48 protein-coding genes, 1 pseudogene and 2 riboswitches (2 of these 51 running past the window's edge) are annotated in these 57671 nt (G+C 71.9%); of the genes and pseudogenes, 22 read left to right on the top strand and 27 right to left on the bottom strand.

Annotated features, from left to right (window positions below):
• Positions 1–421, top strand: partial view of a DUF222 domain-containing protein gene (locus VTA80_RS12970; RefSeq protein ID WP_407341511.1) — the end only. It extends 1121 nt beyond the left edge of the window; the window shows 421 of its 1542 coding nt (coding positions 1122–1542); the start codon falls outside the window, past its left edge; its stop codon occupies positions 419–421.
• 138 nt (positions 422–559) lie between these two features.
• Here VTA80_RS12970 and VTA80_RS12965 read toward each other — a convergent pair whose 3' ends face one another.
• From VTA80_RS12965 to VTA80_RS12955, 3 genes and pseudogenes are all read right to left on the bottom strand, one after another.
• Positions 560–1468, bottom strand: a complete 909-nt coding sequence (locus tag VTA80_RS12965; protein WP_407341510.1) for a bifunctional methylenetetrahydrofolate dehydrogenase/methenyltetrahydrofolate cyclohydrolase — start codon at positions 1466–1468, stop codon at positions 560–562.
• Positions 1465–2750 (bottom strand): annotated as a pseudogene (glyA, locus tag VTA80_RS12960) (serine hydroxymethyltransferase). Before glyA ends, VTA80_RS12965 begins: the two are co-directional and overlap by 4 nt.
• A gap of 73 nt (positions 2751–2823) precedes the next feature.
• Positions 2824–2909, bottom strand: a riboswitch (ZMP/ZTP riboswitch).
• Positions 2910–2956: 47 nt separating this feature from the next.
• Complete coding sequence (locus tag VTA80_RS12955; RefSeq protein ID WP_407341509.1) at positions 2957–3529, bottom strand: GNAT family N-acetyltransferase; 573 nt, start codon at positions 3527–3529, stop codon at positions 2957–2959.
• 48 nt (positions 3530–3577) lie between these two features.
• Here VTA80_RS12955 and purU point away from each other — a divergent pair, with 48 nt between their 5' ends.
• The 4 genes from purU (at position 3578) to VTA80_RS12935 (ending at position 7850) form a co-directional block, all read left to right on the top strand.
• A complete protein-coding gene (purU, locus tag VTA80_RS12950) occupies positions 3578–4474 on the top strand; it encodes a formyltetrahydrofolate deformylase (protein ID WP_407341508.1) in 897 nt (298 codons plus the stop codon).
• Positions 4475–4679: 205 nt separating this feature from the next.
• Positions 4680–5966 (top strand): ABC transporter substrate-binding protein, encoded by a 1287-nt coding sequence (locus tag VTA80_RS12945; RefSeq protein ID WP_407341507.1) that lies wholly within the window; start codon positions 4680–4682, stop codon positions 5964–5966.
• Positions 5967–6054: 88 nt separating this feature from the next.
• Positions 6055–6957 (top strand): carbohydrate ABC transporter permease, encoded by a 903-nt coding sequence (locus VTA80_RS12940; RefSeq protein WP_407341506.1) that lies wholly within the window; start codon positions 6055–6057, stop codon positions 6955–6957.
• A gap of 110 nt (positions 6958–7067) precedes the next feature.
• Positions 7068–7850, top strand: coding sequence for a carbohydrate ABC transporter permease (locus VTA80_RS12935; protein ID WP_407345769.1), 783 nt, complete (start codon positions 7068–7070; stop codon positions 7848–7850).
• A 15-nt stretch (positions 7851–7865) separates the two neighbouring features.
• On the opposite strand, the gene pulA is transcribed toward VTA80_RS12935, so the two are convergent.
• The 4 genes from pulA to VTA80_RS12915 form a co-directional block, all read right to left on the bottom strand.
• Positions 7866–13661, bottom strand: a complete 5796-nt coding sequence (gene pulA / locus VTA80_RS12930) for a pullulanase-type alpha-1,6-glucosidase (RefSeq protein ID WP_407341505.1) — start codon at positions 13659–13661, stop codon at positions 7866–7868.
• Between the two features lie 164 nt (positions 13662–13825).
• Entirely contained in the window at positions 13826–14092 is a 267-nt protein-coding gene (locus VTA80_RS12925; protein WP_407341504.1) for a DUF167 domain-containing protein, read from the bottom strand.
• Between the two features lie 148 nt (positions 14093–14240).
• Positions 14241–15233 (bottom strand): malate dehydrogenase, encoded by a 993-nt coding sequence (locus VTA80_RS12920; RefSeq protein ID WP_407341503.1) that lies wholly within the window; start codon positions 15231–15233, stop codon positions 14241–14243.
• A gap of 56 nt (positions 15234–15289) precedes the next feature.
• Positions 15290–16507, bottom strand: coding sequence for an NADP-dependent isocitrate dehydrogenase (locus VTA80_RS12915; protein WP_407341502.1), 1218 nt, complete (start codon positions 16505–16507; stop codon positions 15290–15292).
• Positions 16508–16787: 280 nt separating this feature from the next.
• Here VTA80_RS12915 and VTA80_RS12910 point away from each other — a divergent pair, with 280 nt between their 5' ends.
• Positions 16788–17684 (top strand): aquaporin, encoded by an 897-nt coding sequence (locus VTA80_RS12910; protein ID WP_407341501.1) that lies wholly within the window; start codon positions 16788–16790, stop codon positions 17682–17684.
• A 50-nt stretch (positions 17685–17734) separates the two neighbouring features.
• Here the strand turns inward: VTA80_RS12910 and VTA80_RS12905 are convergent, their stop codons facing one another.
• Positions 17735–18073, bottom strand: a complete 339-nt coding sequence (locus tag VTA80_RS12905; RefSeq protein ID WP_407341500.1) for a DUF3017 domain-containing protein — start codon at positions 18071–18073, stop codon at positions 17735–17737.
• Positions 18074–18108: 35 nt separating this feature from the next.
• On the opposite strand from VTA80_RS12905, the gene VTA80_RS12900 reads away from it, so the two are divergent.
• Positions 18109–19443 (top strand): NAD(P)/FAD-dependent oxidoreductase, encoded by a 1335-nt coding sequence (locus VTA80_RS12900; RefSeq protein WP_407341499.1) that lies wholly within the window; start codon positions 18109–18111, stop codon positions 19441–19443.
• A 15-nt stretch (positions 19444–19458) separates the two neighbouring features.
• Here the strand turns inward: VTA80_RS12900 and purH are convergent, their stop codons facing one another.
• Complete coding sequence (purH, locus tag VTA80_RS12895; RefSeq protein ID WP_407341498.1) at positions 19459–21078, bottom strand: bifunctional phosphoribosylaminoimidazolecarboxamide formyltransferase/IMP cyclohydrolase; 1620 nt, start codon at positions 21076–21078, stop codon at positions 19459–19461.
• A gap of 49 nt (positions 21079–21127) precedes the next feature.
• A riboswitch (ZMP/ZTP riboswitch) is annotated at positions 21128–21223 on the bottom strand.
• 11 nt (positions 21224–21234) lie between these two features.
• On the bottom strand, positions 21235–21879 hold the full coding sequence (purN, locus tag VTA80_RS12890) for a phosphoribosylglycinamide formyltransferase (protein ID WP_407341497.1): 645 nt from the start codon (positions 21877–21879) through the stop codon (positions 21235–21237).
• 124 nt (positions 21880–22003) lie between these two features.
• Between purN and VTA80_RS12885 the strand changes: the two genes are divergently transcribed.
• A complete protein-coding gene (locus tag VTA80_RS12885; RefSeq protein WP_407341496.1) occupies positions 22004–22558 on the top strand; it encodes a hypothetical protein in 555 nt (184 codons plus the stop codon).
• Here VTA80_RS12885 and VTA80_RS12880 read toward each other — a convergent pair.
• The 6 genes from VTA80_RS12880 to pcrA form a co-directional block, all read right to left on the bottom strand.
• Positions 22547–23821, bottom strand: coding sequence for a DUF6350 family protein (locus tag VTA80_RS12880; protein ID WP_407341495.1), 1275 nt, complete (start codon positions 23819–23821; stop codon positions 22547–22549). The two genes, VTA80_RS12885 and VTA80_RS12880, sit on opposite strands and share 12 nt — an antisense overlap.
• Positions 23822–23873: 52 nt before the next feature.
• Positions 23874–24770 carry a succinate--CoA ligase subunit alpha gene (gene sucD / locus VTA80_RS12875; protein WP_407341494.1) on the bottom strand — a complete coding sequence of 299 codons (897 nt, stop codon included), beginning with the start codon at positions 24768–24770 and terminating at the stop codon, positions 23874–23876.
• Positions 24771–24804: 34 nt separating this feature from the next.
• A complete protein-coding gene (gene sucC / locus VTA80_RS12870; RefSeq protein WP_407341493.1) occupies positions 24805–25971 on the bottom strand; it encodes an ADP-forming succinate--CoA ligase subunit beta in 1167 nt (388 codons plus the stop codon).
• 116 nt (positions 25972–26087) lie between these two features.
• Complete coding sequence (locus tag VTA80_RS12865) at positions 26088–26675, bottom strand: OmpA family protein (protein ID WP_407341492.1); 588 nt, start codon at positions 26673–26675, stop codon at positions 26088–26090.
• A gap of 2 nt (positions 26676–26677) precedes the next feature.
• Positions 26678–27340 carry a hypothetical protein gene (locus VTA80_RS12860; RefSeq protein ID WP_407341491.1) on the bottom strand — a complete coding sequence of 221 codons (663 nt, stop codon included), beginning with the start codon at positions 27338–27340 and terminating at the stop codon, positions 26678–26680.
• A gap of 79 nt (positions 27341–27419) precedes the next feature.
• Entirely contained in the window at positions 27420–30050 is a 2631-nt protein-coding gene (gene pcrA, locus VTA80_RS12855) for a DNA helicase PcrA (protein WP_407341490.1), read from the bottom strand.
• A 209-nt stretch (positions 30051–30259) separates the two neighbouring features.
• On the opposite strand from pcrA, the gene VTA80_RS12850 reads away from it, so the two are divergent.
• A complete protein-coding gene (locus tag VTA80_RS12850; RefSeq protein WP_407341489.1) occupies positions 30260–31792 on the top strand; it encodes a DUF222 domain-containing protein in 1533 nt (510 codons plus the stop codon).
• Positions 31793–31849: 57 nt separating this feature from the next.
• Here VTA80_RS12850 and VTA80_RS12845 read toward each other — a convergent pair whose 3' ends face one another.
• Both VTA80_RS12845 and VTA80_RS12840 read right to left on the bottom strand, forming a co-directional pair.
• Complete coding sequence (locus VTA80_RS12845) at positions 31850–32332, bottom strand: DUF456 domain-containing protein (protein ID WP_407341488.1); 483 nt, start codon at positions 32330–32332, stop codon at positions 31850–31852.
• Positions 32333–32356: 24 nt separating this feature from the next.
• Positions 32357–32710: a hypothetical protein gene (locus VTA80_RS12840; protein WP_407341487.1), complete on the bottom strand. Its 354-nt coding sequence runs from the start codon at positions 32708–32710 to the stop codon at positions 32357–32359.
• A gap of 312 nt (positions 32711–33022) precedes the next feature.
• On the opposite strand from VTA80_RS12840, the gene VTA80_RS12835 reads away from it, so the two are divergent.
• The 9 genes from VTA80_RS12835 (at position 33023) to VTA80_RS12795 (ending at position 42128) form a co-directional block, all read left to right on the top strand.
• Positions 33023–34717 (top strand): nitrite/sulfite reductase, encoded by a 1695-nt coding sequence (locus tag VTA80_RS12835; protein WP_407341486.1) that lies wholly within the window; start codon positions 33023–33025, stop codon positions 34715–34717.
• On the top strand, positions 34714–35409 hold the full coding sequence (locus tag VTA80_RS12830; RefSeq protein ID WP_407341485.1) for a phosphoadenylyl-sulfate reductase: 696 nt from the start codon (positions 34714–34716) through the stop codon (positions 35407–35409). The genes VTA80_RS12835 and VTA80_RS12830 overlap by 4 nt, the downstream gene beginning before the upstream one ends.
• Positions 35406–36311: a sulfate adenylyltransferase subunit CysD gene (gene cysD / locus VTA80_RS12825; RefSeq protein WP_407341484.1), complete on the top strand. Its 906-nt coding sequence runs from the start codon at positions 35406–35408 to the stop codon at positions 36309–36311. The genes VTA80_RS12830 and cysD overlap by 4 nt, the downstream gene beginning before the upstream one ends.
• Entirely contained in the window at positions 36311–37633 is a 1323-nt protein-coding gene (locus tag VTA80_RS12820) for a sulfate adenylyltransferase subunit 1 (RefSeq protein WP_407341483.1), read from the top strand. The genes cysD and VTA80_RS12820 overlap by 1 nt, the downstream gene beginning before the upstream one ends.
• Before the next feature lie 28 nt (positions 37634–37661).
• The gene (locus tag VTA80_RS12815; RefSeq protein ID WP_407341482.1) at positions 37662–38726 is read left to right on the top strand and encodes an ABC transporter substrate-binding protein; all 1065 of its coding nucleotides are present in this window, start codon (positions 37662–37664) and stop codon (positions 38724–38726) included.
• A gap of 2 nt (positions 38727–38728) precedes the next feature.
• Positions 38729–39484, top strand: coding sequence for an ABC transporter ATP-binding protein (locus VTA80_RS12810; RefSeq protein WP_407341481.1), 756 nt, complete (start codon positions 38729–38731; stop codon positions 39482–39484).
• Positions 39474–40352, top strand: coding sequence for an ABC transporter permease (locus tag VTA80_RS12805; protein ID WP_407341480.1), 879 nt, complete (start codon positions 39474–39476; stop codon positions 40350–40352). Before VTA80_RS12810 ends, VTA80_RS12805 begins: the two co-directional genes overlap by 11 nt.
• On the top strand, positions 40349–41626 hold the full coding sequence (cobA, locus tag VTA80_RS12800) for a uroporphyrinogen-III C-methyltransferase (RefSeq protein WP_407341479.1): 1278 nt from the start codon (positions 40349–40351) through the stop codon (positions 41624–41626). The genes VTA80_RS12805 and cobA overlap by 4 nt, the downstream gene beginning before the upstream one ends.
• A 112-nt stretch (positions 41627–41738) precedes the next feature.
• The gene (locus tag VTA80_RS12795; protein WP_407341478.1) at positions 41739–42128 is read left to right on the top strand and encodes a hypothetical protein; all 390 of its coding nucleotides are present in this window, start codon (positions 41739–41741) and stop codon (positions 42126–42128) included.
• On the opposite strand, the gene VTA80_RS12790 is transcribed toward VTA80_RS12795, so the two are convergent.
• The 3 genes from VTA80_RS12790 to VTA80_RS12780 are packed head-to-tail and all read right to left on the bottom strand — an operon-like array spanning position 42129 to position 45627.
• A complete protein-coding gene (locus tag VTA80_RS12790) occupies positions 42129–43628 on the bottom strand; it encodes a PQQ-binding-like beta-propeller repeat protein (RefSeq protein WP_407341477.1) in 1500 nt (499 codons plus the stop codon).
• Complete coding sequence (locus VTA80_RS12785) at positions 43625–44302, bottom strand: LuxR C-terminal-related transcriptional regulator (RefSeq protein ID WP_407341476.1); 678 nt, start codon at positions 44300–44302, stop codon at positions 43625–43627. The genes VTA80_RS12790 and VTA80_RS12785 overlap by 4 nt, the downstream gene beginning before the upstream one ends.
• On the bottom strand, positions 44299–45627 hold the full coding sequence (locus tag VTA80_RS12780) for a PspC domain-containing protein (protein WP_407341475.1): 1329 nt from the start codon (positions 45625–45627) through the stop codon (positions 44299–44301). Before VTA80_RS12780 ends, VTA80_RS12785 begins: the two co-directional genes overlap by 4 nt.
• A gap of 252 nt (positions 45628–45879) precedes the next feature.
• On the opposite strand from VTA80_RS12780, the gene VTA80_RS12775 reads away from it, so the two are divergent.
• The gene (locus VTA80_RS12775; RefSeq protein WP_407341474.1) at positions 45880–47229 is read left to right on the top strand and encodes a PspC domain-containing protein; all 1350 of its coding nucleotides are present in this window, start codon (positions 45880–45882) and stop codon (positions 47227–47229) included.
• Positions 47226–47753: a hypothetical protein gene (locus VTA80_RS12770; protein WP_407341473.1), complete on the top strand. Its 528-nt coding sequence runs from the start codon at positions 47226–47228 to the stop codon at positions 47751–47753. The genes VTA80_RS12775 and VTA80_RS12770 overlap by 4 nt, the downstream gene beginning before the upstream one ends.
• 109 nt (positions 47754–47862) lie before the next feature.
• Here VTA80_RS12770 and VTA80_RS12765 read toward each other — a convergent pair whose 3' ends face one another.
• From VTA80_RS12765 to VTA80_RS12745, 5 genes are all read right to left on the bottom strand, one after another.
• On the bottom strand, positions 47863–48429 hold the full coding sequence (locus VTA80_RS12765; RefSeq protein ID WP_407341472.1) for an aromatic ring-opening dioxygenase LigA: 567 nt from the start codon (positions 48427–48429) through the stop codon (positions 47863–47865).
• Between the two features lie 157 nt (positions 48430–48586).
• The gene (locus VTA80_RS12760; protein WP_407341471.1) at positions 48587–49729 is read right to left on the bottom strand and encodes a glycosyltransferase family 4 protein; all 1143 of its coding nucleotides are present in this window, start codon (positions 49727–49729) and stop codon (positions 48587–48589) included.
• Between the two features lie 21 nt (positions 49730–49750).
• Positions 49751–50677 (bottom strand): Ppx/GppA family phosphatase, encoded by a 927-nt coding sequence (locus VTA80_RS12755; RefSeq protein WP_407341470.1) that lies wholly within the window; start codon positions 50675–50677, stop codon positions 49751–49753.
• A gap of 2 nt (positions 50678–50679) precedes the next feature.
• Positions 50680–52263 (bottom strand): glutamine-hydrolyzing GMP synthase, encoded by a 1584-nt coding sequence (gene guaA / locus VTA80_RS12750; RefSeq protein WP_407341469.1) that lies wholly within the window; start codon positions 52261–52263, stop codon positions 50680–50682.
• Positions 52260–52658 (bottom strand): DUF3817 domain-containing protein, encoded by a 399-nt coding sequence (locus VTA80_RS12745; protein WP_407341468.1) that lies wholly within the window; start codon positions 52656–52658, stop codon positions 52260–52262. The genes guaA and VTA80_RS12745 overlap by 4 nt, the downstream gene beginning before the upstream one ends.
• 97 nt (positions 52659–52755) lie before the next feature.
• On the opposite strand from VTA80_RS12745, the gene VTA80_RS12740 reads away from it, so the two are divergent.
• Positions 52756–54522, top strand: coding sequence for an ABC transporter transmembrane domain-containing protein (locus tag VTA80_RS12740; protein WP_407341467.1), 1767 nt, complete (start codon positions 52756–52758; stop codon positions 54520–54522).
• Positions 54503–56236 carry an ABC transporter ATP-binding protein gene (locus VTA80_RS12735; RefSeq protein ID WP_407341466.1) on the top strand — a complete coding sequence of 578 codons (1734 nt, stop codon included), beginning with the start codon at positions 54503–54505 and terminating at the stop codon, positions 56234–56236. The genes VTA80_RS12740 and VTA80_RS12735 overlap by 20 nt, the downstream gene beginning before the upstream one ends.
• A gap of 18 nt (positions 56237–56254) precedes the next feature.
• On the opposite strand, the gene VTA80_RS12730 is transcribed toward VTA80_RS12735, so the two are convergent.
• Positions 56255–57671, bottom strand: the 3' portion of a protein-coding gene (locus VTA80_RS12730) for a DUF222 domain-containing protein (protein ID WP_407341465.1). It continues 41 nt past the right edge of the window; only the last 1417 of its 1458 coding nucleotides appear in the window; its start codon lies beyond the right edge, outside the window; its stop codon occupies positions 56255–56257.

Below are 57671 nucleotides of genomic sequence, written 5' to 3'. Positions count from 1 at the left end.
CGCGGTGCCGCTGGTCCCACAGGTGCTTCGCCCGGCGGTGTTCGAGGACGGGCAGCCGGTGCCGCGCGTCGTGCTGGACAGGCTGTTGTGCGATGCGGAGATCAGCCGGTTCATGTTCAGCCCGGACTCGCAGCTCATCAATATCGGCCGATCCAAACGCACCTTCACCGGCCAATTACGTCGGGCGATCATCGCTCGCGACAAACACTGCCAATACCCCGGTTGCACCGCGCCGCCGCGCATGTGTGAATGCCACCACTCCATTCAATGGTTCCGTGACCACGGTGACACCGATGCGACCACGGGGGTGTTGTTGTGCTGGCACCACCACGACCACACCCACGACCACGGCATCGAGATCACCTGGACACCTCACGGCTGGCAATTCACCGACCGCCGAGGCGTCGTCATCCGCCGCTGAACCCGCAGCGCAGACCTGACGCACCACCGAACCCGGGCACCGCTGGGTGCGACGCCCCCACCGAACCCGTGCCACACCCCACCGCACCCCGCGCTCCGCCTTCCGGCCGGGGATCGTCGAGCGCGGTGGGATCTGTGGTCAGACGGGCGGTGTGAGGGCTCGTTCCGCGGCCTCGACGACGTTGGCGAGCAGCATCGCGCGGGTCATCGGCCCGACGCCGCCCGGGTTGGGCGAGAGCCAGCCGGCCACCTCCGCGACGCCGTCGTCGACGTCGCCCGCGAGGTGCACCTTGCCCGTGTCGGCGTCCACGAGGCGGGTGACGCCGACGTCGAGCACGATCGCTCCCGGCTTCACGAGGTCCGCCGTGATGATCCCGGGCACCCCGGCGGCCGCGACGATCACGTCCGCGTTCCGCGTGTGCTCGGCGAGGTCCAGCGTGCCGGTGTGGGTCAGCGTCACGGTGGCGTTGAACTCGCGCCGGGTGAGCAGCAGGCCGATCGTGCGCCCCACGGTCGTCCCCCGACCGACGACGACGACGTCCAGCCCCGCGAGGGCGATGCCGTGCCGCACGAGGAGCTCGAGGATGCCCCGCGGCGTGCACGGCAGCGGCGAGTCGATCGGCCCGTTGACCCGCAGCACGAGCCGGCCGAGGTTGGTCGGGTGCAGGCCGTCGGCGTCCTTGGCCGGGTCGACGAGCTCGAGCACCCGGTTGGTGTCGATGCCCTTCGGCAGCGGCAGCTGGACGATGAAGCCCGTGCAGGCCGGATCGGCGTTCAGCCGCGCAACCGCGGCCTCGATCTCGTCCTGGCTCGCGGTCGCGGGCAGGTCGACCCGGATCGAGGCGATCCCGACCTCCGCGCAGTCCCGGTGCTTGCCGCGCACGTAGGCCTGGCTGCCGGGGTCCTCGCCGACGAGCACGGTCCCCAGACCGGGCACGACGCCGCGCGCGGCGAGCGCGCCGACCCGCTCGGCGAGCTCGGCCTTGATGGTCTTCGCGGTCGCGGTGCCGTCGAGCACCTGTGCCCGGTTGGAGCCTGAGCCGGTCACTGCTCCAGGCCCGGGTACAGCGGGAAGGCACCGGTGAGCTTGGCGACCCGCGCGTGCAGCGCGTCGATGTCGGCACCCTGGCCCGCCACGAGCGCTGCGGCGATGATGTCGCCGACCTCGGCGAACTCGGCGTCGGCAAACCCGCGGGTGGCGAGCGCGGGCGTGCCGATCCGCAGCCCGGACGTGACTCTCGGGGGCGCGGGTCGAACGGGACCGCGTTGCGGTTGACCGTGATGCCGGCCGAGTGCAGGAGGTCCTCGGCCTGCTGGCCGTCGAGGTCCGAGTGCCGCAGGTCGACGAGCACGAGGTGGACGTCGGTGCCGCCGGTCAGCACCGAGACGCCCGCCGCGGCGACGTCGGGCGCGGACAGCCGGTCGGCGATGATCCGAGCGCCGTCGATCGTGCGCTGCTGGCGGGCCTTGAACTCGGCGCCTGCCGCGATCTTGAACGCCACGGCCTTGGCCGCGATGACGTGCATGAGCGGGCCACCCTGCTGGCCGGGGAACACCGCGGAGTCGATCTTCTTGGCGTACTCGGCCTTGGACAGGATGAAGCCCGAGCGGGGTCCGCCGATGGTCTTGTGCACGGTCGAGGACACGACGTCGGAGTACGGGACGGGGCTCGGGTGCAGGTCCGCCGCGACGAGCCCGGCGAAGTGCGCCATGTCGACCCAGAGCTTGGCGCCGACCTCGTCCGCGATCGAGCGGAAGGCCGCGAAGTCGAGGTGCCGGGGGTAGGCCGACCAGCCGGCGATGATCACGTCGGGACGCGCCTCGAGCGCCTTCGCGCGGACCACGTCCATGTCCACCAGGAACGTGTCGGGGTCGACGCCGTAGGCCGAGACGTTGTACAGCTTGCCGGAGAAGTTGATCTTCATGCCGTGCGTCAGGTGCCCGCCGTGCGCGAGCTCCAGGCCGAGGATCTTGTCGCCCGCGTTGATCAGGGCGTGCAGGACGGCGGCGTTCGCCGTGGCTCCCGAGTGCGGCTGGACGTTGGCGTGCTCGGCACCGAACAGCGACTTGGCGCGGTCGATCGCGAGGGTCTCCGCGACGTCGACGTACTCGCAGCCGCCGTAGTAGCGCTTGCCGGGGTAGCCCTCGGCGTACTTGTTCGTGAGCACCGAGCCCTGGGCCTGCAGCACGGCGCGCGGCACGAAGTTCTCGCTCGCGATCATCTCGAGCGTGTCGCGCTGGCGGGTGAGCTCGTTGTCGAGCACCGCGGCGATCTCGGGGTCCAGCTCGGCCAACGACTGGTTCAGGGCGTTCTCGGTCTCGGAGCTCATGGATGTCCTCGCGCCTGGAGCAGTGTCGTGGGGATCCCGGGTTCGGTCCGGGCACGCACACGGCTGTGTGGTGACCCGAGGCCCAGGCGTACGACCCGAAGTCTGCTGCTTACGTCGCTCCCCGGTGGTGACCCACCCTCGCCAGTTGCGACACCGCACAGACTAGCAATCGTCCGCGCCGGCGCGTCGACACCTTCCGCGGGTTGTCAGATCGTGCCCGACGGCGTCGTCGCGCCGGGCTGCGCGGCGTCGTCGGCCTCGTCGTCGGCCTCGTCGTCGGCCTCGTCGTCGGCCTCGTCGTCGTCACCCAGGATGCGGCGCAGGTAGGCGTACGTGAGGTCGCCCGCGGTGCGGTCGTACTGGTGCTCGTAGCCCTGCTTGGCGTACATCGCGAGGTTCTGCACCGAGTCCTGGCCGGTGAAGACCCAGACCTCCTCGGTGTTCTCGGGCAGGTGCGGCAGGATCGCGAGCAGCAGCTGCGTGCCGATCCCCTTGCCCTGGAGGTCGGGGGCGACCGCGAGGCGACCGAGCGTCGCCTTCTTCTCCTCGATCACGACCCGGATCGAACCGACCAGGCGGTGCCCGGCCCGGGCGCCCAGCGTGATCACGCCGTCGGCCGCGAGGTCCTCGCGGAGCTCGTGCAGGGTCTGCGTGAGCGGCGGGATGTTGGGGTCGCCGTAGATCTGCGCCTCACTCACGAAGGCGGCGCGGCGCAGCGTCAACAGCTCTCCGGCCTCCTCATCGGTGACGACCTGGATGGTGACGTCGGGTGCGCTCATGTGCCCATCGTCCCTCAGCCCAGGCGGGCCCGACTACCCTGAACTCTTGTGTCCCACGCCTCGGAACCTGTTGTCCACGCCGACAGCACCAGATCGTCCGATTTGACCCACTGGGTCCTCATTCTCTCGTGCCCCGATCGGCCGGGAATCGTGCACGCTGTCGCTGGCCTGCTGGCCGAGCGCGACGGCAACATCACCGAGTCGCAGCAGTTCGGCGATCCGCTGTCCGGGCAGTTCTTCATGCGCGTCCAGGTCGAGGCGGCCGCGACCCGGGCCGAGCTCACGCAGGCGCTGCTGGCGCTCGCCAAGCGGTTCGAGATGACCTGGAAGCTGGACATCGTCGGCCGCCCGATCCGCACCCTGGTGATGGGCTCGACCGCCGCGCACTGCCTCAACGACCTGGCGTTCCGCCAGCGGTCCGAGGGCCTGCCGATCGAGATCGTCGCCGTCGTGTCCAACCACACCGTGCTCGCCGAGCTGGCCGAGTTCTACGGCATCCCGTTCCACCACGTGCCCGTCACCCCCGCGACCCGGGCCGAGGCCGAGGCGCAGCTGCTCGACCTCGTGGCCGAGCTCGACGTCGAGCTCGTCGTGCTCGGTCGGTACATGCAGATCCTGTCCGACCACCTGTGCCGCGAGCTATCGGGGCGCGCGATCAACATCCACCACTCGTTCCTGCCCAGCTTCAAGGGCGCGCGGCCCTACGCCCAGGCCCACCAGCGCGGGGTCAAGCTCATCGGCGCGACCGCGCACTACGTCACGGCCGAGCTCGACGAGGGTCCGATCATCGAGCAGGACGTCGAGCGGGTCGACCACACGCGGCACGTCGAGGACCTGATGCGGCTGGGCCAGGACGTCGAACGTCGGGCCCTGGCCCGGGCCGTGCGCTGGCACGCCGAGCACCGGGTGCTCCTCGACGGTCGCCGCACGATCGTCTTCCGCTGACCTGACCCGCAGGACCCGACCAGCAGCACCTGACCAGCAAGGTCACGTTTTGGACTCGCCGACGCCCTCCCGATGGCCGATTCGGGCGTTGTGTGCTGAGGATGGAGCAGCGGAGCCCTGAGCACGCATCAGGGCGCAGGGTTCCGGCACCGACGGGTGTCGGCGCCGTCGACACCTTCAGACAGTGACGTCTTGAGGAGTATCGATGCGACGCATGGCAGCAGTTGCCGCGCTTGCCGCGGTCACCCTAGGCCTGGCCGCGTGCAGCAGCAGCGGCGATGAATCGACCAGCACGAGCTCCGGCTCGGGCTCCGCCGGGAGCGGCGGCGATGTCGAGGTCTTCACCTGGTGGGCGGCCGGCTCAGAGAAGCTCGGCCTCGACGCCCTCGTGGGCGTCTTCGAGACCCAGCACCCGGAGTACACCTTCGTCAACGGCGCGGTCGCCGGTGGTGCCGGGTCGGCGGCGAAGGACCTCCTGCAGTCCCGGCTCCAGGCCAACGACCCGCCGGACACCTTCCAGGCCCACGCGGGCAAGGAGCTCACGGACTACATCGACGCCGGCCAGCTCGAGGACGTCAGCCAGCTGTACACCGACTACAACCTCACCGACGTCTTCCCGCCGACGCTGATGGACCTGCTCACGGTCGACGGCAAGATCTACTCGATCCCGTCCAACATCCACCGCTCCAACATGGTGTGGGCGAACCCGGCCGTGCTCACGGCCGCGGGCATCGACCCGGCCGCGACCTACGACAGCATCGACGCGTGGTTCCCGGCACTCGACGCCATCAAGGCCACGGGCAAGACGGCGCTCTCGGTCGCGACGACCTGGACCCAGGTCAACCTGCTCGAGACCGTCCTCATGTCCGACCTCGGGCCGGACGCCTACATCGGGCTGTGGGACGGCACCACCGACTGGAAGAGCGCCGAGGTCACCAAGGCTCTGACGGACTTCCAGAAGCTCATGAGCTACACCAACACCGACCGTGACGGGCTCGACTGGCCCGAGGCGACCCAGCTCGTGATCGACGGCGGCGCCGCCTACAACGTGATGGGTGACTGGGCCGTGGCTGCGTTCGAGGAGCAGAGCAAGGTCGCGGGCACGGACTACATCTACTTCCCGGTTCCCGGATCGGCCGACCTGTTCGGCTTCCTGGCCGACTCGTTCACCCTTCCCGTCGGCGCCCCGAACCCGGACGGCGCCAAGGCGTGGCTCGACACGGTCGGCTCGCTCGAGGGCCAGACGGCGTTCAACAAGGCCAAGGGCTCCATCCCGGCCCGCACCGACGCGAACCCCGCCGACTTCAGCGAGTACCAGCAGTCGGCCATCAAGGCGTACGCGCAGGACACGATCGTGCCCTCGCTCGCCCACGGCGCCGCGGCGTCGATCACGGTCCTCACCGCGATCTCCGACGCGACGAGCAAGTTCACCACCGGTGCGTCCGACCTCGCGACGTACCAGTCCGAGCTGGCCGCGGCGGCAGCCTCCTAGCGCGCGCACGGTTCGATCTGATCGCTGGGCGGGCCGGGCAACCCCGGTCCGCCCAGCGCCACGAGTTCGTACCGATCGGAGGACCACCGTGCCGCGCCAGATCCGCAGGTGGGGGCCACCGCTGCTCCTCATCTCGCCGTCCCTCATCATCATCGGCGTGTTCGTCTACGGGTTGATCGCGATCAACATCAACACGTCGATGACCGACATCCACAAGGCCGCCCAGGCGACGGGGCGGCTGCCGCACGAGTTCGTGGGGCTCGAGAACTACCGTTCCCTGCTCGCCTCACCCGCCTTCCAGCACTCGCTGCGCAACCTGCTGATCTACACCGTGGTCTTCCTCGTCGGCACGATGGTGATGGGGTTCCTGTGGGCGTGGCTCCTCGACCGGCCCAGCCGCGGCGAGGGCATCTTCCGGTCGGTCTACCTCTTCCCGATGGCCGTGTCGTTCATCGCGTCGGGGGTCGTGTGGCGCTGGTTGCTCAACTCCAACCAGGGTGCGAACGCCAGTGGGCTCAACCGCCTGTTCCAGATCCTCGGCGTGCCGTTCCTGCAGAACAACTGGTGGAACAACGTCAACTACGGGATCGCCGCGATCGCGATCCCGGCGATCTGGCAGCTGTCCGGGTACGTGATGGCGCTGTTCCTGGCCGGGTTCCGGGGCATCCCCGAGGAGCTGCGTGAGGCGGGCCGGATCGACGGCGCGAGCGAGTGGAAGCTCTACCGGTACGTGCTCTTCCCGCAGCTGTCGCCCGTCGCGCTCTCGGCGATCGTGATCATCGGACACATGTCGCTCAAGGCGTTCGACCTGATCATGTCGATCTCGAAGCCCGCGAACTACCAGACCAAGGTGCCGGCGGTCGACATGTACGTCTTCAAGTCCGCGTTCAACTACGCCGACGCCGCCGCCGTCGGCGTGATCCTGCTGGTCATCGTGGCGATCCTCATCGTGCCCTACCTGGTGCACACGGCCCGGGCGGAGAAATCATGACCGCGCTCACGACCGACGGCCTCGCCGCCCCGCTCGGGCACGCCGCCGCGGACCACCGTCCCCGGTCCCGCAACCGCTTCAGCGTGGCCCGCACGCTCAAGTTCCTCGCGATGCTGTTCTTCCTGCTCATCGTGCTGATCCCGGTGTACGTCCTGGTGGTCACGAGCTTCAAGGGGGTCGGGGACGCCTCGCCCGCCCGCGCCTGGTCGCTGCCGCAGAGCTGGACCACCGAGAACTGGCAGGCTGCCTGGACGGCCCTGTCCCCCGCGATCTTCCGCACGCTGCAGATGGTGGTCCCGGCGGCGCTCATCTCGTCGTTCCTCGGCTCGATGAACGGCTTCGTGCTCTCCCGGTGGCGGTTCCCGGGGGCGGACCTCGTGTTCACGCTCATCCTGTTCGGGATGTTCATCCCGTACCAGGCCGTGATGATCCCGCTCCTGCAGCTCGTGCTCGGGTCGGGGCTGCCGAGCGGCATCCCGTCGCTGATCGTGCTGCACGTGATCTACGGCATCCCGATCACCACGCTGATCTTCCGCAACTACTACATGTCGGTCCCGAACGAGCTCATCGAGGCGGCCCGGGTCGACGGCGCGGGCATGCTCCGCACCTACTTCTCCGTGGTCCTGCCCATCTCGGTACCGAGCTTCGTCGTCGTGCTGATCTGGCAGTTCACCTCGGCGTGGAACGACTTCCTGTTCGCCGTGTTCTTCTCCTCGAGCCAGAACGGCCCCGTGACCCTCGCGCTGAACAACCTGGCCAACGGGGCGCTGCTGCAGAACTACGGGGTGTCGATGGCCGGGGCCCTCCTGGCGTCGGCCCCGACCCTCCTCGTCTACATCCTGCTGGGCCGCTACTTCATCGGCGGCCTGATGAGCGGCTCGGTCAAGGGCTGACCGAGCCGCCCGTGCTCAGCGCCAGTCCCACCAGTGACCGTGGTGGTGCATCGGCTGCGCCTCGGTCAGGACGGCGACCGTTCTCGGCGGCACCGTGACCTCGCCGGTCGCCTTGGTCCAGGCCGTGGCGTGCACGACGGCGTCTGCGCCGCGCGCCTGCACCGGCGAGAGCCTCAGGTCGTGCCCTGCGAGGGCGTCGACCTGCTGGGTGACCGGCTCGTCGCTCGCGTTGAACACGACGAGCATCCCGGCCAGCGACTTGTCGACGTCCTTGCCGACCGTGTCGTCGACGCGCATGACGATCACGCCGGGGGCGGCGTCCGGACCGCTGTCCGGGAACGTCACCTTCTGCTCGATCAGCGCGGCGCTGCCGAGACGGAACAGCGGGGTCGAGAACCGCAGGCGCAGCAGGTCCTCGGCCTGCGCCGCGGCCGTCGCGATGTCGGCCGGGGCCGGCTTGAGGGCCGGGTCGGCCAGCAGCGGACCCTGGATCGGCCACTTGGCCTTGTTGTCCGCCGTCGGCGGCAGGCCACGGCCGAAGCCGTTGTCCTGACCCGTGAAGTCCAGCGAGTTGAACCAGTCGCCGGAGTCGTAGCTGTTGCGGTCGAGCGACTTGCTCCGCAGCAGGTCCGAGCCCGCGTGCCAGAACGACGGCGTCTGGGCCAGCGCGGTGGTCGCCAGCGACAGGGTGTTCATGCGCACCCGGTCGTCCATCGACGTGTTCACCGGCAGCTTGTACATCAGCGAGTCGAACAGCGTCTCGTTGTCGTGCGCGTCGACGTAGGAGATGACCTCCTCCGGGGAGTCGGCATACCCCGCCGCCACCCCGTTGTAGTCGACCTGCGCGCCCGTGCGGACCGTGCCGTCGCTGGCCAGGAACTCGAAGCCGCGCAGGTTGCCGGCCAGCCCGAGGCGCACGAGGTCGCCGTCGTGCTGGACCCGCGCGAGCTGCTCCGCCTCGGTGCCGTTGGCCACCACGCCGTTCGGATCGGTGTAACCACCGCTGCCGAAGCCCTGGATGCGGGGGTCCTCGTCGAAGGGCCCGCCGCCCCGGACGCCGTCGCGCAGCCGGTCGCTGAAGGTCCCGATGCCGGTGCCGCCGAGCTGACCCTGCTTGGCCTGCTGGAAGAGCCGGTTCGCGGCGACCTCACCGAAGTCCCAACCCTCGCCGTACAGGTAGACGGCCTTGCCGTCGACGCCGTCGTGACGCACGGTCAGCGCGTCGAGCGCCGAGCGCACGGCCATCATCGTGTCGGTCGAGTGGTGCCCCATGAGGTCGAACCGGAACCCGTCGACCTTGTAGTCGCGGGCCCACAGCACGACGGAGTCGACCATGAGCTTCTCGGCCATCTGGTGCTCGGTCGCCACGTTCTGGCAGCACGTCGAGGTCTCGACCGCGCCCGCCGCGTTGAGGCGCTGGTAGTACCCGGGCACCACGCGGTCGAGCACCGACTTCGGGTCCTGACCGCTGGCTGTGGTGTGGTTGAACACCTGGTCGAGCACGACCTGCAGGCCGTCGGAGTGCAGCGCGCCGACCATCGTGCGGAACTCCGCCACGCGGGCGCCGCCGTTCGGGTTGACCGCGTAGGACCCCTCCGGGGTGGAGAAGTGCAGCGGGTCGTAGCCCCAGTTGAAGCCGTCGGTGCCGGCGACCGCGCCGACCGCCGCCTGCTGCTGGTCGGAATCCGGTGCGAACGACGCCAGGTCGCCCGCGGGCACGGCCTGGGCCGCGCGGTCCTCCTCGATGGTGGCGATGTCGAACGTCGGGAGCAGGTGCACCGTGGTCAGACCCGCCTTGGCGAGCTCACGCAGGTGCAGGCGCCCGGAACCGTTCGTCGCGAACGCGCCGTACGTGCCACGCAGCGGCGCGGGGACGGTCGCGTCGTTGATGGAGAAGTCACGCACGTGCAGCTCGTAGATGGTCTGGTCGACCGGCTTGACGACGGGCTGCTTGGCCTTCTCCCACGTCTTGGGCCGGTAGGCCTTGTCCGCGAGGTCCACGAGCACGGAGTGCGTCGAGTTGGTCGTCAGCGCGACCGAGTACGGGTCGGTGACCTGGTTGACCTCGACCTTGTCGGTGGTCGGCGCGTACACCGTCACCTCGTAGCGGTAGGCGGCGCCGACCCAGGACTTCGCGCCCTTGGCCGTCCAGGAACCGTCCGCCTGGCGGGTCATGGCGACCCGCTGCGGCTCTGCTGTCGTGGCCACATCGCCCGCCCAGAGCAGGAGGTCGACCTTCTGCGCCGTCGGTGCCCACAGGGCGAGCGACGGCTTGCCCTTCTTCCAGGTCGCTCCGAGCTTCGTGTCGGCCGCGTCCGCGGCGAACAGGTCGTCGACGACGCCCGGGATCTGAACCCCGGTGATCGCCTGCGCAGAGGCGTCGGCGCCGTACTGCGCGACGAGCAGCTCGCCGGTCAGGAGCGCCTCGACGGCGCTCCGATCGGTCCCGGCGGGGAGCTTCAGGGCGATGGAGCCCGTCAGCGCCGGGAAGCGCGCCACCTGGGCGGCCGTGAGTCCGGTCGCGTCGAACGCCAGGTCGAGCGCGCTCGCACCGACGACGACGCCGTCGGTCACCGTGAGCGCGGCGTCCGGCGTCGCGTGGAGCTTCCACGCGAGCGTCGCCGGGTCGGTGCCGGTCGGCACCCACGCGGAGGGCCACGCGATGGTGCTCGCGTCGATCCACTGAGCCCGCTGCTCGCCGGTGCCAGGCAGCGGCGGGTCGGTGGCCTCGATGGTCAGCAGGTGCGTGGCGAGCGTGTAGCTGAAGGTGGTCGGCTTGCCGGTCGAGGCGCTGAACGCGATGTTGCCGCCGTTCAGCACGCCGTCGGCGCCGTAGTTCTCGGTCCAGCCGAGGTTGTGCGCGACCTTCGTCTCGTAGGTGCCGCTGGGGATCTTGTCGGTCGTGTAGGTGAACACGCCGTCGCCGTCGAGGTCCTGCAGCCAGGCCGCGAGGCAGTCGGGCATCCAGTCGGCGGCGCAGCCGACCTCGCTCTGCTCGGAGCCCGGCAGGGTGAGGATCGGACCCTGTGCGCTGGAGGTGAAGTAGTGCGTGATCGGGTCGTAGTAGAACGTGATCTCGCCGCCGGCGTGGGTGTAGGTGGCGTTGTCGCCACCGGCCACCCCGCCGACGCCGTAGTTGATGTCCCACGCGCCGTCGATCGCGACCTTGTACTGGTAGGTCCCGGCCGGGAGCGTGTACGTGCCGGCGAACATGCCGTCGGCGCGCTTCGTGAGCTGGGCCTGCGTGCACAGCGGCATCCAGTCGCTCGCGCACCCCATCTCCGAGTTGTGGTCCCCGGCGACCGTGACGGTCTTCGGGCCGGTCTCGACCGGCGGTGCCGGCGGGAGCGCGCCGTCGACGGCGACGCCGACGCTCGCGAACGTGGACGCGGCCGCCTTGGCGCCCGCAGCGTCGACGGACACGGCGCGGTACTCGACGAGCGTGCCCTTGGCGAGAGAGCTGACGTCGTGGAAGACGCGCGGGACATCGGACTCGGCGGTGCCGAGCGCTGTCCACGCGGTGTCACCAGCGACGCGGTAGGAGAAGCTCGTCTGCTGCCAGACGTTCTTGTCCACTGCGGCCGTGACCGGGACGAGCCCGCCGACGGCGGCCCCCGCGGTCGGGGCGGCGACGGTCATGGTCGAGGCCACGGCGGGCGCCGCGACCATCTTGTCAGCGACGAGCACGACGGCTGCCAGGGCCGGGACCGTCACGGTGAGCTGTCCGGCGGCGTCGGACGTCGTCGGCGTGGTGTCCCCGTAGAGCACGCTGAAGTTCGCGCCGGGGGTCAGGGTCGTCAGGGTGATCGTGCGCGCGGCGTCGGAGTTGTTCAGCGCGACGAGGTGCTCGATCTTCTCGGTGGCCTCGACGCGCGAGAACGCGTACGCCGTGGCGTCCGAGAACCGCTCGATCTGGGCGCCGCGGGAGAGCGCGGGCGTGGTCTCGCGGAGCGCGGACAGCGCCGAGATGTGCTGGTAGAGCGGCGCCGCGGTGTCGAAACGGTCGACCGAGCCGGCCACCTCACCGGTGAGCAGCTTCTGGCCCGAGTACTCGGGGATCTGGCTCGCGAACATCGACTGCCGCGAGTCCTTGTCCTTGCCGCCGAGGGTGCCGTCGCCGACGAAGCCCTGCTCGTCGCCGTAGTAGACGACCGGCTGGCCGCGTGTGAAGTACATGAGGGAGTGCGCGAGCTCCGACCGGGCGAGCGGGTTGCTCCCACCCTTGACGAAGTAGCCGACGCGGCCCATGTCGTGGTTGCCGAGGAAGGTCGGCAGAGCCGTGGCGCTCGAGTCGGGGGTCGTGTAGTAGTCGTCGCTCGCGAACAGCTTCGACAGCCCGTCGCCGGAGAAGCCCTGGGCGAACCCGGTCGCCCCCGCCTGGAACGCGAAGTCGAGCACCGAGCTCATGTCGGTCTTGCGGACGTACGGGCTCGTCTTGGCGGCGTCGGCGTCGTAGACCTCGCCGAACATGAAGAAGTCCGGCTTGCCGGCGGCGTGCGCGTAGTCGAGGACCTTCGTGGTCCAGGTCTGCCAGAACTCCAGGTTGACGTGCTTGACGGTGTCGATCCGGAAGCCGTCGATGCCGAGGTCGACCCACTGGTCGTAGACGTCGACGAAGCCATTGACGACCGTCGGGTTCTCGGTCATGAGGTCGTCCAGGCCGTCGAAGTCGCCGTAGGTGACCGACTCCCCCGCCCAGGTCGAGTTGCCGCGGTTGTGGTAGAGCGTCGGGTCGTTGAGCCAGGCCGGCACCTTGAGGTCCGTGTCGGCGGAGCGAATAGTCGGCGTGTACGGGAACGACGTCGCGGCGTCCATGGCCGGGAACGCGGGCGTGCCCGCGACGGCGGACGGGTCGAAGGTGTTGCCGGTGGCGTCCTTGTAGGGCGCGGTCGCCTGGTCGAGGTAGTCGTACTTGCCCTGTGTGTAGTCGATGACGTCGGCGGTGTGGTTCGTGATGATGTCGAAGTAGACCTTGATGCCACGCGTGTGCGCGTCGGCGATCAGGGCCTCGAGCTCGGCGTTCGTGCCCAGGTGCGGGTCGATCTGGGTGAAGTCGGTGATCCAGTACCCGTGGTACCCGGCCGAGGCGTTCGCCCCCGTGCCCTGGACCGCCTTGTTCTTGAACGACGGCGTGAGCCAGATCGCGGTGGTGCCCAGTCCCTCGATGTAGTCGAGGTTGTTCTTCAGGCCGGTGAGGTCGCCACCGTTGTAGAAGCCCTTGTTCGTCGGGTCGAAGCCCGTCGTGAGCGCGTCACCGGTGAGCCCGCCCGTGTCGTTCGTGGTGTCGCCGTTGGCGAACCGGTCGGTCATGACGAAGTAGAACTGCTCCGCCGAGCCGGGCTGGCGCACGGGCGGCGCGACGAGTGCGTCGTCGGCCGCGGTGTAGGTCGTCGGGAGGTCGACGGGCGTGATGGCGATCCGGTGCGCGGTGTCGTCGAACGCGAACCGCAGCGTGGTGGTGCCCGCGAGCACGAGGGGGGCGTTGTCGGCGCCGCCGTCGATGCCGTACGCCTCGTCCCAGGTGTCGTTCACGGCGACCTTGTACTCGTACGTGCCCGCCGGGACGGAGAACTCGGCGGCGTAGACGCCGTCGACCCCCGAGGGCAGCAGCTCGGAGGCGGCGCACTCGGGCTGCCAGTCGGCCGTGCAGCCGAGCTCGGACTGCAGCGAACCGACGAGGGCGAATGTTCGGGCGGCGGCTGCGGCGGTCCCGGTGACGCCGGGAGGTGCGAAGGCGGCGCCGGTGAGAGCGACCGCCGTGGCTGCGGCGAGCGCAACCAGGGGTCGCAGGCGAGCGGTGACGGTGGTCATCCTTGACTCCTTGGGCGCCGGCACACCTGTGTGCGGGCTATGGGCTTGTAACGGAGAGTAACGCTGCGCTGCAACTTACAGCAAGCGTTTCTCACCCCGTACTTCACCCGGCACTTTTCCTCATGTGCCCAAAGCATCCCCAAGGGGGATGAAACGCCGCGGGACTAGGCGCCGCGAAGCTCCGCCAGGCGCGCCGAGATCTCGTCCGGCTCGAGGTCGACCTCGACGAGCTTGTCGCGGCTCGTAGCGCCGGACACGAGCCACACGTGGCGTCGTCGGGCCCCCAGGGCGTCCGCGAGCGCGGCGAGCGCCTCCTCGGTCGCGCCGCCGTCGACGGCCCGGGCATTCACCGCGACCACGAGCCGGTCTCCGTACATCCCGCCGACCTTGGCCCGCGAGGACCCGGGCTTGACCCTGATCGCAATCCGCACGCGACTCCCCTCCCTATTACCACCCCGAACCCACCGACCCCCCATCCTCCGCCCCACCCAGCACAACGTCCGAGCCGCAACGTCCTTTCGGACGTCACGGCTCGGACGGTGGGGGTGATGCTGGGGTGATGCTGGGGTGATGCTGAGGTCAGATCAGGCCGAGGGCTCGGACCGCGTCGCGCTCGTCGATGAGCTCGGCGACCGAGAGGTGGATCCGGCCGCGCGAGAAGTCGTCGATCTCGAGCCCCTGGACGATCTCCCACTCGCCGTTCTTCGAGATCACCGGGAACGACGAGATCAGGCCGGCCGGAACGCCGTAGGACCCGTCCGAGACGACGGCGGCCGAGGTCCAGCCGCCCGCCGGGGTCCCGTTGACCCAGTCGTACACGTGGCTGATCGCCGCGTTGGCCGCGGAGGCCGCCGACGACGCACCGCGCGCCTCGATGATCGCCGCGCCGCGCTTGGCGACCGTGGGGATGAAGGTGTCCTCGAGCCAGGCCTGGTCGTTGATGACCTCCGCCGCCGGCCGACCCGAGATCTCCGCGTGGAAGATGTCCGGGTACTGGGTGGCCGAGTGGTTGCCCCAGATCGTGAGCTTCTCGATCTCGGTGAGCGCGACCCCGGCCTTGGTGGCGAGCTGGCCCAGCGCGCGGTTGTGGTCGAGCCGGGTCATCGCGGTGAACCGTCCCGCCGGGACGTCCGGAGCGTGCGAGGCCGCGATCAGGGCGTTGGTGTTGGCCGGGTTGCCGACGACGAGCACGCGGATGTCGTCCGCGGCGCCGCCGTTGATCGCGGCACCCTGCGGCCCGAAGATCCCGCCGTTGGCCTGGAGCAGGTCGCCGCGCTCCATGCCTGCCGAGCGCGGGCGAGCGCCGACGAGCAGCGCCACGTTGGCACCCTCGAAGCCGCCCTTCGGCTCGTCGAAGATGTCGATGCCCGCCAGGAGCGGGAACGCGCAGTCGTCGAGCTCCATCGCGATGCCCTCGGCGGCGCGGACCCCCTGCGGGATCTCGAGCAGCCGGAGCCGGACGGGAGTGTTCGGGCCGAGCAGCTGGCCCGACGCGATGCGGAAGAGCAGGGCGTAACCGATCTGGCCGGCGGCACCGGTGATGGTGACGTTGACCGGGGTGTTGCTTGCCATCGCAGAACTCCTTTGAACTGTTCGAGGGACTGCCCGAGGCTGGCTAGGACGGGATGCTAGGAGAGGCGCTTGCTGAGGTTCTCGTCGAGCGAGGCGAGGAAGGCTTCGGTGGTCTGGAACGGCTGGTCCGGACCGACGAGGAGCGCGAGGTCCTTGGTCATCGACCCGGCCTCGACGGTCTTGATGATGACGTCCTCGAGGGTCTCGGCGAACGCGATCACCTCGGGCGTGCCGTCGAGCTTGCCGCGGTGCTTGAGGCCGCCGGTCCAGGCGAAGATCGAGGCGATCGGGTTGGTCGACGTCGGACGCCCCGCCTGGTGCTGGCGGTAGTGCCGGGTGACCGTGCCGTGCGCGGCCTCGGCCAGAGCGGTCTTCCCGTCGGGGGTCAGCAGGACGGACGTCATCAGGCCGAGCGAACCGAAGCCCTGCGCGACCGTGTCGGACTGGACGTCGCCGTCGTAGTTCTTGCAGGCCCAGACGTAGCCGCCCTCCCACTTCATCGCGGCCGCGACCATGTCGTCGATCAGGCGGTGCTCGTAGGTGAGGCCGGCGGCGTCGAACTGCTCCTTGTACTCGGTGTCGAACACCTCCTGGAAGATGTCCTTGAAGGCGCCGTCGTAGGCCTTGAGGATCGTGTTCTTGGTCGACAGGTAGACCGGGTAGCCGCGCTGCAGCCCGTAGGCGAGCGAGGCGCGTGCGAAGTCGCGGATCGAGTCGTTGAAGTTGTACATCCCCATCGCGACGCCGCCGCCCTCGGGGTAGGTGACGACCTGCTGATGGATCGGCTCCGAGCCGTCCGCGGGGGTGAACGTCATGGTGAGCGTCCCGGCGCCGGGAACCTTGAAGTTCGTCGCGCGGTACTGGTCGCCGAACGCGTGCCGGCCGATGACGATCGGCTTGTTCCAGCCGGGCACGAGCCGAGGGATGTTCGAGATGATGATCGGCTCGCGGAAGACGACGCCGCCGAGGATGTTGCGGACCGTCCCGTTGGGCGAGAGCCACATCTTCTTCAGGCCGAACTCCTCGACGCGTGCCTCGTCGGGGGTGATCGTGGCGCACTTCACGCCGACGCCGTGCTCCTTGATCGCCAGGGCGGCGTCGATCGTGACCTGGTCGTCGGTCGCGTCGCGGTTCTCGATCGACAGGTCGAAGTAGCGCAGGTCGATGTCGAGGTAGGGGTGGATGAGGCGGTCCCTGATGAAGTGCCAGATGATCCGTGTCATCTCGTCGCCATCGAGCTCGACGACGGGTCCGACTACCTTGATCTTGGCCATGCGGGGCTCTCCTGTGCTCGGTTCCTACGTCCGGCCAGATTACTCGACATCGAGAGATCTCGGCCTGTGGTTTCGCCCCCAGACCTGGTCGGGTCTGCGCCGCAAGTGCCATGCTGGGTGGCGCACAGCCGACGCCCAGGCGCGTTTGACATGCTCACAGGGGTCGGCATGCCCGGCCCACGCTCCGCGCGCCACGCTCACCGAAGACAGGAAGCACATGTCGAAGGACACGCCCGAACCCAGCACGCCCGTCAACGCAACTCCTCCCACGCCCGAATCGGTGCTGCCTGAATCGGTGCTGGGGCAGGACGCCGGTGATGACCTCCTCGTGGACGACCTCATCGTCGAGCCCGTCCGGCCGATCCTGCTTGCACGCCTGGGCGCCGAGGCCGTCGGCTCGTTCATGATCGTGCTCATCGGTCTCGGGATCGCGCTCTACACGCCGCTCACGGGGGCCGCCGCGCTCGGCACCTCGCTCGGCTTCGGCCTGGCGCTGATCGGCGGGACGATCGCCTTCGGGCACATCTCCGGCGGTCACTTCAACCCCGCCGTCACGATCGGCGCGGCCATCGCCGGCCGGTCGCCGTGGAGCGAGGTGCTTCCGTACTGGCTCGCGCAGGTCATCGGCGCCGCCCTTGCCGCGGGCGCCCTGTTCCTGACGATCCCGTCGACGCTCCCGACCCTGGTCAGCCAGGGTGCGGACGCCACCACGCGCTCGTTCTTCGGTGCGACCGCGAACGGCTTCGGCGCGCACTCCCCGCTCGCGACGCTGTCGTCGGGCTCCGCGTCGTTCGACCTCGTGCCGGCGCTGCTGATCGAGATCCTCGGGACCGCCCTGCTCGTCGGCGTCGTGCTCGGCGCGACGAACCGGCGCGCGAAGTTCAGCCTCGCGCCGTTCGCGTTCGGGCTCACGTACGCGGTCCTGATCCTGGTCGCCTCGCCGATCACCAACGGCGGGCTCAACCCGGCCCGCTCCACGGCCGCCGCGCTGTTCTCGGACACCTCGGCGCTCTCGCAGCTGTGGCTCTTCTGGGTCGCACCGCTGGTCGGTGCCGCCCTGGCCGCTCTCGCCTACCGGGCGTTCGCTGCCTCGCCGGTCGCGGACAACCTCCTGGAGGACGACGACCTGCTGGTGACCGGCGGCGACGAGCTCATCGTCGAGAACACCGGCAACTGATTTCACCAAGCAGCTGACGTCACCGGCCGCCCCCACCTCGGTGGGGGCGGTCAGCGGGTCGGGATGATCTGCGACAGGACCCCGATGCCGATCGCGAGGCCGAACAGGATCGTGACGTCGAGCGTGCGCGAGCGCACCGTGAGGGCCGCCGCGCCGGGCGGCGGCAGGATCGCCCGCACGACGCCGGCCGCCGCGAGCATGAGGGCCAGCGCGAGCGCGCCGACGGGCACCCCCCGCACGAGCACGAGCGCGACCGATACGGCGATGCCCCCGGTGGTCCACCAGAGCGTCGGGCTGCGGCCCGCCGCGAGCGAGGCGCGGGCGGCCGCGCGCGCGTCCAGCGGCCCCTCGGGGTCGTGAGCGCGGTCCGTTCCCTGGTGCTGCGGCATGTCTGGGCCTCCCGGCCGGAGACTACCGTTGCCGCGTGCCCACCCCCTCACAGCGAGAGCTCGCCGTCCGGTCGGTCGTCGTCGTCGGCGCCGGCCTCGCGGGCGCCCAGACCGTCGCCGCGCTTCGAGACCAGGGCTTCGACGGTCGGATCACCCTGATCGGCGGCGAAAGCCGGGCACCGTACGACCGCCCCCCGCTCTCCAAGCACCTGCTCGACCGCACCGAGCCGGCGTGGCTCACCGACGAGCTCGGCGTCGACGTCCTCGCCCTGGCCGACGACGTCCGGCTCGCCACCGCGGCCACGCACCTGACCGTCCGGCCCGACGGCGTCACGGTGGCCACCGCGCTCGACACGGTCGACGCGGAGAGGGTCGACGCGGACACGGTCGACGCGGACGCCGTCGTGATCGCCACCGGCTCGCGCGCGCTGCGACCGGCCCTCTGGTCCGGTGCGGTGACGCTCCAGACGGCCGACGACGCCGCCGCCCTGCGCGCCCGGCTCCGACCCGGAGCCCGCCTCGTGATCGTCGGCGCCGGCTGGATCGGCGCGGAGGTCGCCGGCGTCGTGGCAGCCACGGGCATCGAGGTCACGGTCGTGGAGGCGGCGCCGTCACCCCTGGCCGCAGCGCTCGGGGCCGTCGTGGGCGCGCTCACCACGCCGTGGTACCGGGCGGCCGGCGTGCGGCTGCTGACCGGGATCCCGGCGGCCGAGGTCCGCGCGGACGGGGTGCGCCTCGCCGACGGCTCCGAGCTCCCGGCCGACGTCGTGCTCGCCGCGGTCGGCGCGCGACCCGCCACCGCGTGGCTCGGCTCCTTGCCCCGAGAGCCCGACGGCTCGCTCGTGGTCGACGCGGGGTATCGCGTGGTCGGCGCACACGGTCAGGTGCACGCTCGCGTGCACGCCGTCGGTGACGTCGCCCGACGACGCTCCGCCCGGCACGGCTGGGTCCCGGGTGGCCACTGGGACGGCGCGCTGCGCAGCCCGGGCATCGCGGTCCGCGCACTGCTGGGTGGGCCTGGCGTCGATCCCCGGCCCGACGACGACTTTGCGCCGTACGTCTTCTCGACCCAGCTCGGCCACGAGCTGGCGATGTTCGGCCTGCCGACCGTCGCCGACCACATCAACCACGTCGACCGCGCGCGCGACGAGGTGCGCTTGCGCGGCGACCCTCGCGGCGACCCTCGCGGCGACGGCGGCTGGACGGCCCTGTGGTTCAGCCCCGCCGGCGAGCTCACCGGGCTGCTGGCGGTCGACCGGCCGCGCGACGTCGCCGCCGCGCGGCGCCTGTTCGCCGCCGCGACCCTCCCCCGGCTCGACCCGGCCATCGCCGCCGACCCGAGCCGGCCCCTGCGGGACGCCGTCCGCTAGAACGCGGCTGGGCCGTCAGTGCGCGAAGTGGCGAGTCCCCGTGAGGTAGAGCGTCGCCCCGGCCGCCTCGGCGGCCGCGATCACCTCGGCGTCACGCACGGACCCCCCGGGCTGCACGACCGCCCGTACCCCGGCGTCGAGCAGCACCTGCAGGCCGTCGGCGAACGGGAAGAACGCGTCGGAGGCCGCGACCGAGCCGCGCGCCCGACCCTCGGGACCGGTTCCCGCACGCTCGACCGCCAGCTTGCACGAGTCCACCCGGTTGACCTGCCCCATCCCGACGCCGACCGACGCGCCGCCCGAGGCGAGCAGGATCGCGTTCGACTTCACCGCGCGCACCGCGCGCCACGCGAACGCCAGGTCGGCGAGCGTCGCGGCGTCGGCCGGGGCGCCGGCGGCGAGCTGCCACGAGGTGGGGTCGTCGCCCGGGGCATCGATGCGGTCCGCCTGCTGCATGAGCGCACCGCCGCTGATCGGGCGGAGCTCGACGGCCTGCCGCGGCGCGGAGTCGAGGCGGAGCAGCCGGAGGTTCTTCTTCGCGGTGAGGATCGCGAGCGCCTCCGGCTCGAAGCCGGGCGCCACGACGACCTCGGTGAACACCGGCGCGACCTGCGCCGCCATGGCCGCGGTGACGATGCGGTTGGTCGCGATCACGCCGCCGTAGGCGGACAGCGGGTCGCACGCGTGCGCCTTGGCGTGCGCCTGCGCGATGTCCGCGCCCACCGCGATCCCGCACGGGTTGGCGTGCTTGATGATCGCGACGGCAGGACCCTCGTGGTCGTGCGCGGCCCGCCAGGCGGCGTCGGCGTCGACGTAGTTGTTGTAGCTCATCTCCTTGCCGTGCAGCTGGGTCGCCTGCGCGAGCCCGCTCGTCCCGTCACCCAGGACGTACAAGGCGGCCTGCTGGTGCGGGTTCTCGCCGTAGCGCAGCACCGAGCTCCGGTTCCAGGTGCCGCCGACCCAGGCGGGGAACGGCGAGGCCGGGGCCTCGGTCGCCGGGGCCTGCGTCGACGCGGCCGGGGCCAGCACGCTGCCGAACCAGCTGGCGACCGCGACGTCGTAGGTGGCCGTGTGCACGAACGCCGCCGCAGCGAGCGCGCGCCGCTCGGCGAGCGTGAAGCCCGCGGCCTGGATCGAGCCGTACTGCTCGGGGTCGACGACGACCGCGACGCTGGGGTGGTTCTTCGCGGCGGCCCGCACCATCGACGGTCCACCGATGTCGATCTGCTCGACGCACTCGTCGGGCGTCGCGCCCGAGGCGACGGTCGCGGCGAACGGGTACAGGTTGACGACGACGAGGTCGAACGCGGCGATCCCGAGGTCGGCGAGCTGGGCGAGGTGCTCGGGGCGGCGCGTGTCGGCGAGGATCCCGGCGTGCACGCGCGGGTGGAGCGTCTTGACGCGACCGTCGAGGCACTCCGGGAAGCCCGTGAGCTCCTCGACCGGCGTGACGGGCACCCCGGCGGCGGCGATGGTGGCCGCGGTCGACCCGGTCGAGACGATCTCGACGCCGGCGGCGTGCAGCGTGGTGGCGAGCTCGACGAGCCCGGTCTTGTCATACACGCTCACGAGCGCGCGCCGCAGCGGGCGGCAGGTCTGCGAGCTGGTCGGATCAGTGGTCGGATCAAGGTTCACGGAGCACTCCCGGGTCGGCACGGCCTGTGCGCGAAGCACAGTGGATGGACCCAGGCGCCCAGGCGAACGACGCACCGGCTGATCGATCTACGGCCGCTCCCCGGTGGTTGAACCCACCTCAGGTACGCCAGTCACGGCCGTGGCAAGGGTAACGGATCAGGCGACGACGACGTGCCGTCCGTCGACCGTGAGGGTCCCGCGCGCGATCCGGCCGACCCACTCGACGAGCAGCGCGCGCTCGGCGACCTTGATGCGCTCGTGCAGGCTCGCCTCGTCGTCGTGGTCGTCGACGGCGATCGCGACCTGGGCGACGATCGGCCCGGTGTCGACCCCGGCGTCGACCACGTGCAGCGTGCAGCCGGTGACCTTGACGCCGTACTCGAGCGCGTCCCGCACCCCGTGCGCACCGGGGAACGCCGGCAGCAGCGCGGGGTGGGTGTTGAGCACACGGGCGGGGAAGCGCGCCAGGAACCCGGCTCCGAGGATCCGCATGAACCCCGCGCTCACGATCAGGTCGGGTCGGAAGATCGCGGCCGTCTCAGCCAGTCCGCGGTCCCAGTTGGCGCGGTCGTCGAAGTCGCGCGGCGCGACGACGGCCGTCGGGATGCCGGCCGAACGGGCGACGTCGAGCGCACCCGCGGCAGCCCGGTCGCTCACGACTCCGACGACCCGCGCGCCGTAGGCCACGTCGTCGTGCGCGTCGAGAAGGGCGGCGAGATTGCTGCCCGTGCCGGAGACGAGCACGACGACCCGATGCGCCGTGGTGGTGGCGGGTCGATGCTGTCCGGGGGCTGCGGTCACGGCGACGACCTTAGCCGTCTCGACCTGATCCGCGACGTACCGATCCGTACACTGAGTCCCGCGCAGTGAGTTCAGCACAGCCAGTTCCGCAGCCGACCGGCTGCCGTGGGATCGAGGAGGGCACGTGGGCAATCCGTACGCACCGCCGTCGGGCAATGCGCCGCGCCCGCCGGCGCCCGCACCGCACCCGCCCGCACCGCTCCCGCACCCGATCCCCGGCCCGCCCGGTCCGTCCCGACCCGGCGAGCCCGACGAGGTCGGCCGGACGGCGCCGCGACCCGACCCCGAGGCCGCGCGCGCGGCGAGCCGGCGCGTCCTGCACTTCGCGCTGCTCCTGCTCGCCGGCGTGGTCACGAGCGCGCTGCCGCTCCCCTGGCAGGCGGCCTCGCTCGGGTTCGTCGTGGCCGCCCTGGTCGTGGGCGTGCGCGCGCTGATCTCGGTCTGGCGCGCGGGCCTGCGCGGCGTGGTCGTGCCGATGCTCGCGATCGGGCTCGCGTTCACCGCGCTGATGTCGATGGCCCTCGCGAGCCTGCTCGCGCTGTGGCCCGTGCAGCTGGAGCGGCAGCAGTGCCTCGACGGCGCGCTGACCATCGCCGCGACCCAGAAGTGCCAGGTCGACTTCCAGAGCACGCTCGAGGACCGGCTGCGCGAGCTCGGCCGGAGCGGCTCAGCCTCGTAGCCTGCGCCAGGCCCCTGCGACCGCGGCGCGGAACTCGATGCTCGCCGGCAGCACCACGAGCGCACTCCCGAGCCCCACCCCGCCGGCGACGACCAGCCCCACGATCAGCCCCGAGGCCCCGACCTCGGACATCCGCGCCGGCCCTGCCGATCCGCTCGCGAGCGACACCCCGGCACCGACGACGATCCCCGCCGCCAGGGCGAGCGCGCCGCACGCGAGCAACCCGTGCCACCACAGGTCGCGCGGCAGGCGCCCGTGCAGCCACCAGCCAGCCACCGCCCCGACGACGACGAGCACGACCGGCAACCAGCTCGTCAGCGCGGTCAGGCTGCCCGTGGGCAGCGCGCCGAGCAGCGGCAGCGCAGGCAGCGGCGCGGACACCACACCGCTCGCGGCGAAGTGCGACCCGGCACCGACCGCGTACCCCGGTCCGGCGACGTAGGCGAGCGCCCACCCGACGAGGTTGGGCACCAGGGCCAGCTGGGCGATCACCAGCACCGCGCTGCCGATCGGGTCGAGCTCGAGGCTGTTCCCGACGTCGACGATCGTCTCGCGTCCCGCGACGATCCAGCCCACCGTGACCAGGACGGCCACCGCGACCAGCAGCGCGGCGGCGAGCAACCCGGCCGTGGCACCGGCCCGGACGACCCCCGACACCCGGATCCACAGCGGCCGGGTCAGGTTCCGCAACGGCGGCGCGTCCGCGTGCGAGAGCAGCCCCGCACCGAGCCCGAGCGCGCTGACGCACGCGCCCCCGACCAGCGCGCGCACGATCCCGAGCGGGCCGAAGGAGATCGCCAGCGCCGTGCCGAGGACCACCAGCAGGTACCCGCCGATCGCGGCCGCGTACCCCGACCAGGCCGGTCGCCCGGACCGGCGGGCGGAGGCGAAGCACGCGAAGACGGCCAGCATCGTGATCCCGAGCGGCATGAGCGTGATCGCGACGCCACCGGCGCGCAGCGGGACCCCGTGCCCGAGCAGCCAGATCCCCGAACCCACGCCGACGGACCGCAACCAGCCGATGTCGTCGTTGGACGGGTCGGCCGAGGTCGCGACGTAGGCCGCGAGGGTCGGCGCGACCACGACCGCGAGCGACAAGATCGCCGCCTGCAGCCCGGCAGCGAGCCCGGCCGCCCAGCGCGGGGCGCCGTCGATCGCGCTCCCCGGGCTGCGTGGCGCGGGGTCGCCGAGGGTCAGGAGCCGGCGGCCCGCCTGGGAGAGCCGCTCGGACGCACTGGACTGGGGACCCGTCGAACCGCTCACGTCCCCATCGTCGCCTGGGACCGCCCGACGGGACGCCCCGGCGCGCCGCAGGTCAGGTCAGGATCGCGCGGATCAGGTCGGCGGTCTCGCTCGGCGTCTTGCCGACCTTGACCCCGGCGGCCTCGAGGGCCTCCTTCTTGGCCTGTGCGGTGCCCGACGAGCCCGACACGATGGCGCCGGCGTGGCCCATGGTCTTGCCCTCCGGGGCAGTGAAGCCCGCGACGTAGCCCACGACGGGCTTGGTCACGTGCTCGGCGATGTACGCGGCGGCGCGCTCCTCGGCGTCGCCCCCGATCTCGCCGATCAGCACGATCACCTCGGTGTCGGGGTCCGCCTCGAACGCCTCGAGGGCGTCGATGTGGGTGGTGCCGATGATCGGGTCGCCACCGATGCCGATCGCGGTGGAGAAGCCGAGGTCCCGCAGCTCGTACATCATCTGGTAGGTCAGCGTGCCCGACTTGGACACGAGCCCGATCTTGCCGGCGCCCGCGATGTCCGCCGGGATGATGCCGACGTTCGACTTTCCGGGGCTGATCAGGCCGGGGCAGTTCGGGCCGATGAGGCGCACGCCACGCGCCTTGGCGTAGGTGAAGAACTCGGCGGTGTCCTTGACCGGGACGCCCTCGGTGATAATGACGACGAGCGGCACGCCGGCGTCGACGGCCTCGATGACCGCAAGCTTGGTGAAGGCCGGCGGCACGAACACGACGGACACGTTCGCACCGGACGTCGCGACGGCGTCGGCCACCGAGCCATAGACAGGGATGTCGATGGTGTCGCCCGTGCCGTCACCGACGGGGAACTCGACAGTCGTGCCGGCCTTGCGGGGGTTCACTCCGCCGATCACCGTGGTGCCGCCCGCGAGCATGCGGGTGGTGTGCTTCATCCCCTCGGTGCCGGTCATGCCCTGGACGATGACCCTCGAGTCCGAGGTCAGGAAGATTGCCATGGTTGCGTTGTCTCTTCTCTAGCGTCGACGGGCGTCAGGCGTTGGCCAGCTGGGCGGCCTTCGCCGCGCCGCCGTCCATCGTGTCGGCCAGGGTGACCAGCGGGTGCGCGGCCGCAGCGAGGATCGCGCGACCCTCGAGGACGTTGTTGCCGTCCAGCCGGACGACGAGCGGCTTGGTCGCGTGGTCGCCGAGGATCTTCAGCGCGTCGACGATGCCGTTGGCCACCTCGTCGCACGCGGTGATCCCGCCGAAGACGTTGACGAAGACCGACTTGACCTGCGGGTCGGACAGGATGATGTCGAGCCCGTTGGCCATGACCTCGGCCGAGGCGCCGCCCCCGATGTCGAGGAAGTTGGCGGGCTTGACGCCGCCGTGCAGCTGACCGGCGAGCGCGACGACGTCGAGCGTGCTCATCACGAGCCCGGCACCGTTGCCGATGACCCCGACCGTGCCGTCGAGCTTGACGTAGTTGAGGCCCTTCGCCTTGGCGCGGGCCTCGAGCGGGTCGGCGGAGGCCGCGTCCTCGAGCTCGAGGTGGTCGGCGTGCCGGAACCCGGCGTTCTCGTCAAGGGTGACCTTGCCGTCGAGCGCCACGATGGCGCCGTCCTCCGTGCGCACCAGCGGGTTCACCTCGACGAGCGTGGCGTCCTCGTTGCGGTAGACGTCCCAGAGCTTGATGAACACCTGGGCGATCGGGCCGGCGACGTCGGGCGCGAAGCCCGCGGCGGCAGCGAGCTCGGCCGCCTTGGCCGCATCGATGCCGACGAGGGGGTCGACGGCGACCTTCGCGAGCGCCTCGGGGCGTTCGACGGCGAGCACCTCGATCTCGACGCCGCCCTCGACGGACGCCATCGCGAGGTACCGACGCTCGGACCGGTCCAGGAGCAGAGAGAAGTAGTACTCCTCGGCGATCTTGGCACCGGCGGCGATCATGACCTGGTGGACGGTGTGACCCTTGATGTCCATGCCGAGGATCTCGGCGGCCTTCTCGGCCGCCTCGTCGGGCGTGTGCGCGAGCTTGACGCCGCCGGCCTTGCCGCGGCCACCGACCTTGACCTGCGCCTTGACGACCACGGTCCCGCCGCCGAGCGACACCGCGCCGGCGCGGGCCTCCTCCGGAGTGGTGGCGACCACGCCGCCGAGCACGGGGACGCCGTGCTTCTCGAAGATGTCGCGTGCCTGGTACTCGAACAGGTCCACCTGGATTGCGTCCTTCCGTCGACCGCGGGCGTGAGCACTGGATGGCCACGTCGCCAACCTGAGCCTAGTCGGATTCACGCAGATATCTTCATATCGAGAGATGTGATCCAGATCGCCTACGCCCCGGCGTAGGTCAGTTCGACGCGGCGGTTCAGGGCCCGACCGGCAGGGTTGTCACCGCCGCCGACCGTGTTGGGCGCCACCTCGGCGGCGCTGCCGTGGCCGGCGACGGTCAGGACGAGGTCGGGCCGCGCCGCCGCCAGCGTCGCGGCGACGGCTTGCGCGCGCTGCTCGGACAGCGGGACGTTGATGGTGTCCCCTCCGAGGGAGTCGGTGTAGCCGTCGACGGCGACCGCGGCACCCTGGGCGATGCCCGCGACCAGTTCGGGGATGGCGGTGGCCGCCGCGGGGGTCAGGGCGGCTTGACCGAACTCGAACAGCAGGTCGGAGGTCAGGGTCACGACCGCTTTGCCGCCCTTCTCCTCGGTCGTCTCGAACCCCGTGACAGACGCGGCGGCGTCCAGGGGCAGCACCGACTCGACGGCGATCTCGCCGAGGTCGATCACTGCCGACGAGAGCATCTCGGCGGTAATCTCCGCGGCTTCGAGCCGCTCAAGGTCGACATCCGGCTCGGTGGCCGCTGACGCGACCCCGGCACCCTGGACGAGCAGCACGAAGCCGACGAGCGCAGACGTGGCCCCCATTTTCATGACGCTCGCGCCGCCTCGGTCGGCGTGACCGCGGAGAAGCTCGGCCAGCCGTCGATCACGACGGCGTCAAAGATCGCGTCATCGTCCTGCGGTGCGGCGAACACGGCCCACGCCTCGACGGTGGAGTGGTTGGGGAAGGTGAAGAAGACCTCATTGCTCGGCGACACGAGGGCGGACTGGCCGCACTCGACCCAGCTGGCGATTCCGGCAGACCAGGAACCGCTGGTGCACAGCGGGCGGTACTGCTTGAGGTTGATCCCGTCGGTGAGCGTCGGCAGGTTCTCCACGCTCAGGTAGTGGAGGTTGGTCGTGGCGTCGTCCGCGGCGTCAGGGTTGTCCCACCTGAAGGCCCAGCGCAACGTCATGGTCTTTCCGGACACCTCGAGGGCGCGCAGCGTCGTCGTGACCGTCCCGCCGGGGGCGTGTTCCGGGTCGCTGGCGGTCGCATCGAAGGTCTGCTCGGAGAGCACCGCCGTGGTGGTCCCGACCGTCGAGGTCCCGGCCTTGTCCCCAGCCGGTCCACCGTCGGTCTTGGCGGTCCCTGCCGACGCCGATGAGTCCGCCGCGACGGCCTCGTCACCACCACCGGTGCATCCCGCCAAGGCGATCACCATCGCGAGGGCCGCGGGCGCGAGCAGGAGTCGAGATGTGTTCCGCATGGCAGGGGATTCCAGTCGTCAGACACTCGGGGGCGCTACGGAAGGAGTCCCGTACCTGATCAGGACCCTATCGTCCGACCTATAGCTTGGTGACCGGCGAGTACCTCAGCAGCAGCCGCTTGGTCCCGTCGCTGCCGAAGTCGATCTTCGCGACGCAGTTCGGACCCGCTCCTTCGACGCCGACGACGGTCCCCAACCCGTACGAGTCGTGCGTCACCCGGTCGCCGATCGCAAGGCTCGGCACGTCTCCGGCCGGCCGCGGCGTCGCCGAACCGAACTTCGGTGCGTCCGGCGACGGCGGGACGGGCCGCTTCTTCGGCGCCGAACCGCCGTAGCCCGAGCCATACCCGGCGCCCGAGCGCAGCACGGCCATGCTGGACTCGCGCCGACGCCAGTCGACGAGCTCCTCGGGCAGGTCGTCGAGGAACCGGCTCGCCGGGAACTCGTTCGGCATGCCCCACGAGGTCCGCACCGCGGCGCGCGAGACGTACAGACGCTCCCGGGCCCGGGTCAGCCCGACATACGCGAGCCGGCGCTCCTCGGCCAGCTGGGCGTCGTCGGCCAGGGACCGGATGTGCGGGAACGTGCCGTCCTCGAGCCCGGTGAGGAACACGACCGGGAACTCGAGGCCCTTGGCGGTGTGCAGGGTCATGAGGGTGACCACGCCCTGGTCGACCTTGGGGGCGCCGTCGCCGTCGTCGTCGCTCGGGATCTGGTCGGAGTCAGCCACCAACGAGACGCGCTCGAGGAAGTCGGCCAGGTCGCCGTCGGGCTCGCTCACCTCGAACTCGCTCGCCACGGCGTGCAGCTCGGAGAGGTTCTCCACGCGCGCGGCGTCCTGCGGGTCCTCGCTCGCGCGCAGCTCGGCGAGATAGCCGGTGCGGTCGAGCACGGCGCCGAGCACCTCGGCAGGGCCGGCGCCCGTGGCAGCCAGCGCGCGAAGCTCGCTCATCATCGTGGCGAAGGCGCGCAGCCCCGTGACCGCGCGGGCGGCCAGGCCCGGCACCTCGTCGATGCGATCGAGGCCGGCGCCGAACGAGATCCGCTCGCGCTCGGCGAACGCCTGCACCATCGCCTCGGAGCGGTCGCCGAGCCCGCGCTTGGGCACGTTGAGGATGCGGCGCAGGTTGACGTCGTCGTCCGGGTTGGCGATCGCCCGCAGGTACGCGACGGCGTCCTTCACCTCGCGACGCTCGTAGAACCGCGTACCGCCGACCACCTTGTACGGCAGCCCGACCCGGATCAGCACCTCCTCGAGCGCACGTGACTGCGCGTTGGCGCGGTAGAACACCGCGACGTCGCCCGGCCGCACGCCGTCGGAGTCGCCCAGGCGGTCGATCTCCTCGGCGACGAACCGCGCCTCCTCGTGCTCGTTGTCCGCGACATAGCCCACGATCGCCGGTCCGGCGCCCGAGTCGGTCCACAGCCGCTTGCGCTTGCGGCCGGTGTTGCGCGAGATGACCGCGTTGGCCGCGGAGAGGATGTTCTGGGTCGAGCGGTAGTTCTGCTCGAGCAGGATCGTGCGCGCGTTCGGATAGTCGGCCTCGAACTCGACGATGTTGCGGATCGTCGCGCCGCGGAACGCGTAGATCGACTGGTCGGCGTCGCCGACCACGGTCAACTCGCCGGGCGGGAACTGCGCTGCGGCATCGACCTCACCGGCATCGACCTTGCCACCGACGAGCGCCGTGATGCCGGCGAGCTCGCGGACCAGCATGTACTGCGCGTGGTTCGTGTCCTGGTACTCGTCGACCAGCACGTGCCGGAACCGCCGCCGGTAGTGCTCCGCCACGGCCGGGAACGCCTGCAGGAGGTGGACCGTCGTCATGATCAGGTCGTCGAAGTCGAGCGCGTGCGCCTGCTGCAGGCGCACCTGGTAGCGGGCGTAGGCCTGGCCGAGCACGGCGTCGAACTCGTTGGCGGCGTCCTCCGACGACCCCGACGAGCGTGCGAACGTCTCCGGGTCGATCAGCTCGTCCTTCAGCGCGGAGATCTTCGAGATCAGCACCTTCGGCGGGTACCTCTTCGCGTCCAGGTCCAGCTCGCGCGCGACCATGCTCATCAGCTTGAGCGAGTCGGCCGAGTCGTAGATCGAGAAGCTCGAGCGCAGCCCGAGCGTCTTGTGCTCCTTGCGCAGGATGCGCACGCACGCGGAGTGGAACGTCGAGACCCACATCGACCGCGCGGGTGGCCCGACGAGCGTCTCGACCCGCTCGCGCATCTCCGCGGCGGCCTTGTTGGTGAACGTGATCGCCAGGATCTCGCTCGCGCGCGCCCGGCGCGTGGCGAGCAGGTAGGCGATCCGGTGGGTGAGCACGCGCGTCTTGCCCGACCCGGCGCCGGCCACGATCAGCAGCGGCCCGCCGGAGTGCAGCACGGCCTCGCGCTGCTGCGGGTTGAGCCCGACCAGCAGGCTCTCGGGATCGCGCACCGACGGGGCCGCGGCGGGGCTCGTGTCGCTCTCGCTCGAATCGCTCGCGGTCGAATCGCTCGGAGTGCCCGACGCCGCCTTGCGCCCGCGGGCGGGCACGTCGCGATCGCCGTCGGGCACGACGGCGTTGGCCACTCCTGTGTTCGATACGACGGCGCTGGGCACGACGGTGTGGGGAGCCACAGCGGCAGCAGCGAGCGCGGCAGCAGCGGATGCCGACGCACCGAGCTCACTGCGGCTGAGCCCGGGCAGAGGAAGGTTCGCGAAGAGTGAGTTCATGACGCTGCCAGCCTAGGCTCGACCGCCGACACAGCGGGACGACGCGTTCGACGGCACCCGCCGCGCCTCGTTCCGCGCCTCGTTCCGCGCCCGTTCTGCCCCCGTTCTGCGGCAGACGTTCCCGCGGGAACGCCCGCGGGTCTCCCCTCCGGAGCGCTGCCGACGATGGCTTGCGGGGCCGTGTGGGTGCCTCGCCCTAGCGTGGGGCAATGGGGACAATCGCGGCATTGCGGGCACCGGAGATCGAGGCACCAGGCGCGAGCGAGGGCGCGAAGCCACCACGCGCGCATGTCACCGGCACCCCGCCGAGCGACCTGAGCACCCCCGACCTCGAAGAGGCGCTCACGACCCTCGCCGGGCACATCAACGCCGCGACCTGCCGGTTCCTCGTGCTGCTCGGAGAGTTCGACGCACGCGAGGCCTGGGCCGTCGAGGGAATCCTCTCGTGCGCGCACTGGCTGGCCTGGCGATGCTCCCTGAGCACGGGCGCCGCCCGCGAGCACGTCCGCGTGGCCCGAGCGCTGCGCGGCCTCCCCCGGATCCAGGCGGCCTTCACCGCCGGGCGCCTGAGCTTCTCCAAGGTCCGCGCCCTGACCCGGCTCGCCACCCCGGACCGGGAGCACGAGCTGGTCGACCTCGCTCTCGTGACCCCGGCCGGGCCCCTGGAACGATTCCTACGTGGCCTGAGCGGTTCCTTGGACTCCGACGACGAGTCGCGCCGCCACGCGAACCGCAAGGTCACCTGGCGATGGGACGACGACGGCTCGCTCGTCCTGACCGCGCGACTGTCGCCCGAGGACGGCGCCGTCGTCGTCGAAGCGCTCGAGACCACATGCGACCGCCTACGCGCCGAGGAAGCGGGCGCGCGTCCCCTCGAGGAGCTGCCCGATCCCGAGCTCGGCCCGTTCCAGGACCCGCAGGACGTTCCCGCGGGAACGTCGAACCGCCGATCCCTCGCCGACGCGCTCGTGACGATCTGCGCCGAGGCGGGCGAGACGTCGTCGGACACCCCGGACCAGGTTCCCAACCCGACGCGACGGCCGGAGCTCGTGGTGCACGTCGCTCTGGCCGACCTGACCGACCCCGCAACGACTCCCGAGCAGGCTGCACCGACGGGCAGCGGCCCCCGGATAGAAGGCGGTCCGGGGTTGCTGCGCGAGACCGCGCGCCGGCTCGCGTGCGACGCCCGGATCGTGATCAGCGTCGACGGCCCCACCGGCGCCACGCTGGACGTGGGACGCGCCCAACGGTTCCCCAACGCAGCCCTGACCCGCGCGCTGTGGCAACGCGACGGCGGCTGCCGCTACCCCGGCTGCGCCCGGCGCCGCCACCTGCACGCACACCACCTGATCCATTGGGCCGACGGTGGTCTGACGAAATTGTTGAACCTGCTCCTGCTCTGCGGCACCCACCACCGCGGTGCCCATGAGGGCCGCTACCAGGTCGAACGCGGACCCGACGGCGAGATCCGGTTCACGTCGCCCACCGGAGCGACCATCACGCCGGTCCCGCCGCTGGCCGGCACAGCCGAGGGCGCCGTCGCCGCGCACGACGCCGACGTCGAACCGTGGACCGCCACCCCGGACTGGTTCGGCGACCGGCTCGACCTGTCGCACGCGGTCGAGGCCACTCGCAGCACCTGGGCCGAACGCGAGCGAACAGCCGATACAACCGCCATCAAGGGTCGCCGGCCACCCAGCACCCGTCCCCCGTTTCCCTGGGAAGTAACCCTCGCCAGCTGATCAACGGCCGGCGCGACGTTCCCGCGGGAACGCGAGCAGGCCTGTGAGGGGCGCGGGTCAGGTCAGCAGCACGACCAGCAGCCACGTGCCGGCGGCGATCAGGGCACCCGCGAGCTCGACCAGGATCGTGATGCCGGTCGCGCGCAGGGCGGCCAGCGTCGATCTCCAGGCGGTGCGCTGGTCGCGCAGGCGCGCGAGCTCGGCGACGTAAACGGCCAGGATGAAGCCGACAGGCAGGCCGACCACCGGGATCAGGAAGAACCCGACGATCCCCGCCAGCCCACCCCACACGAGCGTGGAGCTCGGCACGCCGGCGGAACGCAGGTGGCGACCGGCGAGCAGGTACTTGCCCACGCCGGCGACGACGGTTGCGACCACGGCTACGGCCAGCACCGCCCAGCTCCAACCGGTCCCGGTCACCACGGCCCAGACGGCGATCGCGCCGAGCACCAGCAGCCCGCCGGGCAGCACCTGCACGACGACGCCGAACAGGCCGACGAGCACGACGAGCCCGACGATCAGCTCACCGGCGGCACCCATGCCGACGCCCTACTGTCAGACGCCTTACTGCCAGAGGACGGCGACCGCGACGTTCACCACGACGAGACCGGCGATGCCGCCGACCAGCCCACGCGTGACCTTCTCCGGACGGTTGTTGCCGAACACGACGAGCCCGGTCACTGCGAGCGCGACCAGCAGCTTGACGGCGAACTTGACGTTGTTCACGTCCTCCTCGTCGCCGACGGCGCCGGACGAGAGCAGCCCGACCATGAGGATCCCGGTCACGAGGGCGGTCAGGACGCCGTGCAGCACGCCCATCGCGATGCGCGGGGTCTTGAGGTTGGTCACGGTGCCCCCGAGCACGATGGCCCAGCCGAGCAGGTGCAGGACGAGGATGATTCCGAAGAGGGTGTTCACGCAGCACAATCTAGGCCAGTTGCCCGGGCATCCCCGACTCGCACCACCCACAGGGACCATCGGCAAAGGCCCACTTCATAGGCCTAACGTCCCAAGGGGCGGGCACGCCTGTACGCCAGGTGAGATGCACCCCTACCCTGGGCGAGTGCGAAGCCGACTGAGCGCCCTGAGCGCCCCCACCACGAGTGCCTGCGGGCACCGTGCGTGTTGTTGTCGCCTCGCCTGACGCGGCCTCCCCGCACCTCCCCGAACGACCACGTGCCGTACCCGTGGTCGGCCCGCGCGCACCTCCCCTGAGTCGAGGACCACCAGATGACTGCCCCTGTGACGACCCGTGCTGCCCGCCCGAACGGCCAGTGGGCGGTCGACGGCAAAGCCCCACTGAACGGCAACGAGGCCATGAAGGCCGCCGACAACGGGCTGAACGTCCGCGAGCGCATCGAGAACGTCTACGCCGAGCAGGGCTTCGACTCGATCGCCGACGACGACCTGCACGGCCGGTTCCGCTGGTGGGGCCTGTACACCCAGCGCAAGCCCGGGATCGACGGCGGTCGGACCGCCACGCTCGAGCCGCACGAGCTCGAGGACCGCTACTTCATGCTCCGGGTCCGGGTCGACGGCGGCGCCCTGACCACCGAGCAGCTGCGCACGATCGGCGCCATCTCGACCGAGTTCGGGCGCGACACCGCCGACATCACCGACCGCCACAACATCCAGCTGCACTGGATCGAGATCGAGGACGTGCCCGAGATCTGGCGCCGGCTCGAGGCGGTCGGCCTGAGCACGACCGAGGCGTGCGGCGACGTGCCGCGTGTGATCCTGGGCAGCCCGGTCGCCGGGATCGCCGCGGACGAGATCATCGACCCCAGCTGGGCGATCGGCGAGGTCGTGCGCCGGTACATCGGCGACCCGGAGCTCGCGAACCTGCCGCGCAAGTTCAAAACGGCCATCACCGGGCACCCGAGCCAGGACGTGGTGCACGAGATCAACGACATCGGCTTCGTCGGCCTGGTGCACCCCGAGCTCGGGCCCGGCTTCGACCTGTGGGTCGGCGGCGGCCTGAGTGTGAGCCCACGCCTGGGCGAACGCCTGGGGGCGTTCGTCACCGAGGAGCAGGTGCCCGACGTGTGGGTCGCGGTCACGTCGCTGTTCCGCGACTACGGGTTCCGCCGGCTGCGGACCAAGGCCCGGCTGAAGTTTCTGCTCGCCGACTGGGGTCCGGAGAAGTTCCGCCAGGTGCTCCAGGACGAGTTCCTCGGCTACGCGCTGCCCGACGGGCCGCCCGCCCCGCAGCCCACGCGTTCCGGCGACCACGTCGGCGTGCACGAGCAGAAGGACGGCCGGTTCTACATCGGTGCCGCGCCGTACGTCGGGCGCGTCTCCGGCACCATCCTCACCGCCGTGGCCGACCTCGCCGAGGCCGCCGGTTCGCACCGCATCCGGCTCACCCCGCACCAGAAGCTGCTCGTGCTCGACGTCCCCGCGGACCAGGTCGACACGGTCGTGACCGCCCTGCGCGCCAACAGCCTCGAGGCCGAGCCGAGCACCTTCCGCCGGTCCACCATCGCGTGCACCGGCATCGAGTTCTGCAAGCTGGCGATCGTCGAGACCAAGGCCACCGCCACGAAGACCATCGGCTCGCTCGAGGAGCGCCTGGGCGACCTCAGCGCGCTCACGCCGATCAGCCTGCACATCAACGGCTGCCCCAACTCGTGCGCCCGGATCCAGACCGCGGACATCGGCCTCAAGGGCCAGCTCGTGCTGGACGACGACGGCGCCCAGGTCCCCGGCTACCAGGTGCACCTCGGCGGCGGGTTGGCGTCCGCCGATCGCGAGGAGGCCGGGCTGGGCCGCACCGTCCGCGGCCTGAAGGTCACCGCCGACGGCGTCCCCGAGTACGTCGAGCGGGTCGTGCGCCGCTACGTCGCCGACCGGGTCGAGACCCCGGAAGGCCCCGAACCGTTCGCGGTCTGGGCACACCGCGCCGACGAGGAGGCGCTGCAGTGACGCGCTCCGAGGCCGAGCTGCGCGCCGTCGTCGAGCAGGCCGCGCCCGGTCTCGCCGAGGCGAGCGCGAGCGAGGTCGCCGCCTGGGCGGCCGCCGAGTTCGGCGGCTCGCTCGCCGTGGCCTGCTCCATGGCCGACGCCGTCCTGCCGCACCTCGTGTCGCTCGCCGCGCCCGGGGTGGACGTGCTGTTCCTCGAGACCGGTTACCACTTCCCCGAAACGGTGGCCACGCGGCACCGCGTGGAGAAGCTGCTGCCGATCCACGTCGTGGACGTGCTGCCTGCGCTCACCGTGGCCGAGCAGGACGAGCAGTACGGCGCCGAGCTGTTCGCCCGCGACCCGACGGCCTGCTGCCGGATGCGCAAGATGGAGCCGCTCGCCGCGCAGCTGGCCGGCTACGAGGCGTGGGTGACCGGGGTGCGCCGCGACGAGGCGCCCAGCCGCGCCAACACGCCGATCGTCACCTGGGACGACGCGCACGGGCTGGTCAAGATCAACCCGCTGGCCGCGTGGAGCTTCGACGACCTGCTCGCCTATGCGACCGAGCACAACGTGACCCTCAACCCGCTGCTCACCGACGGGTACCCCTCGATCGGCTGCCAGCCGTGCACCAGCCGGGTCGCCCCCGGCGACGATCCCCGCTCCGGCCGCTGGGCCGGACTGGCCAAGACCGAATGCGGGATCCACCCATGACGGCCGTGCACCGCCTGACCCAGCTCCAGACCCTCGAGAGCGAGGCGATCCACATCTTCCGGGAGGTGGGCGCCGAGTTCGAGCGGCCCGTGCTGCTGTTCAGCGGCGGCAAGGACTCCGTGGTGATGCTGCACCTCGCGGCCAAGGCGTTCTGGCCGGGGCCCGTGCCGTTCCCGGTGCTGCACGTCGACACCGGGCACAACTTCCCCGAGGTGCTCGCCTACCGCGACGCCGAGGTCGCCCGGCTCGGCCTGCGGCTCGAGGTCGCCCGCGTGCAGGACTACCTGGACGACGGGCGCCTGCGCGCGCGCGCCGACGGCACCCGCAACCCGCTGCAGACGCTCCCGCTGCTCGACGCGATCGCCGAGCACAGGTTCGACGCCGTGTTCGGCGGCGGGCGCCGGGACGAGGAGAAGGCGCGCGCCAAGGAGCGGATCTACTCGCTGCGCGACGAGTTCGGCCAGTGGGACCCGCGCAACCAGCGGCCCGAGCTGTGGAACCTCTACAACGGTCGGCACGCGGTGGGTGAGCACGTGCGGGTCTTCCCGCTGAGCAACTGGACCGAGCTCGACATCTGGCGGTACATCGCCGACGAGCAGATCGCCCTGCCGGGGCTGTACTACGCGCACGACCGCGAGGTCTTCCAGCGCGACGGCATGTGGCTCGGGGTCGGGCCGCACTCGCTGCCCCGCAAGGGCGAGCCGGTCGTCACCCGCCGGGTGCGCTACCGCACCGTCGGCGACATGTCGTGCACCGGGGCCGTCGAGAGCGACGCCGCCGGGGTCCTGGACGTCGTCGTCGAGGTCGCCGCGAGCCGCATCACCGAGCGCGGCGCGACCCGGGCCGACGACCGCATGAGCGAGGCCGCCATGGAAGACCGCAAGAAGGAGGGGTACTTCTGATGGCGACGCCGATCACGACCACGCTGCTGAGGTTGGCCACCGCCGGCTCCGTCGACGACGGCAAGTCCACACTCGTGGGCCGGCTGCTGTACGACTCCAAGTCGGTGCTCGCCGACCAGCTGGACGCCGTCGAGCGGGTCAGCCGCGACCGCGGGCTGGGCCAGGCGGACCTTGCGCTGCTCACCGACGGCCTGCGCGCCGAGCGCGAGCAGGGCATCACGATCGACGTCGCGTACCGCTACTTCGCCACCGCAAAGCGCTCGTTCATCCTCGCCGACTGCCCCGGGCACGTGCAGTACACCCGCAACACGGTGACCGGCGCGAGCACCGCGGACGTCGTCGTGCTGCTCATCGACGCGCGCAAGGGCCTGCTCGAGCAGACCCGCCGGCACCTCGCGGTGGCCTCGCTGCTGCGCGTGCCGCACGTGATCGTGGCCGTGAACAAGATCGACCTGGTCGGCTTCGACGGCGACGTCTACGCCGCGCACGCCGCGGCGGTGACCGCGGCCGCGGTGGACCTCGGCCTGGCCGACGTGCGCACGATCCCCGTGTCCGCGCTCGACGGCGACAACGTCGTGGACCGCTCGCCGCGCACCCCCTGGTACGACGGCCCGAGCCTGCTCGAGCTGCTCGAGGAGATCCCCGCCGCGCTCGACGTCGCCGACGAGGCCTTCCGGCTCCCGGTCCAGCTCGTGCTCCGCCCGCAGGGCGCGGCGCGCGAGGAACGCCACCGGGACTACCGCGGGTACGCCGGGCAGATCGCGGCCGGCGTCGTGCGCGTCGGCGACGCCATCGTGGCGCTCCCGTCGGGGCGGACCAGCACGGTGGTGGGCATCGACACGGCCGACGGCGAGCTCGACGTCGCCTTCGCGCCGCAGTCGGTCGCGGTGCGCCTCGCCGACGACCTCGACATCGCCCGCGGCGACCTGCTCGCGGCGGTCACGGACGCGCCGGTGGTGACCCAGGACCTGGACGCCACGATCGCGTGGGTGTCCGACCGGGTGCTGCTGCCCGGCACCCGCGTGCTGGTCAAGCACACGACCCGCACGGTGGCCGCCGTCGTGCGCGACATCGTGGGGCGCCTGGACCTGGACAGCGCCGAGATGGGTCCGGCCGAGCAGCTGGGCCTGAACGACATCGGGCAGGTGCGGCTGCGGCTCGCGTCGCCGGTCGCCGCCGAGGAGTACGTGATCTCGCGCCGGACCGGCGCCTTCCTGCTCATCGACGCGCACGACGGCGGGACGCTCGCCGCCGGGATGGTCGGCGAACCGCTGGCGGAGGCGCGATGTCCCGCGCGTCGCCCCGCGCAGTACGCCATCTGACCGCCATGACGTTCCCGAAAGGCCCCCCATGCGCACGACCCAGCGAGTCCTCGCCGCCCTGACCGCCCTGCCCCTGCTGCTGCTCGCCGCGTGCGGCGCGACCGACGCCGACGCCGGCTCGATCACCCCGAGCCCGGCGACCGAGCTGCGGCTCGGCTACTTCGGCAACGTCACGCACTCCCCCGCCCTCGTCGGCGTCGCGAAAGGCTTGTTCGCCGCCGAGCTCGGTGACACAAAGCTCAGCACGCAGGTGTTCAACGCCGGCCCGGCGGCGATCGAGGCCCTCAACGCCGGGGCGATCGACGCCACCTTCATCGGCCCCAACCCGGCGATCAACGGCTTCATCAAGTCCCAGGGCGAGTCGCTGCGCATCATCGCGGGCTCGACCTCGGGCGGCGCGCAGCTCGTCGTGCGCGACGGCATCACCACTGCGGCCGACCTCAAGGGCGCCGAGCTCGCCACCCCGCAGCTCGGCGGCACGCAGGACGTCGCGCTGCGGGCGTGGCTCACCGCGCAGGGGCTCGAGAACTCCCTCACCGGCGGCGGGGACGTGACGATCACGCCGACCGAGAACGCCTCGACCCTGCAGCTGTTCCAGGACGGCCAGCTCGACGGTGCGTGGCTGCCCGAGCCGTGGGCCTCGCGCCTCGTGCTCGACGCCGGCGCGCACGTGCTGGTCGACGAGAAGGACCTGTGGCCGGACGGTCAGTTCCTCACCACGCACCTGATCGTGGCCAAGGCCTTCCTCGCCGAGCACCCCGAGACGGTCGAGGCGCTGCTGCGCGGCACGGTCGCCTCGGTCGACTGGCTGAATGCCAACCCGGGCGAGGCGCCCGCGGTCGTCAATGCCGAGATCGCGAAGATCTCCGGCAAGCCGCTCTCGGACGCCGTGATAGCCCGGGCGTTCACGAACATCACGTTCTCGGTCGACCCGCTCGCGACCACCCTCGACACGCTCCTGACGGCCGGGGTCACCGCGGGCACCACGGAGAAGGCGTCGCTGGACGGGATCTACGACCTGCGCCTGCTGAACAAGATCTTGACCGCCGACGGCAAGCCGGCCGTCTCCGCCGCCGGGCTCGGGCAGGAGTAGGGATGTCGACCGCCGTCCTGCTGGAGAGCGTCACGAAGCGGTTCACACCGGCCGGGCCGCCGGTGCTTGAGGGGATCGACCTGTCGATCGCGCCGGGCGAGTTCGTGTGCCTGCTCGGGGCGTCGGGGTGCGGCAAGTCGACCCTGCTGAACATCGTCGCGGGGCTGGAGCCGGCGTCGTCGGGCACGGTGCAGGTTTCCGGGAGCACCCAGCTCGGCGGGAACGCCGCGCTGATGTTCCAGGAGCCCGCGCTGCTGCCGTGGCTCACCGCGCGGCGCAACGTCGAGCTGGCGCTGCGGCTGCGCGGCGTGCCGCGGTCCGAGCGCCGCGACCGGGCCGACGAGCTGCTCGAGCTCGTGCACCTGGGCGGGGCGGGCGACAAGGCCGTGCACGAGCTGTCCGGCGGGATGCGGCAGCGGGTGGCGCTCGCGCGGTCGCTCGCCCAGGAGCGGGACGTGCTGCTGATGGACGAGCCGTTCGCGGCGCTGGACGCGATCACCCGCGACCTCCTGCACGACGAGCTCGAGCGGATCTGGCTCGCGACCGGGCGCACGGTCGTGTTCATCACCCACAACGTCCGCGAGGCGGTCCGGCTCGGTCAGCGGGTCCTGCTGATGTCGAGCCGGCCCGGGCGGATCGTGCGCGAGTGGAACGTCGAGGTGCATGGTCAGCGCCGCATCGAGGCCCCCGAGGTCGCCGCGCTCGCCGTGGAGATCACCGACCACCTGCGCCAGGAGATCCGCCGCCATGCCGTCTGAGACCGTCTCGTCGCACGACACGCGATCGCTCGAGGCCGGCCTCGACGCGCTCCAGACCGCCGCCGGCACGGGGGTGCGCCGACGCAGCGCCTGGCCGGTGCTCGCCCCGCTGCTCGCGACCGCTGCCCTGATCGGGTTGTGGCAGCTGTTCGTGCTCGCCGGGATCAAGCCGACCTACATCGTGCCGAGCCCGCTGGACGTGCTGCACCAGGCCGGGCAGTCGTGGGAGCGGGGTGACATCCAGCAGGCCCTGCTCACCTCGCTCGAGCGCGGCATCATCGGCTTCTCGGTATCCGTGGCGATCGCGACCCCGATCGGCATCGTCGTCGCGCGGGTGCACTGGGTCCGGATGGCATTCGGGCCGATCATCACCGGCCTGCAGGTGCTGCCGTCCGTCGCCTGGGTGCCCGCGGCGATCCTGTGGTTCGGGCTGTCCAACACGACGGCGTACTTCGTGATCCTCATGGGCGCGATCCCGTCGATCATCAACGGGCTCGTCGCCGGCGTGGACCAGGTGCCGCCGCTGTTCCGGCGGGTGGGGCACGTGCTCGGTGCGAGCTCGCCTCAGCTGGTGCGGCACATCATCCTGCCCGCGGCGCTGCCGGGGTACCTCGCGGGACTCAAGCAGGGCTGGGCGTTCTCGTGGCGGTCGCTGATGGCGGCGGAGATCATCGCCGTCGGCGGCAAGATCGGGTTCGGGCTCGGCTCGATGCTGCAGCAGGGCCGGGAGATCCAGGACATGTCGGTGGTGCTCGTGGCGATCCTGCTGATCCTGGCCGTCGGGATCGGCGTCGAGCTGCTCGTGTTCGCGCCGCTCGAACGCGGGCTGCTCCGCCGGCGCGGGCTGGCTGCGGAGACCGCGCGATGACCCGCGACGAGTCGCCGACCGACCTCATGTACCCGCTCGCGCTGCGGGTCGCCGGGCGGCTGGTCGTCGTCGTCGGCGGCGGGCCGGTCGCCGCGCGGCGTGCGCGCGGCCTGGTGGAGGCGGGGGCGACCGTGCGGGTCGTGGCGCCCGACGCCGTCGCGGAGCTCACGCTGCTCGACGCGACCGGCGCGGTGACCTGGGTGCCGCGCGAGTACCGACCCGGCGACCTCGATGGCGCATGGCTGGTGCACACGGCCACGGGGCTGCCCGAGGTCGACGCCGCGGTGCTGGCAGACGCGGACGCGGACCGGATCTGGTGCGTGGCCGCCGGAGATGCGGCCGCCGCGACGGCGTGGGTGCCTGCGGTCGCCCGCGCCGACGACGTCGTCGTGGCCGTCAACGCCGGCGGCGACCCGCGACGCGCGATGGCCCTGCGCGACGGCGTGGCCGAGCTGCTGCGCGGCGGCGGGCTGCCGTTGCGGCGGCGGCGGGGCTCAGGGGGGAGAGGCCCGGTCACACTGGGCTCCGTCGCGCTCGTCGGCGGCGGGCCGGGCGATCCCGACCTGCTCACGGTGCGCGGGCGGCGGCTGCTGGCCGAGGCCGACGTCGTCGTCGTCGACCGGCTCGCGCCGCGCGCCGTGCTGACGGAGCTGGCGCCGGACGTCGTCGTCGTGGACGTGGGCAAGTCCCCCGGGCACCACGCGGTCCCCCAGGATCGGATCAACGCGCTGCTCGTCGAGCACGCGCTCGCGGGGCGCCGCGTCGTGCGCCTGAAGGGCGGGGACCCGTACGTGTTCGGCCGCGGGTCCGAGGAGGCGGAGGTGTGCCGCGCGGCCGGAGTACCCGTCGAGGTCGTGCCGGGGGTCACCAGCGCGGTGTCGGTGCCGGCGGCGGCGGGAATCCCGGTGACCCACCGCGGGATCTCGCGCGGGTTCACCGTGCTCACCGGGCACGAGGACATCGGGTCGGTCCCCGCGGCCGAGGACCACACGGTGGTCCTGCTGATGGGTGTGAGCCGGCTCGCCGACTCGTGCCGCGCGCTGATCGCAGCCGGCCGGCCCGCGCACACCCCGGTCGCGATCGTGGAGGACGGCTACGGTCCGGGCCAGCGCGTGACCACCGGCACCCTGGCGACGATCGCGGCGCGCGCGGCGCAGGTCCGCGTCCGGAGCCCGGCCGTGACCGTCATCGGCGGCGTGGTCCGCCTCGCCCCCGCCTGGTCCGCCCAGAACCCCTCCGCGACCCCCGTCCGCGCCCTGGCGACCGCACGCTGAGCGCGAACCGTGAGAAGTGGTCGTGCCGAACTGCCCGACAACGACCATATCGCCCGGTTCGCGCCGCGTGCGGTCCCGGGTCGGGGACGGCGGGCGGTCGTACGTTGTGGCGATGGAATCCACTCGGTTTGCGATCCGGTACTCGACGCTCAACCGCGTGGTCCTCAGCCTGATCGGGATGGGGCCGGCTCGGTCCGGGATCTGGGTGGGTCCCGACTCGGTGCGCGTCGCGATGGGCTGGGGGTTTCGGGCCGAGCTTCCCCGGCGGGACCTGCGACCGGTCGACACCGGCGCTGTCACCGTACTGAACAGTCTGGGCGGGGTCCACGGCTGGGACGGTCGATGGATCGTGAGCGGAGCGGCCGACTCTCTCGTGCGCATCGAGCTCGCACCAGAGGCCCACGCCCGCGTCATGGGCATCACCGTGCGGCTCGCGTCGCTGCGGGTGAGCGTCGAGGCCGCGGCCGAGCTCACGAGTGCGCTGAGTCCCGCCGCCGTGTGATCAGCCCAGGGCGACGAACGTGCCCTCGTCTGTCTGGGCGAACAGGTGCCCGCCGCTGACCTCCAGCGACTGGGCCACGTGCGTGAGGGGCGCGTCCCACTGCGTGCGGCCGTCGGTGGGGTTCAGGGCGCGCACGGTCGACGTCGCGCTCCCCGCGACGCTGCCCAGGACCAGGAGGCTGCGGCCGTCGGTCGCGAGGTCGTACGGTCCGGAGAGCTCCGTCCGGATCTGCCAGAGCTCCTCGCCGCCCCGCCCGTCCACCGCGCTCACGACGCCGTACCGGAGCGCGTACACGACGCCATCCAGCACGATCGTGCTGTCGGAAGCACCGTAGCCGGAGCCCTCGACCTGCCAGCGGGGCTTGCCCGAGTCGAGGTCCCACGCGACCAGGTCCGCACCCGACGTGAACAGCACTCCCGGCACCGAGCCGTCGTCGACGCCCTGCCGGATCGAGGAGTCCTCCGAGGGCGTGATCGTGACTCCGTTGATGAGATCGGTGAGGACCAGGCCCGGTCCGTTCGACTCGTACGCCCCCCGGAGCACGTGCCCGCCCGCCTGCACCAACGACCAGCCGTCGGCGGTCGCGACGTCCCACTCGTCGAGGACCTTGCCGGTCGAGGAGAGCAACCAGGCCGTGGAGCCCGCCGACACGAGCAGGCCGTCGTCGTGGGGCTCGGCGTACCCGGACTGGGCGAGCTCCCCTGCCACCACAGCGTGTTGGGACGTCCAGACCACCCGACCCGTGCGGGGATCGAGACGGGTGACGTCGGTCCCGCCGTCGACCTTGGTCGTACGGACCACATCGGTGCCGAACGAGACGAGCCCGTCGTCGGGTGCGGCGGCCTGCTCCCGGAGCACGCGTCCGGTCCGCGGGTCGAGCACGGCGAGGTGCACGTGGTCCGGAGGGTTCCAGCCGGATTCCCCGGGCGAGTCGGCGGCGGTGTCCCCGGCCGAGACGTCCGCCACGCTGTCCACGACGACGCAGACCAGCACGGCCTGGTGGGGGCCCGTGACCGGGCCGGCCGCAGGCACGCACTGAGGGCCGCCCGACTGCCCGCCGAGCGACATCGACCAGAGCTCCCGCCCGGTGCGCGCGTCGATGCCGTGCACGTTCGGGGCGGGGATCTCGGTCACGTCGGCCAGGTCGGCCAGGTTGAACGCGACCCCCACCAGGACACCCCCGAGCTCGGAGGTGAACGGGTAGGGGTAGTCCGCGGTCGTCCAGAGCTCGCGCACCGGACCGTCGAGCGGCGCGAGGATTCCAGGCACGTCGGCGAGGTCAGCGAGCCGCGCGGCCTCGCGGCGCGACCCGACCACGCTCGGGACCGCCAGCGCGAGGACGACGACGCCGGCCACGGGCCACCGCCATCGCCGCGCGAACCGTCGGACGGGCCCGGGGTCCGAGCCGCCGGGCGCGGTCGCGGGGCTGCTGCGGTTCTCACCGTCGCCGTCGTCGTCGTCCAGCACGACGTCATGCAGGCCACCGCGCGGTGTCCTCACAGCAGGCGGCGCGCGGCGGCCCAGCGGGTCAGCTCGTACCGGGAGGAGAGCTGGAGCTTGCGCAGCACCGCCGAGACGTGGGTCTCGACCGTCTTGATCGAGATGAACAGCTCCGAGGCGACCTCGCGGTAGCTGTACCCGCGCGCGATCAGCCGCATGACCTCGCGCTCACGCGCCGAGAGGCGGTCGAGCTCGTCGTCGGCGATCGCGACGTCGCCGGCGACCGTGCCGAACGAGTCGAGCACGAACCCCGCCAGGCGGGGGGAGAAGACCGCGTCCCCGCCGGCCACGCGCACCACGGCGTCGCACAGGTCAGGCCCCGAGATCGCCTTGGTGACGTAGCCGCGAGCGCCCGCGCGGATCACGGCGACGACGTCCTCCGCCGCGTCGGAGACCGACAGCGCGAGGAACCGCGTCGAGCCGAGCAGGTCCGTGCAGGCGGTGATCACCTCCGCGCCGCCACCGCCGTTGCCACCCGGCAGGTGCACGTCGAGCAGCACCACGGGCGGGGTGAGCGCACGCACACGCGCGATCGCCGACTCGACGTCGTCGGCCTCGCCCACGACGCGGACGCGCGCGTCGAGCGACGCGCGGACCCCGGTGCGGAACATCAGGTGGTCGTCGACCAGGACGACGTCCACGGTGCCGGTGGCTACCGGTGCTTCCTCAGTCATGCGGTCCCGCTCCCGTTGCCATTCCCGTTGCCATTCCCGTTCCCGTTCCTGCCCTGCTCGGCGGGAGTGCGCACGCCGATGCGCAGGTGGACCTCGGTCCCGCGTTCGGGGCGGGAGGTGACCGACGCGGTCCCCCCGCGACGGCGCACCCGCCCCATGATGGACTCCCGGACGCCGAACCGGTCGAGCGGCACGGTGTCGAGGTCGAATCCTTCGCCGCGGTCCCGGACGAACACCTCCACGGCGTCGGGCGCGACCTCGAGGTAGAGCGACACGGGCGGCTTGCCGTGGTGGACGGCGTTCACGAGCGCCTCGCGGGTGGCCTGGAGCAGGGCCTCGGAGTCGAGGTCAGGCACCCGGTCCCCGACGACGACCGTCTCGATCGCGACCGCGTTGCCGTCCTCGACCTCGGCGACGACGGCGCGCAGCTCGGCCGCGAGCGACGTGCCGGGCTCGGACCGGTCGTCGTAGAGCCACTCGCGCAGCTCGCGCTCCTGGGCGCGGGCCATCCGGGACACCTCGTCGGGCTGATCGGCCCGGGCCCGGATCAGGGCGAGGGTTTGCAGCACCGAGTCGTGCAGGTGCGCGGCGATGTCAGCCCGTTCGGCCTCCCGGGCCCGGGCCGCGCGCTCGTCGCCGAGCTCGCGGACCAGCCGCAGCCACCACGGAGCGAGCACGATGACAGCGCCCGCGAGCACCGCGAGGGACGCGATGGCCGATCGGACCAGGTCCTCGACGGGAGCGGCCTGCCCGACCAGGAGCAGCACCCCGATCCCGACGAGCACGATGCCGCCGACGAGGCGCAGCACGCTCACGGGCGTCCGACCGCCGGCACGCGAGAGCCACCGCTCTCGCTGCACGCGGTCGAGCTGGCTCCAGGCGAGCGCCGTGCCGGCGAGCAGGATCAGCGTGGGGACGACCCAGGTGAGCTGGACGTCGACGCCACGCCGGATCGCGATCAGCAGGCCGGCGCCGATCAGGAGGATCAGCCCGATGCCGATGTCGGTGATCGGAACCGGCCGTCCTTCGGCCCGCAGGCGGGGCGCGAGCCGGACCAGCGCGGCGGGACGTTCCTCCTCCGCGGCGGCCACCGGGTCACCTATGGGCACGGTGACCCACAAGAAGACGTAGAGCGCGATCCCCGCGCCGTAGGCGAACGAGCCCGCGACGACCAGGAGCCGCACGAGCTGGACCGGCATCCCCAGGTGGGCGGCGAGTCCGGCGCAGACCCCGGCGACCCACCGCCCGTTCGGGGGCCGACGCAGCGGCAGCCGTGCTCGGGGTGCGGGGCGCACGCCCGACGCCGTCTCGTTCGTCCAGGTCATGACCCGATCGTCACACGTCGTGGGGGTGGTCAGGGTCGATCCGGGTCACAACCAGGGCTGGTCGGGGCAAAAACCAGGGTCGGCTCAGGGTGATTCCTGATGGTCGCGGCTGTGGCCGGGAGTCAGGATTGAGCCATGGACTCGACCACACCTCCCCCCGCACAGCCTCCCTACTCTCCCCCACCGCCGCCGCAGGCACCGCAGCCGCAGCCGGCTCCGCAGCCGAGCCGGACCGACGGCCTCTTCGACGCCATGCGCCGTCTCGGCATCGTCCGCTCCCAGAACCGCTGGATCGGCGGCGTCGCCGGCGGCCTTGCGCAGCGGTTCGGCATCGATCCGCTCCTGGTGCGCGCGCTGTTCGGCATCTCCGTGCTCTTCGGTGGCCTCGGCCTCATCGTGTACGGGCTGGCGTGGGCGCTGCTGCCCGAACAGCTCGACGGTCGGATCCACCTGCAGGAGACGCTCCGCGGTCGGTTCGACGGCGCCCTGCTCGGCGCGATCGCGATCTTCATCATCGGCCTGAGCCAGGGCAGCGGCTGGTTCAACTGGAACGGTCACGGCTTCGGGTGGCTGAACGGGATCCTGTGGTTCGCGGCCACCATCGCGCTCATCGCCCTGGTGATCGCCGCCACGAACTCGCGCGGAGACCGGCGCCCGCCGACCACGCCCGGTGGACCGAGCGTCTATGACTACCCGACCACCCAGTACCCGACCACGCAGTACCCGACCACCCAGTACCCGACCGCTCCCGTCCCCCCGGCGGCCGCCTCTGCCGGTCCGTCGACGGGCTATGCAACGCCGCCTGCGGGATACGGCCAGACGCCGCCGTATTCGGCCCCGTACTCCCCCCAGTACTCGCCCCAGTACTACGCCGGCCCCTCCGCGGGGTACGCACCGACGTCCCCGCCCCCGCCCCCGCCGCGGATCGTCAAGCCCCACGTGTACGGACCGGGGGCCGGCGCGATCGGCGCCGTCGTCGGACTCTCGCTGGTGACGCTCGCGGTCCTGCTCATCGCCCAGCGCCAGGGCTACCTGGACTGGCCTGTCGCACTCACTGCCGGCGGGATCGCCATCGTCCTGGCAGGTGTCGGGATCATGATAGCGGGGCTGCGCGGCCGATCGAGCGGCACCCTGGGGTTCCTCGCCATCGTCGGCATCGTGATCGCCGTCCCGGCCGCGCTGTTCGTGCCGGTCACGTGGTCCAGCTCGAGCGACAACGTCCAGGTCGTCGCCTCCGACGGCGCCTGGACGCCGACCACCGCCGCCCAGGCCCGGGAGGGCATCTCCGTGGGGGTCGGCGACCTGAACGTCGATCTGACCTCGCTTCCCTTCGACAGCTCGGCCATCAACGTTCCGATCAGCCTCGGGGCCGGGAACCTCACCGTGACCGTCCCCGCCGACACCGCCATCACCGCCAACGTCAGCCTCTCGGCGGGCGACATCCGCTGGGAGGTCGATCGGACCCGGCAGGTGTCCGGCATCTCCGGCACCCAGAGCTACGACTTCCAGAGCACCGAGGTCACCAAGGGCGCGAGCCCCGACCTCGAGCTGCAGATCGAGACAGGTGCGGGCCAGGTCCGCGTCGTGGAGGAGAACTCATGAGCACCACCGACCAGGGCCGACCGGAACAGCCGGAACCCGTGCAGGACACGGACTCGCAGGACACCGTGGTGCAGGAGACGGCTGTGCAGGAGACGGCTGTGCAGGACACCGCCGTACAGGACACCGCCGTACAGGACACTGTGCCGATCGATCTGAGCCAGGTTCAGCCCGACGCGCAGCCGACCCTCGAGCTCGCCGGCCTCAACACCACGACGGAGTTCGCCCGGCCGGCGGCGCCCGAGCCCGCACCGGCGGCAGAGCCGGCCGACGCAGCCCCGGTCACCGCAGCCGCGCCGGCACCGATGACAGCACCCCTCGCGACCCCCGCGCCCGCGCGACCGGGACCCCGTGTCGGCACCGTGGTCTGGGGCCTCGTGCTCGCCGTGATCGGCGCGGGGGTCATCGCCGCCGCTGCCGGGGCCCAGTTCGACGTCGAGCTCGTATCGATCGCGCTGCTCGCGCTGGCCGGCGTCGGCCTCGTCGTCGGGTCGATCGCGACGAGCGCCCGTCGGCGCCACCGCTGACGGCGGACCCTGCAGACACGGCAGGGACCGCAGGCACACAACAAAGCACCGCACCGCCCGGCTGAGGACCAGGTGGTGCGGTGCTTGTTCGTGCGTCGAGCGAGTGAGGTCAGGCCGTCGCGGGGACGGGCTTCGCGGCGCTCGTGACGACCGTGGTGGTCGAGATGGAGCGCAGGGCGAAGCCGAGCGCGGCGAACAGGATGCCGAGGCCGATGACCAGGGCAGCCACGCCGTAGGCGATGACCGAGGAGAAGAGCGCGGTACGCAGGAACGAGCCGTTCATGGCTGAGGTGCGCGCTGCGGTGAGCTTCATGACGTCAGCATCCTTGGCCTGGTCGGCGTCGGAGACACCGTCGGCCGTGAGGGTGGCCTTGGCGGCCTTGATGTCGTCACCGATCTGGGCGTACGTGCGGCCGTTGGCGCCGGTGAGCGCGTGGTGCTTGATCGCGTTGGCCTGAGCGAACGCGGTGAACGGGCCGGCGACGGGCTTGCCGGCGAGCGAGCCGGGCGCCTCTTCGGTCACGGCGGAGACCGTGATCGCCTCATCCTTGAGCTGCGAGGTCACCGCGCCCCAGGTGACGCCACCGGCGATGATCATGATCGCGCCAGCGATGATCGTCAGGAGCCCGATCAGCTTGACGGCGGGGTTGGTGGTGTTGGTCGTGGTCGTGGACATGTTCGGTGTTCCCTTCGAGGAACGGAGGAGCTCCAGGCCGGGCAATCACCAGACCCTGTGAGCCAGCGTAGGCTCACCTGAGTAATGCTCCGTCCAAATAAGGGTCCTGCCGTGGGACCAAAGTCACACGCAAGATACCAATTGGGTAAAACCTCGATCAGCGCTGAACCAAGGATCTGGCCCGCAGGTATTCAGAATCTGCTGCTGCGAGGACCCCGTCCCAGCCTTGATCAGGGCGGATCCGCCGATTGACCGCCCGGATCTCACCGAGCAGCGCGCGGTCACCGGCCAGCCGGACGATCGCCTCCGTCATGCCGGCGTCGTCGTCCACAAGTAGGCCATTGGTCCCATCAATGACAAAGGACGCAATCCCGGTGCCGCGGTGGGCCACCACTGCGAGCCCCGCCGTGCGCGCCTCGAGGGCCGCGATCCCGAACGACTCGAGCACGGCGGGGGCGAGGAAGACCTCGGTGTCGGCGTAGGCCGCTCGCACCTCGTCCCGGGTGAGCCGCCCCCGGAGCCGGACGACGTCGCCCAGCCCGTGCCGCTCGACGCGTTCGCTGACCTGTCCCAAGGCAGGTCCGGACCCGATCACGTCGAGGCGCAGCGCCCCGGGCACGAGCCGGGCGGCCGCAGCCGCGACCACCTCGATGAGCGGGACGGCGCGCTTGCGCGGCGCGAGCCGCATGGTCGCAACCAGCCGGAGCGGACCGGGGCTCTGCGTGTGCGCAGGTTCCTCGAGGGCGCTGGCATCCGGTGCCCACTGGTCGAGATCCAGACCGTTCGGCATGACGGCGACCGGCTCGCCGAAAACCCCGGCGACCCGTTCGGCGGCCACCGCGCTGACCGCGCTGAGAGCGATCGGCCGTCGGTTCCAGCCCGTGAGCCGCGCGCCCACGCGCAGCGCACCGACAACGCCGTCAAGCATGCAGTGCCACGTGATCGCCACCGGGAGGTGCTGCGCGGACGCGACCCGGGCGCCGTCGTACGCGAAGGGCGACAGGACGCCCGCGTGGACGTGCACGACGTCGGGCCGGACCGTGCGCAGGGTCGCGGCGATCAGGCGGGCCTCGACCGGGTTGACCGGCAGGTCGAACGGGAGCCGCGCCCCGAGGCGGTGCACGGCCACGTCGCGCTCGATGTCGACCACCCCGCCGCGCTCACCGCCCTCGCCGAGCGTCGCGGTCAGCACGTGGACGTCGTGGCCCGCGGCAGCCTGGCGCATCGCCAGGTCACTGACCTGGGTCTCGATGCCGCCGGTGCGGGGAAGGAAGGTGTCGGTGACGTGAGCGATACGCACGGGGTCAGGCTACGTCGGCGCTCAGGCGAGCTCGTCGAGGCGGCGCAGGATGAGCCCCTCGCGCAGCGCCCACGGGCAGGTCTCGAGCTCACGGAGGCCGAACGCGCGCATCGCCTCCTCGGCCACGATGCTGCCGGCCACGATCTGCGCCGTGCGCTCGGGCGTGATCCCGGGCAGCGCGGTCCGGGCATCCGCCGGGATGGCCGCCAGCCGCGGGACCCAGTCCGCAAGCTTCGATCGCCGCAGGCGCACGCGGTCGTCGGGCCCGACGCCGTCGTGCGACGAGCCCGCCAGGCGCGCGAGGGTGCGGATGGTCTTGCTGGTCCCGACGACGTGGTCGGGCCGGTCGAGCTTGGCGAACTTCGGGGCGACGGCGGCGAGCGTGGTGCGCGCGTGGGCCCGCAGCGCGTCGACCTGCTTGGACGTCGGCGGGTCGGCGGTCAGGAAGCCGACCGTCGTGCGCCCGGCGCCGAGCGGGACGGACACCGCCAGGTCCGGGTACTCGTCGATGCCGGACGCGATCTCGAGCGACCCGCCGCCGATGTCGAGCAACAGGATGCGGCCCGCCGACCAGCCGTACCACCGCCGCACGGCGAGGAACGTGAGCCGGGACTCGTCGACCCCGGTGAGCACGCGCAGCGCGACCCCGGTCTCGCGCTCGATGTGCGCGAACACGGCGGCGCCGTTGGTCGCCTCCCGCAGCGCCGAGGTGGCGAACGGGAGCAGCTCGGTCACCTTCTCGGCCGACGACGCCGCGACCGCGTTGGCGATCGCCGCGGTCAGCCGATCGACCCCCTCGTCGCTGATCGCGCCGTCCGGCGTGAGGAAGCGCATCATCCGCACGACGGTCTTGTGGGTCGAGGTGGGGACCGGGCGCGCCCCGGGGTGCGCATCGACCACCAGCAGGTGGACGGTGTTGGAACCGACGTCGAGCACACCCAGCCGCATGGCTACTCCCACTCGATGGTGCCCGGCGGCTTGCTCGTGATGTCGAGCACGACCCGGTTCACCTCAGGCACCTCGTTGGTGATGCGGGTGGAGATCGCGGCGAGCACGTCGAACGGCACGCGCGTCCAGTCCGCCGTCATGGCGTCCTCGGAGCTGACCGGGCGCAGCACGATCGGGTGGCCGTAGGTGCGGCCGTCGCCCTGCACGCCGACCGAGCGCACGTCACCGAGCAGGACGACCGGGCACTGCCAGATCTCGCGGTCGAGCCCGGCGCGCGTGAGCTCGTCGCGCGCGATGGCGTCGGCCGCGCGCAGGATGTCGAGCCGTTCGGCCGTGACCTCGCCGACGATCCGGATGCCGAGACCCGGTCCAGGGAACGGCTGGCGCCAGACGATCGCCTCGGGCACGCCGAGCTGGAGCCCGACCGCGCGCACCTCGTCCTTGAACAGCGTCCGCAGCGGCTCGACGAGCGAGAACTGCAGGTCGTCCGGCAGGCCGCCGACGTTGTGGTGGCTCTTGATGTTCGCGGCACCCTCGCCGCCGCCGGACTCGACGACGTCGGGGTAGAGCGTGCCCTGGACGAGGAACTTGACGTCCTCGCCGGCCGAGCCGGCCTCGTTCACGAGCTCGCGCGCGGCCTGCTCGAAGACCCGGATGAACTCCCGGCCGATGATCTTGCGCTTGGTCTCCGGGTCGCTCACGCCCGCGAGCGCGTTGAGGAACCGCTCGCGCGCATCGACGACCATGAGGCGCACCCCGGTCGCGGCGACGAAGTCGGTCTCGACCTGCTCGGCCTCGCCGGTGCGCAGCAGCCCGTGGTCGACGAACACGCAGGTCAGCTGCGCGCCGATGGCCTTCTGGACCAGTGCCGCGGCGACCGAGGAGTCCACGCCGCCGGACAGGCCGCAGATCACCCGAGCGCCCCCGACCTGCGCGCGGATCGCCGCGACCTGGTCGGCGATGACGTTGCCGGGGTTCCAGTCGGGGGCGAGCCCCGCGCCGTCGTACAGGAAGTTCTCGAGGGCCCGCTGGCCGAGCGGGGAGTGCTTGACCTCGGGGTGCCACTGCATGCCGTACAGGTGCCGCTCGCTGTCCTCGAACGCCGCGACCGGGGAACCGGGCGACATCGCGAGCACGGTGAACCCCTCGGGGGCGACCTGCACCGCGTCGCCGTGGCTCATCCACACCGTCTGCTGCGCGGGCGAGCCTGCGAGCAGGTCACCGGCGTCGGCCACGACCACCGAGGTTCCGCCGTACTCGCTGCGCCCGGTCTGCGCGACCGTGCCGCCCAGCGCCTGGGCCATCACCTGGAAGCCGTAGCAGATGCCGAGCACGGGGACGCCGGCGTCGAACAGCGCGGGGTCGACCGACGGGGCGCCGTCTGCGTACACGCTCGACGGTCCGCCGGAAAGGATGATGGCCGACGGGTTCTTCGCGAGCATCTGCTCGACCGTGGCCGTGTGGGGCACGATCTCGGAGTAGACGCTCGCCTCGCGCACGCGACGCGCGATCAGCTGGGCGTACTGCGCCCCGAAGTCGACAACAAGAACAGGCCGCAACGGCGGCGGGGTGGGGGTGGGGGTCACTGACCCAGGGTAGTCGCCGGGCCGAGGAGCCCCTCGGCGTCGGCGTGGACGCGACGCTCGACGACGAACGACATCACCGGCACGACGCCGCCGAGGACCATGACGATCAGGCGACCGAAGCCCCAGCGCATCTTCGACCACAGGTCGAGCACGGTGACCAGGTACACGATGTACACGAAGCCGTGGAACTGCGGGATCCAACCGATCCAGGTGAGCACGTCCGGCCCGACCTGCACGACGTAATGGAGCACGATCTCGACGCAGAGGACGAGCAGCATCACGCCGGTGACCCACGCCATCACGCGGTAGCGGCCGACGGCGGCGCGCGCCTTGGCGGGTTCACGCACCGTGGGCACGCGGGGCACGGTGGGGTTCGGGACGGACTGACTTGGCATGCCCCGATCATCCCTCATCGACCCGTGCGGCGGTACGCCGTCCGCGGGCGGAAAAACGTTCGTGGTTTGGCCTTGGTGCGACCTAACGTGGGATCTCGTGCGCTCCTTACCCCTCGCCGATCCCGGCACTCCCCCGTTGACCTCGCCGCTCGCGTACCTGCTCTGGCAGGCGCGGGCCCAGTGGGGCATCCTGCTCGCGGCGATCATCGTCGGCGTGGTGGGGAACGTGGCCGGCGCCTTCCTGCCCTACGTCATCGGGGGCATCGTCGACGACGGGCTGACCGACGGGATCTCCCCGGCACTGCTCACCGGTTGCCTGGTCCTCGCCGCGGTCGGCCTCGTGCAGGTGGCGTGCAACGTCGTCGGCCACCGGCTCGACGTCCAGAACTGGCTGCGCGCGGCGTTCGCGTCCTCGCAGCTCATCGGGCACCACGTCACCCGCACAGGTGATGCCGTCACGTCCGAGCTGCCCACGGGCGAGGTCATCGCCACCGTCGCGTCCGATGCGCTCCGCCTCGGCGAGGTGTACGCCATCGCGGCCCGGTTCGTCGGTGGGCTCGCGGCCTATGCCGCGATCGCCGTCGTCCTGGCGCGGACCTCGGCCACGCTCGGCGTGCTCGCGCTCGTCGGCCTGCCCATCGTGGTCGGCGTGCTCGCGCTGCTCGTCAAGCCGTTGCAGGCACGGCAGGCCGAGCAGCGCGAGGCGAGCGGCCGCCTGACGACGCTCGGCGCCGACACCGTCTCCGGGCTGCGGATCCTGCGCGGCATCGGCGGCGAAGAGGTCTTCGCCGACCGGTACCGCGCGCAGTCCCAGACGGTGCGCCGCGCCGGGGTCCGGGTCGCGCAGACCCAGTCGCTCCTCGACGCGCTGCAGACCCTGCTCCCCGGCGCGTTCCTCGTCGCGGTTGTGTGGGTCGGCGCGCGCCTGGCGCTCGTCGGCGAGATCACGCCTGGCCAGCTCGTCGCGCTGTACGGGTTCGCGGCCTTCCTCACCCAACCCCTGTGGACCGCGACCGAAGCCATGCGCGTCGCGTCCCGGGCGTACATCGGCGCGGGCAAGATCATCAAGGTGCTCGCCGTGCCCGTCGCGTCCGCAAGCGACCGGCCGATCGCACAGACCCCGGAGCCCGGCGCCGACCTGGTCGACCCGGCGAGCGGGCTGGTCGTGCGGGCCGGTCAGTTCGTCGCGCTCGTCGGCGCCGACCCGGACGCCACCGCCCGCATCGCCGCCCGGCTCGGGCGATTCGACGCGCCCGACGGGTCCGACGACGCCGCCGGCCGCGTCCAGTGGGGCGACGCGCTGCTCGCCGACCTGCCGCTCGCCGACGTCCGTGAGCGCATCGTCGTCGCCGAGTCCACCCCGCACCTGTTCACCGGCGCGCTCGCGACCGAGCTCGACGTGCGCGGGCGGGCGGACGACGCCGACCTGCTGGGGGCGCTCGCCGTGGCCGACGCCGCCGACGTGCTCGAGTCCGTCCCCGGCGGTCTCGCGGGCGAGATCGCCGAGCAGGGCCGCTCGCTCTCCGGCGGGCAGCGGCAACGAGTCGCGTTGGCCCGGGCGCTGCTCACCGAGGCCGAGGTGCTCGTGCTGGTCGAACCGACCAGCGCGGTCGACGCCCACACCGAGGCCCGGATCGCTGGGCGGCTCGCGGGCGCCCGGCGGGGGCGGACCACCGTCGTCGTCACCGCCAGCCCGCTGGTGCTCGACGCCGTCGACGAGGTCGCGTTCGTCGAGGGCGGTCGGGTCCGCGCCGTCGGGCGGCACCGCACGCTGATCGACGCCGACTCCGAGGCCGGGCGGGCCTACCGCGCCGTCGTCTCCCGAGGAACCGAGGAGGTCCACCATGCTGCTGCCCGTCGCTGACGCCACCGCGGTCCGCCGCCACACGGCGGTGCTCGTGCGCCACCACCACCGCGCGCTCGGGATCGTCGTCACCCTGCACGCCCTCGCGGCGACCGCCGGGCTTGCGGGTCCGTGGCTGCTCGGCCGCATGGTCGACGACGTCGCGAACGGCACCACGGTCGCCGCGATCGACCAGGCGGTCGCGCTGCTGGTCGTCGCAGTGCTCGTCCAGACCGTCCTGGTCCGGTACGCGCAGCGCGGGGCCATGGTGCTCGGCGAGGCGGTCTTCGCGCAGCTGCGCGAGGAGTTCATGTCCACCGTGACGCGCCTGCCGCTGTCCACCGTGGAGCGGGCCGGCACCGGCGACCTGCTCGGTCGCACCACCAACGACATCGACCGGGTGCAGTACACGGTCCGGTTCGGTGTGCCCCGGATCCTGGTCACCACGACCACGATCGTGCTCACCGCCGTGGCCGCCGTCCTGACCGACCCGGTGGCGGCCCTGGCCCTGGTGGCCGGGCTGCCGCTGCTCGTCGGTGTCACGCGGTGGTACCTGCGCCGGGCCACGCCCGCGTACTTGCGCGAGTCGGCGGCCTACGCGACCCTCAACGGCACCATCACCGAGTCCGTCGAGGGGGCCCGCACGGTCGACGCCCTCGGCCTGGGTGCGCACCGCCGCGCCCGCGTCGACGGCGACCTGTCGAAGGCGTTCGCCGCCGAGTCGGCCACGCTGCGCCTGCGGACCGTGCTGTTCCCCGGGGTCGACACCGCCTTCCTGCTGCCAGTCCTGGCCGTCCTGATCTGGGGGGCCTACCTCATCTCGACCGGGCACGCCACGGTCGGTGCGATCACGACGATCACCCTGTATGCCGTCCAGGTGATCGGGCCGACGGGCGAGCTCATCTTCTGGCTCGACGAGATCCAGGTCGGGGCGACCTCGCTCGCGCGCATCATCGGCGTCGCGAACGTCCCCGCCGACCGCGCCAGCAGCGCGCAGTCCCCCGCCGACGAGCACGTCGTCGCCACCGGGGTCCGGTACGCGTACCGCCCGGGGCACGACGTGCTGCACGGGATCGACCTCGACCTGCGGGTGGGCGAACGCCTCGCCGTCGTCGGGCCGTCCGGTGCCGGCAAGTCGACGCTCGGGCGCATGCTCGCCGGGATCCACCCGCCCACCGGAGGCTCCGTGACCGTCGGCGGCGTCCCGCTCGTCGACCTGCCCCTGGCGGACCTGCGAGGGCACGTTGCGCTCGTCACCCAAGAGCACCACGTCTTCGTCGGCACGATCGCGGACAACCTGCGCCTCGCCCGAACCCAGGCCGACGACGACGAGCTCACCCGCGCGCTCGAGGCCACCGGCGCGTGGGGCTGGGTCAGCGCCCTGCCCGCAGCGCTCGAGACGGCTGTCGGCTCGGGCGGCGTGGTCCTCACCCCGGCGCAGGCACAACAGATCGCGCTCGCGCGACTCGTGCTGCTCGACCCGCACACGCTGGTGCTCGACGAGGCGACGAGCCTGCTCGACCCGCGCGCGGCGCGCGACCTCGAGCACTCGCTCTCGGCGGTGCTGGAGGGGCGCACAGTCGTGGCGATCGTGCACCGCCTGCACACCGCGCACGACGCCGACCGGGTCGCCGTGGTCGAGGACGGCCGGATCAGCGAGATCGGCTCCCACGACGAGCTTGTCGCAGCCGACGGCGGCTATGCGGCCCTGTGGCGCTCCTGGCAGCAGGACTGACCCCTTCACGGCAGTACGTCAGAACGGTGGTTCTGGGTCCGAGTCGAGTGGTGGTTCGGGGTCCCAATCGAGTGGTGGTTCGTGGCCGGGGGGTGGTTCGGGTCGGTGGGTGTAGGTGTGCCCGGTCGGGGTGGTCCAGGTGAAGGCGCCGGGGTCGTCGGGTCGAGTAGTCAGCCGCCAGCGGGCGTGGGTCTTGATCAGGTGGTCGCGTTTGCACAGGTTGCCGAGGTTGGCGGCGGAGGTGGCTCCGCCGGTGCCGTCGGGGTGGAACGGTTCGCGGTGGTCCAGCTCGCACCGGTGGGCCGGGACCGAGCAGATCGGGGACAGGCAGTGCCGGTCGCGGGCGCGCACGATCCGGGCGAGGTCGGCCGGTGGGTGGTAGCGGGTGGTGCCGACGTCCAGGACGGTGCCGGTGACCGGGTCGGTCACCAGCCGCCGCCACGTCCCGGCGGTAGCGAGCCGGCGGGCGGTCTGCGCGGTGATCGGCCCGTACCCGGCCAGCTCCCCAGGAGCGTCGTCCAGGCCGAGCAGGGTCGCCAGGGACACAGTCACGTCCACCCGCACCCCCGCGTCTGGCGTGCCCACGTCCGCCGTGGCCGGGTGGCCGAGCAGGGCGGTGGTGAACGCGTCGGCGCGCAGCTGGTCGGGGGTGCGGGGGTCGCCGGTTCCTTTGGTGGTGCGGGCGGCGGCGGACAGGGCGGTGTCGATCGCGGCCGCGGTGGCGCCGGGCAGGACGGCCCAGATGCCGGCCATGCCGTCGGGCAGGACCTTGGGGTGGCACACCCGGCGGCCCGTGACCGCGCGCACGACGCGTTGTTCGGCGTCGGTGGGGTCCACCACGATCAACGCTTTGGCCAGGTCGCGGCGCAGCTGGGCGTGGGTGCGCCGGCCCGCGCCGGGCAGCACCCGGGCCTGCACGTCCACCGCGACCTGCACCGCGACATCACCCAGGACGGCGGCGAAGATCTTCGCTTTGCCCCAGTCGATGTGACCGGCTTCTAACGCGACCCCGGTCAGGGTCAGCGGGCCGGTGAGCAGTCGGGCGGTGTCCACCAGTTCGCGTCCGGCCTGCCGGGAGGTCCCCAGGGCGGCGGCGACCTCTTCCCCGGCCACGTTCGGCTGGGAGACCTTCACGGGCCAGTACGGGTTCATCGACTCCCGCCGGGACAGCACCTCGATCGCGGCCAGCTGATGAGCCCGCGCGCTCGACGCGTCGCGTTCCAGCCGGGCGATCAGCTCCACCAGGTGGAAGTCGTCCAACCGCTGAGCGGCGACCTGCGCGTAGTCCCGCGGATCGACCGGCTCCCCGAGCGCCGCGTCCATCGCCGCCCACAGGGCTGCGATGCCCGCCGACGGCTCGACCCACGACGCGGGTGCGTCCCACGGCGTCGAAGGCTCCGCGGAAGCGCACCCGCCCGCGGCAGATCCAGGCCGC

This window comes from Pengzhenrongella phosphoraccumulans (assembly GCF_045689905.1).
Lineage (GTDB): Bacteria > Actinomycetota > Actinomycetes > Actinomycetales > Cellulomonadaceae > Pengzhenrongella > Pengzhenrongella phosphoraccumulans.
This window is presented reverse-complemented; position numbering and strand designations above follow the sequence as displayed.

What these genes read in the sequence shown, in the direction of transcription:
- VTA80_RS12955 (WP_407341509.1), bottom strand. Translation starts at nt 3,529, where the DNA reads ATGAGCGCACCCGACGTCACCATCCAGGTCGTCACCGATGAGGAGGCC.
- VTA80_RS12945 (WP_407341507.1), top strand. Translation starts at nt 4,680, where the DNA reads ATGCGACGCATGGCAGCAGTTGCCGCGCTTGCCGCGGTCACCCTAGGC.
- VTA80_RS12935 (WP_407345769.1), top strand. Translation starts at nt 7,068, where the DNA reads ATGCTGTTCTTCCTGCTCATCGTGCTGATCCCGGTGTACGTCCTGGTG.
- pulA (WP_407341505.1), bottom strand. Translation starts at nt 13,661, where the DNA reads ATGACCACCGTCACCGCTCGCCTGCGACCCCTGGTTGCGCTCGCCGCA.
- VTA80_RS12920 (WP_407341503.1), bottom strand. Translation starts at nt 15,233, where the DNA reads ATGGCAAGCAACACCCCGGTCAACGTCACCATCACCGGTGCCGCCGGC.
- VTA80_RS12915 (WP_407341502.1), bottom strand. Translation starts at nt 16,507, where the DNA reads ATGGCCAAGATCAAGGTAGTCGGACCCGTCGTCGAGCTCGATGGCGAC.
- VTA80_RS12905 (WP_407341500.1), bottom strand. Translation starts at nt 18,073, where the DNA reads ATGCCGCAGCACCAGGGAACGGACCGCGCTCACGACCCCGAGGGGCCG.
- sucD (WP_407341494.1), bottom strand. Translation starts at nt 24,770, where the DNA reads ATGGCAATCTTCCTGACCTCGGACTCGAGGGTCATCGTCCAGGGCATG.
- VTA80_RS12865 (WP_407341492.1), bottom strand. Translation starts at nt 26,675, where the DNA reads ATGGGGGCCACGTCTGCGCTCGTCGGCTTCGTGCTGCTCGTCCAGGGT.
- VTA80_RS12860 (WP_407341491.1), bottom strand. Translation starts at nt 27,340, where the DNA reads ATGCGGAACACATCTCGACTCCTGCTCGCGCCCGCGGCCCTCGCGATG.
- pcrA (WP_407341490.1), bottom strand. Translation starts at nt 30,050, where the DNA reads ATGAACTCACTCTTCGCGAACCTTCCTCTGCCCGGGCTCAGCCGCAGT.
- VTA80_RS12850 (WP_407341489.1), top strand. Translation starts at nt 30,260, where the DNA reads ATGGGGACAATCGCGGCATTGCGGGCACCGGAGATCGAGGCACCAGGC.
- VTA80_RS12845 (WP_407341488.1), bottom strand. Translation starts at nt 32,332, where the DNA reads ATGGGTGCCGCCGGTGAGCTGATCGTCGGGCTCGTCGTGCTCGTCGGC.
- VTA80_RS12835 (WP_407341486.1), top strand. Translation starts at nt 33,023, where the DNA reads ATGACTGCCCCTGTGACGACCCGTGCTGCCCGCCCGAACGGCCAGTGG.
- cysD (WP_407341484.1), top strand. Translation starts at nt 35,406, where the DNA reads ATGACGGCCGTGCACCGCCTGACCCAGCTCCAGACCCTCGAGAGCGAG.
- VTA80_RS12820 (WP_407341483.1), top strand. Translation starts at nt 36,311, where the DNA reads ATGGCGACGCCGATCACGACCACGCTGCTGAGGTTGGCCACCGCCGGC.
- VTA80_RS12815 (WP_407341482.1), top strand. Translation starts at nt 37,662, where the DNA reads ATGCGCACGACCCAGCGAGTCCTCGCCGCCCTGACCGCCCTGCCCCTG.
- VTA80_RS12810 (WP_407341481.1), top strand. Translation starts at nt 38,729, where the DNA reads ATGTCGACCGCCGTCCTGCTGGAGAGCGTCACGAAGCGGTTCACACCG.
- VTA80_RS12805 (WP_407341480.1), top strand. Translation starts at nt 39,474, where the DNA reads ATGCCGTCTGAGACCGTCTCGTCGCACGACACGCGATCGCTCGAGGCC.
- cobA (WP_407341479.1), top strand. Translation starts at nt 40,349, where the DNA reads ATGACCCGCGACGAGTCGCCGACCGACCTCATGTACCCGCTCGCGCTG.
- VTA80_RS12795 (WP_407341478.1), top strand. Translation starts at nt 41,739, where the DNA reads ATGGAATCCACTCGGTTTGCGATCCGGTACTCGACGCTCAACCGCGTG.
- VTA80_RS12785 (WP_407341476.1), bottom strand. Translation starts at nt 44,302, where the DNA reads ATGACTGAGGAAGCACCGGTAGCCACCGGCACCGTGGACGTCGTCCTG.
- VTA80_RS12780 (WP_407341475.1), bottom strand. Translation starts at nt 45,627, where the DNA reads ATGACCTGGACGAACGAGACGGCGTCGGGCGTGCGCCCCGCACCCCGA.
- VTA80_RS12775 (WP_407341474.1), top strand. Translation starts at nt 45,880, where the DNA reads ATGCGCCGTCTCGGCATCGTCCGCTCCCAGAACCGCTGGATCGGCGGC.
- VTA80_RS12770 (WP_407341473.1), top strand. Translation starts at nt 47,226, where the DNA reads ATGAGCACCACCGACCAGGGCCGACCGGAACAGCCGGAACCCGTGCAG.
- VTA80_RS12765 (WP_407341472.1), bottom strand. Translation starts at nt 48,429, where the DNA reads ATGTCCACGACCACGACCAACACCACCAACCCCGCCGTCAAGCTGATC.
- VTA80_RS12755 (WP_407341470.1), bottom strand. Translation starts at nt 50,677, where the DNA reads ATGCGGCTGGGTGTGCTCGACGTCGGTTCCAACACCGTCCACCTGCTG.
- VTA80_RS12745 (WP_407341468.1), bottom strand. Translation starts at nt 52,658, where the DNA reads ATGCCAAGTCAGTCCGTCCCGAACCCCACCGTGCCCCGCGTGCCCACG.
- VTA80_RS12735 (WP_407341466.1), top strand. Translation starts at nt 54,503, where the DNA reads ATGCTGCTGCCCGTCGCTGACGCCACCGCGGTCCGCCGCCACACGGCG.